The sequence below is a fragment of the Rhodococcus sp. KRD175 genome (assembly GCF_017168275.1).
Classification (GTDB): Bacteria; Actinomycetota; Actinomycetes; order Mycobacteriales; family Mycobacteriaceae; genus Rhodococcoides; species Rhodococcoides fascians.
The window spans coordinates 63,122-110,434 of record NZ_JABFAQ010000014.1; the positions used below are offsets into that span (position 1 = coordinate 63,122).

Below are 47,313 nucleotides of genomic sequence, written 5' to 3' on the forward strand. Positions count from 1 at the left end.
GATTCTGCTCACCCTCGCCGTGATCATCAAGTTCACCAGCAAGGGCTCGATTTTCTACAGGTCCGAGCGAATGGGTATGGACGGCAAGCCGTTCCAGATGATCAAGTTCCGCAGCATGGTGCAGGACGCAGACAAACGGGTGCAGGATCTCGCTGCACTCAACGAGGGTGCGGGAGTGCTGTTCAAGATGCGTGACGACCCCCGCGTCACATCCGTCGGCAAGGTGATGCGCAAATACAGCCTCGACGAGCTTCCGCAGTTCGTCAACGTCCTCACCCGCGAGATGAGTGTGGTGGGTCCGCGTCCGCCGCTGCGCAGAGAAGTCGAAACCTACGACGGCGAAGTGCGGCGACGATTGCTGGTGAAGCCGGGCATCACCGGCCTTTGGCAGGTGAGTGGCCGATCTGATCTGTCGTGGGAAGAGAGCGTGCGTCTGGATCTCTCGTACGTCGAGAACTGGTCCATGACAGGCGATTTGCTCATCATCGCGAAGACAGCGGTTGCGGTCGCCAAGAGTGAAGGCGCGTACTGAAGCCCGTTCGACGCCGATCCGCCCTGGTTGTTCTCCTATGCGTAACCGCCCGTTCAGAGCGGGCGCTCGAGTACCGCGGCGGCCCGAAGTGTGTTTAGTATTCGCAGGTGCGGGCGTGACCGGATCGGTGGCCCTCATGATCTCGAGACTGTGTCTCGACCGAACATCGCTCAGCAGCGCAATCGACGGGGAACGAGCAGAATGCGAATCACAGTCTTCGGTACCGGCTACCTCGGTGCCACGCACGCCGCCTGCATGGCCGAACTCGGCCACGAGGTACTGGGCGTCGACGTGGACCCGGCCAAGCTTGCGAAGCTCGAGGCCGGAGAGGTTCCGTTCTGGGAGCCCGGTCTCGAAGAGGTGCTGCAACGCAACATCGCAGCCGGACGCTTGCGCTTCACCGCGTCCTACCAGGAAGCCGCGGACTTCGCAGAGGTTCATTTTCTCGGAGTCGGCACTCCCCAAAAAAAGGGTGAGTTCGCGGCCGACATGAAGTTCGTCGACTCGGTTATCGAGACGCTCGCGCCGCTGCTCACCAAGCCGGCTGTGATCTTCGGTAAATCGACCGTTCCAGTGGGCACCGCCGAGCGGCTCGGCCGTATTGCTCGTGAACTGTCTCCAGCCGGCGATGGCGTCGAGGTTGCCTGGAACCCGGAGTTCCTGCGCGAGGGCTACGCCGTCAAAGACACCCTGCATCCCGACCGACTGGTTTTGGGTGTCGACCGTGAGCGGCCGGGCCGCGCTGAAGAGCTGGCCCGCGAGGTCTACGCCCAGCTGCTCGACGAGCAGATCCCGTTCTTGGTGACGGATCTGGCCACGGCCGAGCTGGTCAAAGCCTCGGCCAATGCGTTCCTGGCCACCAAGATTTCGTTCATCAACGCCATCGCAGAGGTGTGCGAGGCGGCCGGGGCCGACGTCACCGTCCTTGCCGACGCCATCGGACACGACGAGCGCATCGGTCGCAAGTTCCTGAACGCCGGCATCGGCTTCGGTGGTGGCTGTCTGCCCAAGGACATCCGGGCGTTCATGGCCAGGGCCGGCGAGCTCGGTGCCGATCAGGCGCTGACGTTCCTCCGCGAGGTCGACAACATCAACATGCGGCGACGCACCCGCATGGTCGAGTTGGCACGTGAGGCGTGCGGCTCGCTACTCGGTGCCCGGGTGGCTGTGCTCGGCGCGGCCTTCAAGCCCGACTCCGACGACGTTCGTGATTCACCGGCTCTGAACGTGGCAGGTCAGATCCAGCTCCAGGGTGCAACGGTCAACGTGTACGACCCGAAGGCGATGGAGAACTCCCGGGCGCTGTTCCCCACGCTGACCTACAACAACACCGCTCTGGAAGCCTGCGAGGGTGCCGACGTGGTGCTGGTGCTGACGGAGTGGAAAGAGTTCAAGGCTCTGGTGCCCAGCGACCTGGACGGCGTGGTGCGCAGCAAGAAGCTGATCGATGGCCGTAACTGCTTGGACCCGGAGCAGTGGCGGGCGGCGGGGTGGAATTACCGAGGCCTAGGGCGTCCGTGAGCACTGACAAACAAGTCAAGGGCACAATTCATTCGATGGAATGAATTGGTCGCTCCCTAATCGACGTGTATCTGTAATCTGAATTAACTGACACTTAATAAAAGTCGACTCGCCTGTTGTTGCACGCGTGAACAAGTGTCGAGGTTCGTTCTGTGGCGCAAGCTCGCCTATCGGAGGTTGGCCCCCACGATAAACAGCACGGAGCGCTGTGAATTATCACGAGATTGAGCAGATGAAGCTCGTGTGTAACGTTTTTGGACCTCGGGGCGGTAACTCCTAGGAAGCCCCTGTCGTCCGTTTCGCCTAGTCAGCGTAGGTGTGGTAAACCAAGCAGCAGCTGTTATTCATCTGTGATCTGCGCCGCTCCCGTGGTGCTTCGGATAGCAGCGTGGGAACATTCCAATTCGAGACCAGTCGCATTGCAGATTGGTTTCGATTTACAGACCAGCGACCACCATGGTGATCGCAGAAGCGCAGAAGGAGGGGAGCAGGTGGCATCTGTCGGGGCGGCACCACGCTCACTCTGGGGATCCTCGCGGTCCGGGGAGTTGAAAACTCGCAAGCTCACGTCCAGGCATGTGTGGCAACGCCAGTACATCGCCCGCCTTCGGGTAACGGACGTGCTCGCAGTGGTCTTGTCCGTTGCCCTCGCTCAGATCGTTCGCTTCGGAGGGGTCGAAACCACCGGACTGACCAACTCGGTGATCTACACAGGCGTGTCCGTCGCGGTGGCGAGCGTCTGGATCGCGTTTCTTGCCATCTTCCGAACCCGCTCGACGCGGGTCATCGGCAACGGTGCCGAGGAGTACCGCCGCATCGTCTCGGCCACATTCCGGCTCTTCGGTGTCATCGCCATCGTCTCACTGTTGTTTCGTATCGACTTTGCACGTCTGTATCTCGCCATCGCCCTGCCAGTCGGGTTGATGGCGTTGCTCGTCAGTCGCTGGCTGGGGCGTCAAGTAGTTACTCGACTCCGTACCGAGGACAAGTACAAGACATCGGTTCTGATCGTCGGAAGCCGCGCAGCCGCGGTGTCGATGGCAGAGTCCTTCGAGCGCTCACCATCCGCTGGCTATGCGGTGGTGGGTATGTGCATGCCAGGCTACGAGGCGCCGAGTGATGGAATCGTTCACGTCGAGGGTGCCGACATTCCGGTACTCGGTAGTGAGCGAGACGTCCTCTCTGCAATCGACGAGTGCGGTGCCGACACCGTCGCAGTCACCGCAACCGAACACCTAGGCCACAAGGGCATTCGCAAGATGATCTGGGACCTGGAGAAGAAGGACGTCGACCTTGTGGTTGCGCCTGGCGTCGTCGACGTGGCTGGCCCACGTTTGGTGATGCGGCCCGTCGCAGGATTCCCGTTGATCCACGTCGAGAAGCCCCAATACAACGGCGCGACGCGATTCAGCAAGGTCGCCTTCGATCTGACGTTTGCGGCGCTGGTTCTGGTGTTGATCTCGCCGGTGCTACTCGCAGTAGCGGTTGCTGTGAAGGTCACCAGTCGTGGACCGGTGTTCTACAAGTCGGAGCGGATGGGTATCGACGGCAAACCGTTCTCGATGATCAAATTCCGCAGCATGACCGTGGATGCGGACCAGCAGGTTGCGCACCTTCTCGACCGCAACGAGGGCGCAGGCGGGGTGCTGTTCAAGATGCGTGACGATCCGCGGGTAACACCAGTCGGCAAGATCTTGCGTCGCTTCAGCCTCGATGAGCTACCCCAATTCATCAACGTGCTCAGGCGCGAGATGAGCGTCGTTGGTCCGAGGCCGCCACTACGCCGCGAGGTGGAAACCTACAACGGTGACGTTCGTCGTCGCTTGCTGGTCAAGCCCGGCGTCACCGGTCTGTGGCAGGTCAGCGGAAGATCAGACCTGTCGTGGGAAGAGACTGTGCGCCTTGATCTTTCATACGTCGAGAATTGGTCGATGGTGGGCGACCTACTGATTATCGCAAAAACTATGAAAGCTGTGGCTGGTAGCGATGGGGCTTACTAGAGCTATGGCGCAATGCAACTGGACCGAATGCTGGGCTTGAGGGGAATGAATATATGAAGCGCGCGCTAATTACGGGTATCACTGGCCAAGACGGCTCCTACCTGGCGGAACTGTTGCTGAGCAAGGGATACGAGGTGCATGGCCTCATCCGACGGTCGTCCACCTTCAACACCTCGCGCATCGATCACCTGTACCAGGATCCACATGACAAGGACGCCAAGCTGTTCTTGCACTATGGCGACCTCAGTGACGGTGCCCGCCTGGTCACCTTGCTCACAGAAATCCAACCGGACGAGGTCTACAACCTCGGTGCACAGTCGCATGTTCGCGTCAGTTTCGATGAACCCGAGCACACCGGCAACACCACCGGCGTCGGCTCCATTCGCCTGCTCGAGGCTGTTCGCCTCGCTGGCTTGCAATGCCGGTTCTATCAGGCGTCGAGCTCCGAGATGTTCGGCGCAACTCCGCCCCCGCAGAACGAAGAAACTCCCTTCTACCCCCGCTCGCCGTACGGCGCAGCCAAGGTCTACGCCTACTGGGTCACCAAGAACTACCGTGAGGCGTATGGCATCTTCGCCGTAAACGGCATCCTGTTCAACCACGAATCTCCCCGTCGTGGCGAGACATTCGTGACCCGCAAGATCACCCGGGCAGTTGCCCGCATCAAAGCCGGCATCGAAGAGAACGTGTACATGGGCAATCTCGACGCTATCCGCGACTGGGGTTACGCGCCGGAGTACGTCGAGGGCATGTGGCGGATGCTGCAGGTCGATGAGCCGGACGACTTCGTGTTGGCTACCGGCGGCAACTTCTCGGTAAAAGACTTCCTCGTCGTCGCTTTCGAGCGAGCCGGCTTGGACTGGGAGAAGCACGTCAAATTCGACGAGCGCTATCTGCGTCCCACGGAGGTGGACGCTCTCATCGGTGACGCCAGCAAAGCCGAAGCAAAGCTCGGTTGGAAGGCAACTGTCCACACACCGGAACTCGCGAAGATTATGGTCGACGCGGATATCGCGGCGCTAGAGCACGAGGGCCGCCCGTGGATCGACCGCCCTGCATTGCCGGACTGGGCATGAGCGCCGCTGAGACGGGTGCGTCGAGGGCATCCGACTACACGCCTGGTCCGCTCGATCGTGATGCGTCGTTCTACGTTGCCGGCCACCGCGGGCTCGTGGGATCGGCGATCTGGCGTCAGCTCAAAGCCCGCGGCTTCACGAACCTGATCGGACGCACATCCTCCGAGTTGGATCTGAAAGACCGTGACGCAGTCTTCGAGTTCTTCAAGGAGACCAAGCCGAAGACAGTTGTGTTGGCGGCCGCCAAGGTAGGCGGAATTTTAGCTAACAGCACGTATCCGGTCGATTTCCTCTCGGACAATCTCCGTATCCAGGTAAACGTGCTGGACGCAGCCTTGGCGCAGAACGTCCAGCGTGTGTTGTTCCTCGGATCGTCGTGCATCTATCCGAAGTTGGCTCCGCAGCCGATCAAGGAGGAGTACCTCCTCACCGGTCATCTTGAGCCGACCAACGATGCCTATGCCATCGCGAAGATCGCCGGCATCCTGCAGATCCAATCGGTACGTAAGCAGTACGGTCTTCCGTGGATCTCGGCCATGCCGACCAACCTGTACGGCCCGGGTGACAACTTCTCCCCTGAGGGCTCGCACGTCCTGCCCGCGCTCATTCGCCGTTACGACGAGGCCCGCCGAGATGGTGTCGACACAGTGACCAACTGGGGTAGTGGCTCTCCTCGTCGCGAGTTCTTGCATGTCGACGATATGGCAGCTGCGTGCCTTCACTTGCTCGAGAACTTTGACGGCCCTGACCAGGTCAACGTCGGCACTGGTGAAGATGCCACGATCAAGGAAATTGCAGGTATCGTTGCGGCCGCCGTCGACTTCAAAGGTGAGACCGAGTGGGACACCTCAAAGCCGGACGGAACACCGCAGAAACTGCTGGACGTCAATAAGCTTCGCAACGCCGGATGGAAGCCGCAGATCGACCTGGCGGCAGGGATCGAGTCGACGGTCGAGTGGTACCGAAAGCACGTCGACTCGGTAAGGACTTGACACTAGTTGCTGCTGTCGCGGTACGAGGCTGCTTGCAACTAAGCTGAAACTTAGAAGAGTTTGGCAGGTGGCGCAGGCGTAGACGAAGTTGTGATGTTGTCAGGGTCTTTCGGTCGGAAGGCTAGCTGCGGTAGCTACTACATGAAGAAGAATGAAATGAACGTGCCTCGCCGAATCACACTGCTCGCAATAAACTACTTCCCAGAAAAGACAGGCATAGCGCCATACGTTACAAATCTGGCGGAGGAGCTCTCGGCCCGCGGGCACAAAGTTAGTGTAGTGACGGCAATGCCGCACTACCCTGAGTGGAAAATAGCGTCTGAGTACAGGAGTAAGTGCTTCTCGAGAGAGGTGCTAAATGGCGTCAAAATTACGAGGGTTCGGCCAATCTTAATTGGAAATAACGGTGCCAAATCGCGATTGATTCTTGAAATTGCTTTTGGCGCTTTTTCGTCTGCAGTTGGCTGGGGAAAGCCGGACATGGTTCTCGCGGTTTCACCCGCTCTGGTGTCGACTGGAATGGCACTCCTCAGATCGCGACTGTTTCTCCGCAGGCCGGTCACCGCTGTTTGGGTGCAGGATATCTACAGCCTTGGTGTTGAAGAGACAGGGCTCATGGGCACCAGAGCTACGAAGCTAGTCCGTAGACTTGAATCTGGAGTCATTGCGGGCGCTGACGCAACTGCCGTGATCCATGAACGATTTAAGAGCTACCTAGTAAAAAAGCTCGATATCGCAGGCGAGGGTATCAAAGTGCTACCAAATTGGTCACATGTGATGAGGGCCAAACAGTCGGACAGGGTGACCGTTAGAGAATCGATGGGTTGGCGGCCTGATGAGACCATTGTCGTGCACGCTGGAAACATGGGTGTAAAGCAAGGTTTGGACAATGTAATCGCTGCCGCGCGCATCGCAGAACGCGATGGCCTGAATGTACGATTTTGTCTAGTGGGCGACGGAAATCAGAAGGAACTCTTACTGGCCGATGCCAGAGGGATCACCACGGTTCAGTTCATCCGATCCCTTCCCGGCGACCAGTTCATGGAAGTGCTCGCTGCCGCGGACATACTTCTCGTTCACGAAAAGCCGGGCATTTCGGAGATGGCAGTTCCAAGCAAATTGACGACGTATTTCGCGACTGGGAAACCGATACTGTCGGTGAGCGATCCGGACAGTGTGACGACTTCGGTCGTACGAGAAGCCCGCGCGGGTGTGACTGTTGACGCTGGCAATCCGCATGTGCTTGTCAACGCGGTAATTAACCTAACGAACGACCCGGCACTTTGCGAGACGCTTGGACAGGCGGGTCTTAGACATACCGAGGCATGCCTTGGACAGTCAACGGCAATCGATGAATTTGAGCTATGGGTCGACCAATTAGTGAGACAGGGTCCTGAAAAAAGGCGGACTTCGCGCTCCTGGTTTAAGAAGACTAAGCAGTAACTCGATGAAAGGGTGAGATATGCGCAATCTTGCGAAATTTACCGGGTCGAACTACGACAAGGGACGCGGCGTTATCTGGCAAATTGCTTGGCTGTTTGTATCAGGAACCGTCTTCATGCGGTGGTGGTGTCCGAACTCGGCTCGTTCCGCAATTCTGCGTCTGTTTGGTGCACAAATCGGCGGTGGCGTCGTTATCAAGCCCCAGGTAAAGATCCACTGGCCGTGGAAGCTGGAAGTCGGTGACAACAGTTGGATTGGGGAGAAGGCGTGGATCCTAAACTTGGAATCAGTATCGATTGGGCACGACACATGCATATCGCAGGATGTACTGATATGCACCGGCAGTCACGATTATGAATCCGAAACATTCGAGTTCGACAACGCTCCGATCAAAATTGGTGACAGAACCTGGATTGCTGCTCGTTCGACTGTCTTAAGAGGTGTGACGATTGGCAACGATGCGCTAGTGGGATGCAATTCGCTGGTAACAAGGGACGTACCGAATTCTTATCGGGTCCGACCGCAACCCAGCATTCGGGAAAGTGTCATTACCGAATGAGAATTTTGCACATTGTCACGCTAATATCGCCCGGCGGTGAATACGGTGGGCCAGTGCGGGTTGCGCTCAACCAATCGGCGGAGCTAATACGACGAGGTCACACTGTTGACATCGCGGCGGGGACTCGTGGATACACAGAAACGCCCAAACATAAGGAAAATGTACCCCTGAAGCTTTTCCGGGTGCATTCCGTAATGCCGACCGCTGGGTTCGCAGCTTTAGCAGGTCCCGGGTTGTGGGCATGGGTCTTCTTGCACGCACAGAACTACGATGTGATTCACGTACACCTAGCTCGCGATCTGGTAGTGCTTCCGGCCGCGGCCCTTGCGTGTTTAAGGGGCGTCCCGGTGGTGGTTCAATCTCACGGGATGGTTACAAAGTCGGATAGAAGAACTGCCAAACCGCTTGACGCGCTCCTGACACGTAAGGTCCTGAACAAAGCATCAATGACTCTTTATCTCACAGAGACAGAGAGAGCGGACATTCGGAAAGTTGCTGGCGATGACGTTAAACAAACAAAATTGACAAATGGAATCCAAATAAGGCATGGACTTGATCGTCCGGAACGTGAACCGATAGATGTGCTCTTTCTGGGAAGGCTCCATGCGAGAAAGCGGCCGACTCAATTTGTAGATATGGCAATTGCTATCCTTGCCAATCATGGCAATGTGAGATTCTCTATCGTCGGGCCCGATGAAGGCGAGCTAAGTCAGATTCATAGAAGAATCGAATCGTCACAAATGGCAGCGCATATACAAATCGAGGGACCTATTGAGCCGGAAATGGTTTTACAGCGGATGTCAAAGAGCTCTATATACGTGTTGCCATCAGTCGACGAGCCGTACCCTATGTCAGTCATCGAAGCGCAATCCTTAGGAATACCGGCAGTAATTACCAAAAGTTGCGGTCTAGCTGAATTAGTGAGCAAGCATAACTCAGGAATTGTCACCGACGAGTCTGTAGAGGAGCTTATTACTGCTGTTAGGAGATTGATAGAAGACAAGGTGCTGAGGGCGTCAATGTCACGCAACGCCGTTGACATGATTTGTAAAGAGTTCGATATTGCCGCAGTGGTTAAGAGGCTAGAGTCAGTGTACAAGAATTGCTAGTCTTTATGTTTGATTCAGTTCTTTTCCGAGCTGCGATTTCGGTACTGCCAGACAAACATCGGTAGCACCTGAAGTAACGATAAACATACGATGCTGCCGGCAATTGGCCCGATCGCTCCGTAGTGGATGGAAAGCACGATCGCAAGCGGTATGTTCGCAATACAAGACAGCATGGCCGTATAGGCTTGAAATCTTATATCAGGCCCATCGTTCAATCTCATCATAGACGGTACAGCAGCTGAATTAACAAAAAGCAAAACGCTAAATGCGATCCATACAGACCACGGTACGTACTTGACGTCGCCGGTTATGAACCATCCGTAAACTGGACCAAGCGTTAAGACAATAAGGGCGGCGATCAAACCCAAAGCGGCAAACTTCTTGGTGTAAGAGATTAAAAGCTTTGAGTTGGATGGCTGGCGGGAAAATACTGGCCAAAGAGGGGTTGCGGCCGTGTTTATCAGGCTTAGCAGAGGACTGAAGGCTTGAGCGCCGACAGAATATGTGGCAAGCGAAGTTGCAGGCGCAAAGATGCCGAGGACTACTCGTGCGGAGTTGTACGAAATGGGTGAGGCAACAGAGATCGCTAGCATTGACGCGGATGTAGAGAAGATTGGATCTAACTTGTCTCTGACTTTCACACGGTATATCCCCGCAAGCGTGTGGCCTATAGGCAACTTCACCACTTGAAAGCCGGCCCTGAAAACGTATGTCTGTACCAGCAACGAAGACAACGGCCACGCCGCGTATAAAACACTTCCGTCAACATGCAAATTGGTGGCGCATGTCGTCATAAGGAAGACCAGGGGTGGCCCAAATACCGAACAGAGAACTGACCGATGAGTCTTACCCGCGCCGATTAAAAGACGATTTCCAATGGAAACTGGAACATTCATAAATATTAAGAGAATCGCGAGGGCGCCCATCGCAGCGGGTAGAATTTTACCATTGCTATGAAGGGCTACGCCCGTTAGACCAGACAGCGTAACGATTGCTACGCATAAAGTTCCGATTAGTGCCACCGCCAGTTGTGCTTTCAGAACTCTTTGCACCAGTATTCGCAACCCGGAACGTCCGGGCTCGTCAACTAAGCGAGCGACCCTATTCATAACGACTGCACCCAGGCCCAGGTCGGCGAAAGGTATCATTAGCTGCAGCGTTGCGAAGATCGATACAACGGCAAATGTGGCCGGACCATAATGCTGAAATATTAGGCGAGAAGAGATTGCGGTAAAGAACAGCGAGCTGAGCAGGACAAGCATCCTTGCCATTCCGGCACCGGCGACGCCGGTTGTCAGTTTTGCTCGTGCTTTCGACAATATCTCCCGGCTCGGTACGTCGTGTGTCGGATGACGTCTATGTCTCATTGTTTGATTTCGGTAAAAGTACTCGAACGTACGAGTAAACAAACCAGACGGGTGCCGCGTAGTTTGCACAAACTCGAGAGAAACGCCAATGGTCTCGCAGCGGAATGCCAAAAGGCGAGAGCGCAAAATCTATCCGCGCTCTAAGTGGGACGCTCCTGTCGAACATAGATCCCGTCGCTGGGTTCCGTGAGTCCTGGCCAATTGGCCGGCTTAACATTTGGACGTTGAATCCGGCTCGCCTTGCTAGTAGACCGTAGACCAGGTCTGCATATCCATGTCGATACTTTGGTGGAAACTCAATTTGTTGAAAAACAGGTCGAGGGATTGCGACAAAGTTGGCATTGAAGGTATCCACCGCGCGGCCAAGCAGGTCGGAACTTGCTAGTCTAAACGACAACGGATTCGACCGCGCCTGCAGTCGGCCACCGTAGGTGATTTCGCCTTCTGGCCCAACTACAGCCCCGACAAGAATCGTGCCAGAACCCGCGCACTCACTTATGCCTTGTACAAGTGTAGATATAGCATCTGAATTAAGCTTTACATCGTCATTGACCCACACGATTATATCTGGGCTTTCTCGCATCGCTCGACTGTGGGCGAGCCGCATGCCGCCTGCCCAGTATAGTTCTCCGTTTCCGGGGATGACAGTTGCGCCTGCTTGCCCTAAACGATGAGATGTGTCATCGGAAGAACCGTCGTCCACCGCAAATATCTTGATGCTTGTGGAATCGTCTTGTTGTTCAAGAAGCGACCGAGCTATGGCTTCAGACTGCGCGGCTCGGTTTCTGCAGGCCATTGCAATGGCGATCTTCATCACGTGGCTTCGTTTCGAACGGCACGTAACGGCACGCATGGATTGCCGGCGCAGATCGTCATTGGAGGTTGATCCTTGGTAACGACGGAGCCTGCTCCAATTATGGCACCCTTTCCGATTGTAACGCCCTTCAAAATAGTAGTGCGCGTGCCGATAAAGACGTCGTCCTCAATCAGAATAGGCCTCGAGTCCGCCGGCCTCACGGACCCGTACCGTCTCGCCGTTACCGGATCGATCTCGGTTGGGTGGTGGTCCGAGTCCGTGATCAAACAACCGGCCCCGATTAAGACGCGGTCGCCAATGGACACAGACATGCGCGCTGAGATTACGGTCGATGACACGCCAGTGTCTACTCCTATTGAAATGCGTGCGTTTTTCTCCAATGTGATAAGTGTTACGGGGTTCTCGCATGAGATGTCATTGGAGTTCCACTTCGAGTTAAGGACCACCCGGTCTCCGAGTTTGATCACCGACCCCTCGGATCGGTTCACCCTGGGTAGCCCATTGAACGATACCCGTCGTCCAAGTTCGAGCCCGTGACGGTTAATGAGAGCTGATTTAAGTCGGGTCTTGGCCAAATGTATTGCAGATCTCATATCTCATTTCCTCGCTCGCAGTTTTTGGATGGATGATACGTCATTCCGACCTAAACTTACGTTTCATTCGGCGTCGAGTATTCCGTGCGTGATGTCGTATCACTGCTGATAACGATGATGGTTCTAGTAAGAGTGTAAATGCAGCTGATCGGAGGCCTGACGCTGCTTGACAAGCTCGAAAGTGGCGCCATTTTGCTTGATCAGACACTGCCTGTGTCGACATTAGGTCAATATCAACCTTAAAAGCACGAGAGTAATAGGCACGAATCCTTTCGCTGTCTAGGACCGCAGCTTGAGAGCTGCGGGCTGACTTGCCGCCGTCCGCACGGTAGTTGCAGGTAGTGTCGGATACGGCGGCCACCTTTCCCAATGTAGAGACCCTAATAAGCAGTTCGAAGTCCTCCGCAAATTTTGTGCGGAGTCTATCCGGATCGATTCTGAGGGAGGCGCGGATCGCGTCGGTCCGCCAGACGGCTGCTGCTGGAGGCCAAGGGCTGTTCGGCTCTCCGAGTATTGTCTGCGTTGTCCAGGTTGATGGAATAGGGCGGGTGACTCGCTGAGTCATGCCCGACGGTCCCAGGATTGCGACTCGGCCTCCGACAGCAACGACGTCGGAATTCTTTCGAATAACGTCGATGGCTGCGATCATGCCGTCTGCAAGTCGGTCGTCGCTGTCCAAGAGAATGACGTATTGGGTATTCACTAAGCGAATACCGGCATATCGGGCGGCTGATGCGCCCGCGTTTGGTTGGTATTTAATTTCAGCCCCCATCTGATTTGCTACTTCAGATGTGTGATCAGTGCTGCCGTCGTCTACCACGATTATCCTACATCGTAGCCGATCGGATACGCTCCGGATAGAGTCGCTGAGAGTCTTCTCCGCATTGTAAGCCGGAATGACTACGGTCAAGTCGTCGAAGTTTCTCAAAAGTATTCCTTTGCCCCCGTTTGTTCAGCAGTCTTATGTGCGCGAGTAGTCGAATGTATGTCTTGGGCGGTTACGTGACGACAGACCCTCGGGTGTTTCTTTGCCGCCGTCGGCTGTTAATCGTGGATTTGTTTGGGGCTGGAATAGCAATATTGCCATTGGTATAAAGAACGCGTATGACATCACGTCCAACCCGCTATAAGTGCCGGGGTTTTGAAGCCAAGAGTTGAAAATTAGGCCTGTTATGAATAGAGCCGGGACAAAATCACTAGAAGTGCTTTCAATCGATCTCTTTGCGATCAGTGTGAGCAACAGAACGACGGCTAGAGTGGTTGCGATCCCGCCAGTTGTGACTGTATGGACATAAGCGTTGTGTCCAGAAAATGCCGTTTGGCCGAGTTCGTTTCGGAATCGGGCGATTAGCTGGTAGAACCGTGGACCGAGTCCGAACAGAGGGCTTTCATGAGCGCGCAGCAAACTTGCGTTCCAAATTCGACCTCTGAAGCTAAAGTCTGCGGCGTTATTAGAAAGTATCGGAGTCATTATCGTCATTGCTGTTCCGATTATGATCGGCAAGATTACCCACTTTTTTCGCCGCGTGCATGATATGAGTAACCAGATGAGCAATACTGCCCCGCCCGCGAAGATCGAGTTTCTATTACCCGACCAAACTAGCGCGACTGCTATCAGGGCCGTACCTACGACCTTCACCGGAAGTTGCTTTATGAGCGGTACGAATGGCAGCCCCAGTGATAGTGCTAATCCGAGAACATTCGGGTGCGAGTGGGGGCCCGCTAGTAGGGAGTCCCAGATGACTTTGCCGCCCTCAATTGGTGCAGGTGCGGTGCCGATTTCTTTATTTATCAGCCCGAGTGCAAGGCTGGCAATGGCCAAAAATACGGTCAGCCATCCAACCGTTGCCAGAACGGAGAGGCCGACTTGGGCTCGCCAAAGCGCGATTACAACCAGTGGGTAAACGAGCGAGTAGATACTGTACCCGCCTGCGTTTGTTATTGATGAGATAGAAAGGAGTATAAAAGGGAGTAGCAGAAGCATAATTGCGGGGTAGTGGAGGGTCGAGGGTCGACTCATCGTGTTGATTAGCAGGGCTACTGCGCACGCTGCCGTGAGTAGCAGAAACAGTTGTCCCATGACTTGGGCTGTTCCTGAAATGACCCGTACGTTTGTTGTCAGGACTTCTCCTCGACCTGATGAGACGATGTTCAGGTAATTTGGAACGACTCCGTACGCCCAAGCTGAGAATATCAGCAGTGATGCTAGCAGGTGATTCACGTGAATCGGTCGCTCCAGTAGCCGAGCCCTCCGGTCCGCGAGATAGCCCATACTCAGCAGGGCTACGAGGATGCTGATCATCACCCACAGGATTTTTTCCACGCCCCATTATGGCTGACTGGCGGTAGATGCGCAGACCATATTTCCGGTCTGGGTGTCCAATGGTGGTCTAGTTTTCGGCTGCTTGGCGGTCGTCACCTGGACCCCCACCGCAGATCTCCCGTCATGCTGAGTGTTACAGCCGCAGAGCTTGAGATGGTATGACTATCCGGCGTGAGGTCTGTTGTTCCTACGTACTGCCGGCTGGCGGTATGTGTACTTCGCAGGCTCTGTCTAGTAGTTCTAGTCCCACCAGCCTAGGGTGACGATGGGCACTGTTCGGCCATAGAGCGGAGTGTGTGTCCGTGGCCATGAAAAAGTACCCACTGGTGGCCAGGTCGAGGTCCCCACTGGTGGCCAACTGAAAGTCCCCACCCCGTGTTCGTCGTGTCGATCAGGAACTTCTGGCCCGAGCGGTGACGGTGAAGGTGCCAACCACACACCGCACCGCCCGGGGAGTTCCATTGAAGTCTGCGAAGGAACGCATGGACATCATTTCCGCTTACCGCGAAGTCGGGTCGTATCGAGGAGCCGCCGAACTCGTCGGCACCACCCACAAGACCGTCAAACGCACCATCGACAAATTCGAAGCCGACCAGGCCGGCACCACACCACCGCCGCGGGCCGAGCGTGAACGCAACTACGCCGCCGTCACCGACCTGGTAGCCGAACGGGTCGACAAATCTCAGGGCCGAATCTCCGCGAAACGAATCCTGCCGATCGCCCGCAAGGCCGGCTATGCAGGATCGGACCGCAACTTCCGCCGCCTGGTCGCCGAGGAGAAGAAACGGTGGCGCACCGACCGTCACCGCGGCCGACGGCCCGCGGTATGGGCACCGGGTGACTACCTGATCATCGACTGGGCCACTGTCGGCGGACTGCACCTGTTCTGCGCCGTCATGGCCTACTCGCGGTGGCGGTTTGCTGCATTCGCCACCGACGAGAAAGCAACCACCACAATGGCATTGATCGCCGAAGCGCTTGCCGCTGTCGGTGGTGTCCCGTGCAAGGTCCTCGCCGACCGCATGGCATGCCTCAAAGGCGGGGTCGTTGCGAACGTCGTCATTCCCACCCCGGACTACGTCCGGTTCGCTGCTCATTACGGGTTCGCACCGGACTTCTGCCACGCGAACGACCCACAATCGAAAGGCGTCGTGGAGAACCTCGTCGGATACGCCCAACGCGATCTCGCTGTCCCGTTGCTCACCGAAGCAGCCATCGCCGGCACCACCATCGATGTCCACGCGGCCAACGCCGCCGCCACGGTGTGGTGCACGGAAGTCAACGACAGGGTGCATTCGGAGATATGCGCGATCCCGAACGACAAACTCGACGAGGAGCGAGAGTTGTTGTCGCCGTTGCCATCACTGCGACTGGAGATCGGTCCACCGCCGGTGACCCGCAAAGTCGATCGCTTGTCCTGCGTGCGGTTCGCGTCCGCGCGCTACTCCGTGCCGGTCCGGTTGATCGGCGCGACGGTCACCCTCGTCCAGACCGAGGGACGGTTGGTGGTTGTCGAGCCGGCCACCGGTGAGGTCGTCGCCGAACACGACCTGGCCCAGCCGGGGACCGCGTCGGTCCTCGACGAGCATTACGGCGGTGCCCGCCCCGCACCCCATCGCGGTCCCAGGCCGAGAACCACTGTCGAGCAACAGTTCTGCGCACTCGGACCCGAAGCAGAAGCATTCCTCGTCGGTGCCGCCGCGATCGGCAACACCAGGCTCGGATCCGAGCTCGAGATACTGCTGGCACTCGGTGCGGCACATGGCACCGAACTGTTGGTGGCGGCGTTGACCCGGGCGGTGGCGTTCCGTCGATTCCGGGCCGCGGACGTCCGATCGATTCTCGCTGCCGGTGCCGGAGCGCCGCAGCCCAGGCCGGCCGGAGACGCGTTGATTCTGGACCTGCCGACCGCACCGACACGCTCCCTCGATGCCTACGCCATCCGGACCCCTGCCGCCGATACGCAGGTGCCGTCATGACCGACACCACCACTGCACACTCTCCGAAGACTGCTGCACCCCAGCATGTTCCCGAGCTCGCTGCTGATCTCGACGCTGGACTGCGGCGCCTGAAACTGGCTGCGATCCGCCGGACCGCACCGGAGGTGTTGATCACTGCGAAGACGCAACGCTGGACCCCGGAAGAAGTGCTGCGGACGCTCATCGAGTCCGAACTCGCCGCACGTGATGCCTCCAACATCGTCAACCGGCTCAAAGCGGCCGCGTTCCCGGTGACGAAAACGTTGGAGTCCTTCGACGTCGCAGCGTCGTCGATCCAGCCGAAGGTGTTCGACTACCTGTCCAGCCTGGAATGGGTTCGGGCACAGTCGAATTTGGCGATGATCGGACCTGCCGGGACAGGCAAGTCGCATACCTTGATCGGACTCGGTGTCGCCGCCGTGCACGCTGGACACAAGGTCCGCTACTTCACCGCCGCCGATCTCGTCGAAACCCTGTATCGCGGATTGGCAGACAATACCGTCGGCAAGATCATCGAATCACTGCTGCGGGTCGATCTGATCATCATCGACGAAATGGGCTTCGCCCCGCTCGACGACACCGGCACCCAGTTGCTGTTCCGTCTCGTCGCCGGAGCCTACGAACGCCGCTCGTTGGCGATCGGATCGCACTGGCCGTTCGAGCAATGGGGCCGGTTCCTGCCCGAACACACCACCGCCGCCTCGATCCTCGACCGACTGCTCCACCACGCCACCATCTTCGTCACCGACGGCGAGTCCTACCGCATGAAAGACGCACAACACCGAAAGGACCGCCCCTGAAAAACCGGAAACATCAACACGGGGTGGGGACCTTCACCTGGCCACCAGCGGGGACTTCAACTTGGCCATTGACACTGCGGTTTGTTCCAGCGTGCCGGGGTTCCTCGAAGGTGAAGGACGTCCGCTCTAGCTGTTCGCGCAGTAGCACCGTGGTTCACGGGGCCTGGCGTCATCGCTCTGACGGTTGCGGAGGCGGCCGCCGCGGCGATGGCAGATCTAGAGGCTTCAGGGAGCAGTAAGGTGCGGCTCGCCAGGGTCCGGGCTGCCTCGCAGCTCGAACGAGAGGTCGCGAGCACTCCAGTGTCGAGAATCACCCTGACTTGGGCCGGGTTCGCGAAGCTCTTTATGGTTCCTGCTCTAGCTGGTCGAACGCTACCGGCACTCCTGGCCCGTTCGTGAATTTTGAAATCGAAATTGGGGACACGGATTGTCGTGACACGTCACAACAGGGAATTCGCCGAGTAGGTCTCGTGAATCAAGCGAATGAGTGACTGGCTCCAGGGGCGATACTGATCCGGTGCACGGCGATCGAATACTTATGTAACGATTGAGCCACACAGTAGCCCGTTGCGGGGTTGTACGAACGGACGAGGAGCTCGAAGCATGGAGATACAGGATTATCTGAAAATCCTGAAGGCGAGATGGATCATCATCGCCGTAACCGTGGTCGTAGCGATCCTTGGTGCCCTGGGTGCGTCCCTGCTGACAACGCCGCTGTACGAGTCGAGCGCCAGGATGTTCGTCTCTACCTCTGGTGGCGCGACGGTGAGTGAGACCTACCAGGGCAACCTGACCTCGCAGCAACTCGTGGCGTCGTATTCGGAGTTGGCGACCAGCGACGCGTTGGCGGCCCGGGTCCTCAACGTACTTCCGCTCGGGGGTATGAGCGCGGCCCAGCTGGCCTCGAAGGTGAAGGCGTCGTCGACTCCCGACACTGTTCTGTTCAATCTGACGGTCACCGATCCATCGCCTGAACGGGCTCGCGATATCGCCAATGCGATGGCGACCGAGCTGACCGAGCAAGTCCGAGAACTGGAGACGCCCGCCAATGGCGGTGACCCCGCAGCTGGCGTCAAGACGTTCCAACAGGCTGAGGCGTCGTCAACGCCTGTCAGCCCTAAGACCAAGCGCAATCTCGCCCTGGGTGCGGCCGTCGGCCTTCTGCTCGGAATTGCTCTCGCGGTCCTGCGCGACCGCCTCGACAACACGATCAAGGGTCGTCGCGAGATCGAAGCGATCTCCGGCAAGGCGCTCGTCGGCACAATTCCGTTCGACAAAGAGCGTAAAGCGCACCCGGCCGTCGACTTCCAAGATCTCACCCAGTCGGCCAGTGCCGAGGCGTTCCGTGAGCTTCGCACCAACTTGCAGTTCCTCGAGGTCGACCATCCACCACGAGTCATCGTCGTCACCAGTGCGATTCCCAGTGAAGGCAAGACGACCACCGCGGTGAATCTCGCCGTGGCCCTGGCCGAAGCAGGCCACCACGTGGCTCTCGTGGAAGGCGATCTGCGTCGGCCGCGCGTCTCGAAGTACATGGGTCTCATCGGCTCGGTCGGAATGAGCACCGTTCTCGCCGGCCAAGCAACGGTAGAAGAGGTGCTGCAGCCCACCAAGTACGAGGGTCTGCAGGCCATGGCCTCGGGCCCCATCCCGCCGAACCCGTCCGAGCTGTTGGGCTCGGAAGCCTCGCGTGCTCTGTTGGTCGAACTGCGTTCGAGGTTCGACTACGTGATCGTCGACGGTGCCCCGTTGCTGCCCGTCACCGACTCGGCTGTCCTCACCACCCATGCGGATGGTGCTCTGCTCGTCACCCGCTACGGACACACGAAGTCCAACGAACTCGCGCGAGCGATCGGCAATCTCGAAACCATCGGTGCCCGTGTCCTCGGCGTGGTGCTGGCGTTGACCCCGTCGAAGAAGGGGGACATGTACAGCTACTCGTACAACTACACCGCCGATACCAACCTGCCTCGTCAGGTTGTGCCCCCGGTGCCCGCACCGGCACCGCAAGGCCCGGTCGAGCCATCTGGCCCGGTCGCTGCACCCACGCCGCCGCAGGCTGCATCGACATCCACCGGCTCGGCGCAGCCTGCGCCTTCGGCACCGACCGAAACTGCACGCTCGGCCGTCAGCGCGGCTCCATACGGACGAGCGCGGCGTCCCGAAGTACACACCGACCCGCCTAGAAACGGTACGGACAACCCCCGCTTCCGTAAATAGTCGGTTCCGTCGACAGAACTAGCGCGGCCGAGATTACTCACAGCCACAACCCGAAATGCCCCGCCACAATTGCTGTGGCGGGGCATTTCGACTGTTGGAGGCTAGACGCGACCCTCGAATTCCGCGACCACGAACAGCACGGTCAGTGCAAGCGTCAGGACTATCAACGCGATCCAAACAAATGGATGCGCCTTTTCTGGTGGCCTGACCCGGTCCCTACGTCGTTTTCCGAACACGGAACGAACTGTAAGTCAGCCGAAGAACAACCGCAGCCCCGTCGCGCCTAGTGTGACGAAGACGCGCGGGGCTGGGGTTATCGGGCTGTCAGCGCTGGGCTGTCAACGCTGGGGAGTCAACATTGCGGGACGTCGATGCTGACCGTCGGCTGATCGACCAAAGGTTGCACGGGCACCGTGGCCTCACCCGGAGCCGAGGGCTCCTCGAGTTCCCAGGTAACCGTCTGCGACTTTCCGGGCGGAATGGTCAGATACGCGGCCTGCACAGGACGACCCAATTCGGTTCCGGCCTGGATGGAGAATCCGGAAACGCCGTTCACCTTCATGGACGTGATTTTCGCGCCCTGAGTGCCGTACAGATAGACGATCGACTCGTTGGTGCCGTACGGGACGTTGGGCTGGAATGTGCTCGCCACGTACGACGTCAGGCCGTTCGGATCGACGTTGTTGGTCAGCGTTGCCGTCACCGTCGACTTACGCGTCCCGGCGGTGCAGGATTCGGCCGAATATTTGATATCGCGCGCCAGGTAGTAATCGAGCTTGTTGCCACCGGCATTGTTGACCACCACATTGGCGTAGGGAGCCGGGCTGTCCGGCAACACGTGACCCACCTTGGTGCCGGCCAGAATTGCCTCCTCGGCCGGATCTGCGCTCCACACCGAAATGCGGCCCTCGCTGCCGGCGCGGCCCACCGCGTCGAGCAAAGATCTGGTGGGGGCAGCGCCCGTGGTCATCTTCTGTACCACTGCAGACGCGATCTGCTGTAGATACGCCTTGCGTGCCAACTGGTCGTCGCCGAACCTCGAATAGGCTGTGCTGAGGGTGATTTCGACGACGTTGTCTGCGGTTATCTGCTCGCCGTCGGCCAGTGTGACCGGCCCGGTGGCTCCGAGGATGTAGCTCAACGCAATCGGGTCGGTAGCGATGGCACCGTTGAGCACCTCACCGGTCTGCTCGGTCCACATGGACGACCAGATCTGGCCGGCATACGGAAAGTGTGGGCTCGCATTCGAGTTACGGAAGTCGGTCGTGGTGTTACGCGGTGCCCACAGTGCGTTGTACTCGGGGCCCAGGTCGATGGGCTGCTTCGCGAATTCGAGTTCGTTGTTGGCACCGAGAGTGTCGACACGGGCGGTGCCGTTCTCGGCGCGAATGATGCCGTAGCCACCGAGCAGACCGCCGGTACCGCGGGCCTCCGCATTGGTCTGGAACGCGAGAAAGTAACTGCGCGGACCGTTGTCGCCGAGCATCGACGGCAACAGCCGGCTGGCGATCCGGGTGTTGGTGAGCAGGCCTGCGAGGTCGTGTGTTTGATCGATCAACGAGGTACGTGCATCGCTGACGACGCCGAGGAATGCGGGCTCGTCCACCTGCTGGGCTCGGAGGCTCAAATCCTCGGCTGCGGCAGCGGTCTGCTCCAGCACAGGTTGTGCGTCCCGCAAAGCGGCGGTATCGACCTTGCCGCCACCTTCGACGAGGCTGCTCGGGTTCAGGCTTTCGCCCGCCGTTGATGCGGGGGTGAGGACGTCCACGGCCAAACCGTGCACCACATCGGTGATCTGAGCTACCGATTTCAGCGGACTACCAAGGTAAGGAACGGCTTTCGCTATCGAAAACGGGATGGACGTCGTTGCCGACACTGCGTCGTCTGCCGATTCCGAGGCCCGAGCGGCCGCGGCCTCGGCACCGGCCGCATCACCGTCGAGCAGAGCGTCTTTCGCCTGCGTGGCGGAGTCGCGCGTCGCGTTCAGGCTGGACTGAGCGGTGTAGGCCTCGTACCCCAGCCACACCAGAAACGCGACCAGTACGACCAGCAGCACCCCCACCGTGAGGAGAATCGGCCGCTTCTTGCCGGATCGAGAACCACGAACTTCGGTGGAACTGGTCGCCATTGTCGGTGGCCTCTCGGTCATAGGAAGTCGGTCGAGTGCATAGCCTAAAGGGGAGCGGCGGTTCCGGCGTACCTGTCGTCCGATCCGGGTAGAGCATTCACAATGGGTCGACTAGGTTTGTCACGGGCGATGTAGATCGACGTTGCTGGGCGGCACGTCAGCCGAAAATTCACGCCGTCGGAGCATATGCGTTGAGGAGGTCATCGAGTGTCGCCAGAGGTTGGTGAGCTGTTCGAGGATGGCCGCTTCCCTTTGTCCGCTGCGCAGATGAATATCTACCTCGCCCAGCAGCTGGCGCCGGACGTACCGTTCACCATCGCCCAGTACGTCGAAATTCGTGGCGATATCGACCCGGCCGTACTGATCCGAGCCACGGACATCGCGTGCAGGCAACTCGAATCGCCCGCAGTGCGGATCGGGCTGCACGACGGGCATCCGTACCAGTGGCGAGACCTCCGGGTGCCGTACGCGATGATCTATCGCGATTTCCGAGACCAGGAGAATCCCGTCGAGGATGCTCAGCGCTACATGGACGAGCAGTACCGTCGCCCCGTCGATCTGGTTCGCGATCAGTTGATCGCCTCCGAGATCATTCAGGTGAACGATGGGCACTACTACTGGTACAGCCGCGCCCACCACATCGTCATGGACGGACTCGGCGCGATCTCCGTCCAGGAACGCACCGCGGCGGTGTACACCGCGTTGACCAACGGTGCCGAGTTACCCAAGACGCGCGCCATCGGCGTCCGTGAGATCTACGACTACGAGGCCGCGTACCCCAACTCCTCTCGCTACGACACCGACCGCCAGTACTGGCTCGGACGACTCGACGGCCACCTCGACGCACCCCGGCTGGCCGGCAACACGTACACGCGCGCGGCACCGAGCGGCGTGACGGTGAGTGTGGGTGCCGTGTTGGACGCAGACCTCACCGAAGCCGTGGCGGCCGTGGCACATCGGTACAACAGCTCCGACGTTCCCGTCGTGCTCGCCACGTTCGCGCTGTATCTCGCGCGCATGACCGACACCGAAGACGTGATGCTCAGCCTGCCGGTATCGGGGCGAGCCACCACCAAACTGCGGGAATCCTCCGGCATGATGTCCAACGTGGTGCCCCTGCGCATCGGCGTCGAAGAGGGCGTGACCGTCGAAGAACTTCTCCGACGCATTCAGGTGGAACTCACCGGCGCGCTGCGCCATCAGCGTTTCCGCGTCGAGGACATGCAGCGCGAGACCGGCGACGGAACCGGCAGCGCCGCGGCCGGACGCGGGGTGTTCGGACCCACGGTCAACATCATGATGTACAACAGCACCATTCGGCTCGGCGACGTCATCGGCGAATACCGGGTGCTCTCCAGCGGACCCATCGACGACATGATGGTCAACGTCTACCCCGGAGTTGCCGGCACCAGCACCCGCGTCGACTTCCTCGGCAACCCGGCTCTCTACTCCACCGACGAACTCGCAGCCCATCACCGCCGGTTCCTGGCTCTGCTGCGTGCGGTGGTCAATGCCCCTGAGGGCCTTGCCGTATCGGAACTGGATGTGCTCGACGCCGCGGACGAATCCGCGTTCCTGACAGCGCGTCCAGCGGACACGGTGTCGCCTAGGCCGTTGCCGGCGCTGCTGCGACGCGGGACGGTGGTGCGTGCCGCGGGTGTCGATCAGTCCAGTGAGGACTTCACCAGGGTCGCAGAACACATTGCTGCGCAACTGATCTCGCTGGGCGCAGGCGTCGAGAAGCGCATCGCCGTGGCGATGGAACGCTCCTACGAATCTCTGCTCGCCTCGTGGTCGGTCTCCACTGCCGGAGCCTCGTTCGTTCCGCTCGACCCCACCGAGCCCACCGAGCGGCTGGCGACTGTGCTGACCGGCGGAGGCATCGAATTCGGTATCACCACCAAGGATGTGCTGGAACAACTTCCGAACACCATCGAGTGGTTCGACATCGAGGATCTGCTCGACGCGAACGAGCGTGACCTCGCGCCGCCGGCGCTGCACGTCGACAACGAGGCCTACGTCATCCACACGTCGGGATCGACCGGAAAACCCAAGGCCGTCAGCGTCACTCATCGCGGTCTGGCGGCACTGGCCGACAACGTCGTCGACCGGTATGCCGTCACCGCCGACTCACGAGTGCTGCACCTGGCCTCGCCCGTGTTCGACGCCTCCATCCAGGAAGTTCTCGCTGCATTCGCGGCGGGTGCCACCCTGGTGATCGCCCCGGCCGATGTCTACGCCGGGCCTGCCCTGGCCGCGTTCCTGGCCAGCGAGAAGATCACGCACCTGATCACCTCTCCGACGGTGCTGGCGACCCTCGATCCGGAGGATCTGCACTCCATCGAAGTCTTCGACGTCGGCGGCGAAGAGTGCCCACCCGCATTGCGGGACCGGTTCGCCACTCCCGAACGAACGATGCTCGACGCCTACGGCCCCACCGAGACCACGGTATTGGCGACGCTGTCTGCCCCGATGGTCGTCGGTGAGCGCGTCACCATCGGTGCGCCCCTACCGGGTGTTCGTGCGCTGGTACTGGATTCGCACCTGCGGCCCACGCCCCACGGCGGCGTCGGCGAGCTGTATCTCGGGGGCGACGGACTCGCCCGGGGATACGACGGCCAATTCGGTTCGACGGCGGCGCGGTTCGTTGCCGACCCGGGCGTGGCGGGAGCGCGGCTGTATCGCACGGGCGACATCGTCCGGTGGTCGTTCGACGGGTCCTCGCTCGAATACCTGGGTCGCTCCGACCACCAGATCCAACTGCACGGGCGTCGACTCGAACTCGGCGAGATCGAAGCCGCAGCAAACTCATTCGCTGGAGTGACCGCGGCCGTGGCCGTCGTCCGCGACGACCGGCTGGCCCTGTACGTCACCGGTACCTCCGACGGGCTCGACGGTCACCTGCCGAACCGGTTGCCGGCGTGGATGATTCCCCGCCATATCGTGGTTCTGGATGCACTGCCGATGACGGCAGGCGGCAAGGTCGACCGCCGTGCGCTACCGGCCCCCACCGCGTCGACGGACACCGAGTACGTGCCGCCGCAGACCGAGACCGAACGCGCTGTCGCCGCAGCGTTCGCCGACGTCCTCGGCGTCGAGGAGGTGGGGCGCGAGCACTCCTTCTTCGAGCTCGGCGGTGATTCGCTCAGCGCCACCCGAGTTCTCGCTCGCCTCGGCTCGGGAGTCTCGCTCACCGCGTTGTTCGCCGATCCCACCGTCCGCGCCGTCGCGGCCGCCATCGATTCCTCGGCCGAGCGTGAAGTGTCGGTCGACTTGCTCGATACCGTTCTGCCTGAGCATGTCCCGCTGTCGTATGCGCAGCAGCGGCTATGGTTTCTCAACCAGTTCGACCCCACATCGCCCGCCTACAACATGCCCGTCGCCATCCGGGTCGCAGCGGGTAGCGATGCGTCACTGGTTCTGACGGCACTGCGTGACGTTGCCGAACGACACGAAGCGTTGCGCACCTACTACCCGGACGACGGCGACGGTCCGCGGCAGGTGGTGCGGCCCACCGACACCGTCCTGGTCGACGTACCGGCGCGCACTGTGCCTGAGCATCACCTCGACGACGCCGTCGCGGTTATTGCCGGGCAGGGATTCGACGTCGCGGCCGGCGTCCCCATCCGGGCAGCGCTGCTGAGCGTGGAGGAGTCCGGCGACACGGTGGTCGTTGTGGCAGTGCACCACATCTCGATGGACGGATGGTCTCTCGACCCACTCGTGCGCGACTTCGCGTTCGCCCACGCATCACGCACGGCCGGTCATGCACCGACGTGGCCACGCCTACGCGCGCAGTACGGCCAGTACTCGGTGTGGAACCGGGCGACGGTGGATGCGGTTGCCGGCGAGCAACTCTCGTTCTGGACCTCGGTGCTGGGGGAGCGCGACACCGCGTTGGCGGAATTGCCGTCCGACTTCCCCCGGCCCGCCGTGCAGTCGATGACCACCGACGCGGTTCCGTTCGAGATCGGACCGGACCTGCATGCGGGCATCCGTGAGCTGGCGCGGTCGAACAACGCCACCACATTCATGGTGGTCCACGCCGCGGTGGCCGCGGCCCTGAGTCGATTCGGCACATCGAACCGCGTGGTGGTCGGATCGCCGACGGCCGGGCGAGGCCACGAAGCCCTCGACGAGATGGTCGGAATGTTCGTCGGAACCCTCCCTCTCGCAGTCACAGTGGACCCGGCCGGTAGTTTCGCCGACCTGTTGGGTGCCGTCCGTTCCGCCGACCTCCACGCCTTCTCTCACTCGGACGTGCCGTTCGAGCGCATCGTCGACGCCGTGACCACCGATCGATCGCTGGACCGGCACCCGCTGTTCCAGGTGATGCTGGCATTCGACAACGCACCGCACCGATCGGTCGACGACCTGCCGTTCTCGGTGCTGGAGATCCCCACTCGCACCTCCGAGTTCGACCTCAATCTGGTGCTGGAGGAATCGTCCGCCGGACATGCCGACTCTGCCGGTCTCGTCGGACAGATCGAATATGCGCTGGACCTGTATCAGCGGGCGACCGTCGAACAGTTAGCGTCGGCGGTGACGGCACTCCTGCATGCGGCGGTGTCGGACTCCGCATTCGTCGTCGGCAACCTTGCTCTCGCCGATGCGCCGACACTGCCGGTCGAATCCGACACCGGCACGCTTATCGACGTGTTGGTCGGTGGCACAGCAGATTCGGTGGCGATCGACGGTCCGGAATCGCTGACGTACTCCGAACTCGATCGCCGATCCAACCGGATCGCACGCCTGTTGATCGCACACGGCGTGGGACCGGAGACCCTCGTCGCGTTGTCGCTCGAGCGCTCGGCCGAGTACATCGTGGCGCTGTGGTCCGTGGTGAAGGCCGGTGGAGCATTCGTACCGGTGGATCCCCGCTACCCGGCGGCTCGCCGGGAACAGATGCTGGGGCCCATCGAGATCGGCTTCGGCGGAACGGAACCGGGAGTGCGGTGGGTCGAGGAGAGCCACGCGCAGACGTTCAGCGACGCGCCACTGACCGACGACGACCGCCTGGCCACGCTCGAACCCGCGCACCCGGCGTACGTGATCCATACGTCGGGTTCCACCGGCACACCCAAGCCCGTCGTCGTGACGCACCAGGGTGTGTATTCGCTCGCGCAGCAGGTGGTGTCGCGCTATGGAGTCGAAGCGACGTCCAGGGTGCTGCACGGATACTCGGTGAACTTCGATGCCGCCGTGCTCGAGCTCGTGCTCGCGTTCGGGGCCGGAGCGACCATGGTGATCGCGCCACATGGCCTCCTCGGCGGTGAGGAGATGGCCGGGTTCCTCGCCGAGCAGCGAGTGACCCACTACCTGTCCACGCCCGCGGTACTCGCGACGGTGCCGACGGTGGCCGGTGTCGAGACCGTCGCCGTCGGCGGAGATGTGCTGGGTGCCGGGGTCGTCGACGAGTGGTCGCTCGGACGCTCGATGCTCAACGCTTACGGACCCAGCGAAGCCACAGTGGTCGCCACCCTGGCCGAATCACTGCGTGCCGGAGAACCCGTCACGATCGGCCGACCGTTGGACCACGTCGGAGCCCTTGTGCTCGACGACCGGTTGCAGCCGGTGCCGCTCGGTGGCGTAGGAGAGCTGTATCTGGCGGGGTCCGGTGTGGCTCGCGGCTACCGAGCCGATCCGGCGTCGACTGCCGCGCGCTTCGTCGCAACCGCCGGCGGTACCCGGATGTACCGGACCGGAGATCTCGTCCGACGTGAGCTCTCGGGACTGCTCGACTACCGCGGTCGACGCGACGACCAGGTGCAGATCAACGGTGTGCGCATCGAACTGGGAGACATCGAGAGCGCACTGACGGCACACCCCGACGTCAGTGCCGCAACAGCACTGATGGTCGACAACAGAATTCACGCCTGGGTGGTGGGAACCAGCGAGTTCGACGCGGGCCAGTGGCTCCTGGACCGGCTGCCGTTGTCGATGCAGCCGGCCGTCATCACGTCGATCGATCGTATTCCGTTGACCGGCAACGGAAAGGTGGACAAGGCGGCCTTGCTTCCGGCGGTACCGACGGACTCCGAGTCCGGGGCCGGACGTACGTTGACGCAGGACGTCATTCTCGGAATCTTCGCCGACACGTTGGGGATCGACGTACCGGCCGTCGACAACAATTTCTTCGTCCTCGGGGGCGATTCCCTCGCGGCCACCCGCGTCGCCACCCGCATCAGTGCGGTTCTCGGCGTCCGGGTTCCGGTGCGGACGGTATTCGAGGCCCCCACCGCGGCGCAGCTCGCGTCGGCGATCGAGTTGCTGTCCGACAACTACACCGCGCTCCCTTCATTGGTGCACCGCGCGGATGCACGCTCCTACTCCGGCCTCGCACCGGCCGAGCGACGCATCTGGCTGCAGAATCGATACGACCCGACATCGGCGGCATACAACATCGCCTTCGAGGTGACGCTTCCGGAAGGCCTCGACCTCGACGTGCTGCGCGCGGCGATTACCGATGTGCTGGAACGGCATACGCCGCTCCGCACGGTGTATCCGTCGACGGGCGACGGCCCTGTGACGGTGGTCCTCGATCCGCAGATCGTGCTCTCGACACTGGACGACGCCCATGCGGGTATCGGCGGGGTGGCGCAGCAGGGCTTCGACCTGACCGTCGAGGCACCGCTGCGACTGATGCTCGCGGAACGTCGCGGCGAGCGCGTGCTGACCGTCGTCGCCCACCACATCGCTGTCGACGGCCTGTCGCTACGCCCACTGAGCCGCGACATCGAGACCGCTCTGCTGGCTCGAACGGCAGGAGCTGCACCGCAGTTCACTCCGCTCGTTGTCGACTATCCGGACTACCGGGTGTGGCAGCGCGATGTTCTGGACGCGGTGGCCTCCGATCAACTCGACTTCTGGTGTCGCACGCTGGCCGGCCTGCCGGAATTCCTCGACCTGCCTACTGGCACTCCTGATGCCGAGCAGGAGGCGTCCGGAGTCCAGTTTGCCGTCGACGCAGACACTCTCGCGAGGCTGCGGTCGCTCGCGCATCGCCTGGGCGCGACGATCTTCGTCGTCGTGCACGCAGCGCTGGCCGCCGTACTCGCCGAGGCCAGCGGAACGCGGGACATCGCCATCGGAACCCCCGTATCGGGCCGAGCGGACCCGGCGCTCGACCACCTCGTCGGTATGTTCGTGGGTACCGTCGTCCTGCGGACCGACGTGGATCCGGCGACGACGTTCGAGGACTTCGTGACCGAGGTCCGCAACCGCGACCTCGATGCCTTCGCGAACTCGGACGTACCGTTCGAGTGGGTGGTGGACGCAGTGCAACCCACCCGCGCCGTCGACACGCACCCGCTGTTCCAGGTGCTCCTCGCGTTCGGTGACGTCAGCACGCCCACAATCGAATTGGGTCAGAGCGCCGTCAGTCCGCGTCGGGTGGACATCACGGCGACGCAATTCGATCTTGAGTTCGTCGTCGAAGAATCCGATACCGGGCTGCTGGGCACTCTCGCGTACTCCGCCGAGCGGTTCTCTCGGGCGGTCGTCACCGGACTCGCGGAACGTCTGACGACTGTGTTGCACACGGTCGCCGCGGCACCGGACCTTCGGCTCGGCAGCGCAGAATTCGGCCAGGGCGGATCGGCTGTCGTGTCCCGCCGAGACGGTACGGCCGATCAGTCCACACTGGCGCAAGCATTCATGCGGGCGGCGAGTAGCTGGCCCGACAACATCGCGGTGATCGACGATGCACGATCAGTGACCTACCACGAGCTGGACAGGCAATCGAATGCATTGGCCGACAACCTCGTCCGGGCCGGCGTCGAGCCGGGTTCTCTGGTGGCGATCGCCCTGCCGCGTTCCGTCGAGTACCTCACCGCGATCTGGGCCGTGGCCAAGACCGGTGCGGGCTTCCTGCCGATCGACCCGTCACAGCCCGCCGCGCGAGTACGGGAGATCCTCGATCGCGCTGCCCCCGTCACGGGAATCACGTCCGTGGACTTCCACTCGGCCGGAAACGACTGGCTGACGGCTGATGGTGACGAGCTCGACCACTTCCAGTTACGCGAAGCACCCGTCGACAGCACGGCGTACGTCGTCTACACCTCGGGGTCGACCGGGGCACCCAAGGGCGTACGAGTCACGCACCGCGGCATCGCGAATCTCGTTCAAAGCCAACGAGACCTGTTCGACGTCGAGCCGACCTCACGAGTGCTGCAGTTCGCGTCACCGAGTTTCGACGCGTCGATCTTCGAGACACTGATGGCCGTCGGTGCCGGTGCGAGCGTGGTGATCGTGACACCCGAGGTGCACGGAGGGCGGGAACTCGAAGCGCTCATCGAGCGGCACCAGGTGACCCACGCCTGCCTCACCCCGACCGTGCTGCAGGTGACCGACTCCGCGGCCCTGCCCTCTCTCCGGGTGGTCGTCATGGCCGGCGAGGCCGCCAATTCTGCACTGCTGCAGCGATGGTCGCAGGATCGCTCGGTGTTCAACGCGTACGGGCCCACCGAGGGAACCGTCATGAGCACCTGCACCACGCATCAGCGGGACTGGGCATCGGCTGCGGTGACCATCGGCGTACCGACCCTCGAATTCGACACGGTGGTTCTCGATGCCCGACTGCGACCGGTGGGCACCGACGTCGTGGGGGAGCTGTACCTGGGCGGGGCTGGCCTGGCCGACGGGTACGTGGGCGACGCTGCGTTGACGTCGAGCAGCTTCGTCGCCAATCCCTTCGGTGACGGCAGGCTCTATCGCACCGGCGATCTGGTGCGGTGGGTGGCGCGCGAGACGGGACGCGAACTCGAATATCTGGGTCGAGTGGATTCGCAGGTGAAGATCCGTGGCCATCGCGTCGAACTCGCCGAGGTCGAGGCGGCACTGCTGCGTCACCCCACCGTGCGCCAGGCCAGCGTGATCGGGCATGCGAACTCCTTGGCTGCCTATGTAGTGGGTGCGGTCGAACCGCGAGAGACTCGCGACTTTCTGGCGAGAACAGTGCCCGCGTACATGGTGCCCAGCACCGTGACCGTCGTGGACGCGTTGCCGATGACGTTGTCGGGCAAGGTCGATACGAGCAGGCTGCCCGAGCCCACCGTGATGTCGACCGAACGACGCGCGCCGGTCTCGCCCACCGAAGTACTCGTGCACACCGTGTTCTCAGACGTGCTGCATATCGCCGCCGACGACATCGGTATCGACGACAATTTCTTCGATCTTGGCGGGCACTCCCTCTCGGCGGTGCAGGTGATGGACGCCCTCGGCGACAAACTGAGCCGTCGCATCCCGATCAGTGCATTGCTCGAGCATCCGACGATCACGGCATTGGCCGCGCGCCTCGACATGGACGACGGGGATGCCGAATCGAGTGGCGCGTTCGATGTGCTGCTGCCGCTGCGGACCGACGGCGTGGGCGCACCCCTGTTCTGCGTGCACCCGGCCATCGGAATCGCGTGGAGCTACCTGTCGTTGCTGGGGGAGACGGACCGCCCGGTGTACGGCCTGCAGGATCCGGGTATCTCGAACCGTGACGCTGCGCCGTCGTCGATCGAGGAGTTCGCTTTCGCGTACGTGCGGATGATTCGAGATGTGCAGCCGCACGGGCCTTACCACCTGCTGGGGTGGTCGCTCGGCGGTGTGATCGCCCACGCGGCGGCCGTGCAGTTGCAGTCGGAAGGCGAGGACGTCGCGTTGCTGGCGCTCGTCGATGCGCAACTCGCAGCCCCCGACGACGCCGAGGAATTCGGCATCGACGATCTCGCTCGTCAGCTCGGGGTCGAGGCGACGTCCTTCGAGGACATCGTGACCGAATTGCGGAGTACGCGAACCGAACTGACATTCCTCACCGAGGACGATTTACGTGCCATGTATAGACCGGTCGTCTCCGCTGCCAGCTGGGTCGCGTCGTACCGGCCGGCGGTGTACGCGGGCGATGTCCACTACTTCGCCGCCCGCGGCTCGGACGGCGCGAAGCACTGGACGGCTCTGGTCGACGGCCGGATCTCGGTGACAGAGGTCGATGTGGAACACGAAGACATGCTGGGCGTGCAGGGTGCCCGTGCACTAGGCCGAGTGATCGGCGCCGATGCTGTGGGGAAGGGTGTGGCGTGATGAACCAACAACTGGAGCCGTTCGTCGATGATGTGCGGGCGCATTACGACCTGTCGGACGATTTCTTCGCGCTGTTCCTCGATCCGAGCATGACGTACAGCTGCGCCTATTTCGAGCGCGACGACATGACGTTGGAGGAAGCGCAGACGGCCAAGATCGACCTGGCGCTGGGCAAGCTCGATCTGAAGCCGGGCATGACACTGCTCGATATCGGTTGCGGCTGGGGAGCTCTCGTGAAACGGGCGGTGGAGAAGTACGACGTCAATGTCATCGGTTTGACGTTGAGTCGAAACCAGTACGACCGTGGCCGCGCGCTCGTCGCCGACCTCCCGACCGAACGCAACGTCGACATCCGGTTGCAGGGTTGGGAGGAATTCGACGAGCCCGTCGACCGGATCGTCAGCATCGGCGCGTTCGAGCACTTCCGACGTCAGCGGTATTCGGCGTTCTTCGCCAAGTGCCGTTCGGTGTTGCAGCCCGGTGGCCGAATGCTGTTGCACACCATCGTCATCACGCCTCCCGACCCGGCCTCCGGGGGTGGACTCACGCGCGAGGATGCGCACTTCTCCCGCTTCATCCTGCGCGACATCTTTCCCGGTGGGCAGTTGACGTTGGTCAAGGTGGTGAAGGCGAAAGCGGCCGAGGCGGGATTCGAGTTGCTCCGCGAGCATGCACTGGGACCGCACTATGCACGGACACTCGACACGTGGGCCGAGAAGCTGATCGCATCCAAGGACGAGGCCATCGCACTGTCGTCGGAAGCGACCTACGACAAATACGTGCAATACCTCACCGGGTCGTCGGAGCGATTCAAGAACTCGCGCATCAACGTTGTGCAGTTCACCCTCGAAGCCGGGGACGCGCCTACGGAGTGATGGTGCGACCAGCCCTTGACTGGGGAGGTCAACTAGGTACTCTGGCTAACGATAGTGGCCATGTTCGTAAAATGCAGGGCAGCGGTTGGGCCGGGGTGGAGACATGAAGAGCATCCGGACTCCGTGGGGTGTGACCCTGCCGTCAGTGGTCTATGCGGCAGTAGTGTCGCTGGCCATCACCCTTGGATCCGCGTTGACGATGGCACGACTCGACTTGCCCTGGTGGGTATGGGTTGTCGAGTTCTTGCTTTTGCTCGCGGTCACGTTTTCGATCACCGAAAGCAACTCCACCCCAGCAGGCGACGGGGTTTTCACCGTGACCAACGCGCGAACACTTGCTCTGTCCGGCGGTGGCCTGGTGCTGTTCGTCGTCTTGGTCGTAATCGTTCTTGTCTTCTGGTCCGAGTGAGACTGCTTCCGATGTAGGAGGAATCCGTGCACACAGTGTTCTGGGCACCACGTTTTGCGGTTGTGTACTTTTTTGCGGCTCTGGCGGCGGTGGTCCTGTTCAACGCCATCGGCGCGAACATGGCAATAGTGGCACCGCTGATTCTGGCCCTGATCGGGATGGGAGTTGCTGTCCTGATTCGAAGTCGCACGGTTCGCTCGTGACGCGTTCCTGAAGTCGGTGCGGAGTGACTCCGCTCGACTACGCGGCGTCTTTCTCAGGTGGTGGTTCGTGTGCCGATCTGATCGTGGACTCGGTTGCCGACTCTTCGACGTCGGCTCGACGGATGCCACGACCGATCCACACGGCAACGAGCGCGCCGATCAGCAACCACACGGCGACGATGCCGACAATCCACCACACAAGTCGCATTCGTAGCCGGGCGCTGGTTGGATGGGCGTGAAACGCGACAATTGTCGCTCGCCCCGAACCGACGTTCATCGACGAGGAATGCCCACCATGAAGACTGCTCGATTCGGTGTTGTCAGTGGACTGTTCACCGCCTTGGTTCTCGCGTTCACCGCGACGTCCGCTGGCACCGCAACCGCGGCGCCACTTCCGGTCGTCGGCCCCGGTAGTGGGTTCGTCACCACCGGAGGCCTCGACGATCTCACCGTCTGTTCCATCGCGGCCGTCGGCTACGACGACGCGGGCCGACTCGTCGCCCTCACCGCCGGCCACTGCATCCTTCGGTCGGGACTCCCCGTCACGCTCGTCGGATCGCCCGCGGCCCCGGTCGGCACTACCGCCGTCGGACATTGGGGGCCGGATTACGGCGTCATCGTTCTCGACCCCAGCAAGGTGACACCCGTCAACAGTCTGGGCGGAGTCACCGTCACCGACATCGGTATCGCATCGGTGGGGCAGCCCGTCTGCAAGACAGGGCTCGGCAGCGGAATGACCTGCGGCAGCATCATCGACGCCCGCGGCAGCGACCTGATGTCCGACGCCCTCACGGTCTGGTCCGACTCCGGTGGCCCACTGGTCGTCGGCACCACCCTCGTCGGCATCACGAGCCATGCTTCCGGGGTGCCGCTGCTCAGTCCCACCGCTTACGCGTCGGCAGCGGAATCCGTTCGGCTGCTGAATCAATCGGGAGCGCCGGGAGCCGGCTTCCGTCCAGTGTGAGCCGGGGTGGCCGGCCGATCGCTGCGCGTAACAGAGCGGAGTGAACTACCGTCCGATAGGTGGACTTGGGAAAAACCGGATTCGGAGATCGAATCAACAGGCTGTTGACGCACCATGCCGACAAGGCCGGCGAGTCCCTCAACACCTACGCACGTCGGGCAATCATCACTCGGCTCGTCACCGAACTCGAACGAGAGTCCTCACCGGAAGTGGCCGCCGTGCTCGCGGACGCCCGTAGTTTCGAATACGAGAACATCGAGTTGTCCGATCCCGAATCGACGTCACTTCCGCAGACGTACCTGCAGATCGGTGACGTCGACCGTCTCGCCGCCGTACGAGCTACGGGCATGATCGGCAGTTCTCGTGACGAGCAGTTCGACAAACTGGCCCGGATGACATTGCGAGCCATGGGAGCGCAGGGTGCGTCGATCTCGTTCGTCGACGATCACACTCAATTCATCAAAGCCAGCGTCGGAACATCGGGAACGGCAGCGCAGCCACAGACCGTAGCGGTGGAACGGTCGGCGTGCCGTGTCGTGGTGGAAACCGGCGAAACGCTGGTGGCACAGGACATTCGAGAGCACGCGCTACTGAGGGATCACGCGACTGCGGATCTGATCGCCTATATGGCAGCGCCGATCAAGTCCGACGCGGGTTTCACCGTCGGAATGCTGGATGTGTGGGACTACCGACCACGTAAATGGACGTCGGGCCATGTCAAACCCTCGAAGACATCGCCTGGCTCATTCAACAGCGAATTCGTTGACAGCAGCGCTGTTTCGACAGTGACGATGCTTGCGTTGCCCGCCGGAAGAACGCGAAGGGTGATATGCCTTCGGTGTACGAAATGTCGCCTGCCGAACGGTGTCACCGCTCTGAGGACATGAAACTTGGAAGAACCGGATATCGAGTCGAACTCGCGCGGATCGACGATCACGATATCGACACCGCAGTCAGTGAAAGCCCGCTTCGGCAGGAACGTATCGGATCGAGTTCGGAGCAACTCTGTTCGTGCGATCCTCACCGTTCTTCTCGACGTGCTCGCCGCCGCCATCGGCGTAGCCGAAGGTGTCCAGTGGAGCTCCGGCAGCGTCGTTGCGTTGGGTTGGTATCCATGGTTGTTCGTGCCCACGGTCATTGTGCTGCTCGCGTCGAGAAAGCTCTACCGACGTGGGCTTCGACGAAACTTCATCGATGAAATCGGCCCGGTTCAATCCGCCGTCGCTTTCGCGACCCTGATCACGCTCGCCCTGATCCTGGCCATCGAGACTCCCTATCGCCCAGGCGCGGTCATGGTTCGTGTGTGGCTGTGCGCAGCTGTTGCGCTCACGATCGCCTGCCTGGTCCGGGCGTGGGGGCAGCGCTGGCTTCGCGCGAAACACCATGCGAGTGCACCGACTGTCATCGTCGGTAGTGGTCCCGTCACCGAGCAACTGGCGCGCAGAATGAAGGAGTCCTCCGAATACGGGATGGATCTCGTCGGGACAGTGGACTCCTCACCCAACGTCGACCCCTGTGTGCAACAGGAGCTTTCGTATCTCGGACCGCTCACCGACCTGACTCGGATACTCCGAGTACATCGGGTGGAAGAGATGGTGATCGCGTTCGCATCGGCTCCGCACGAACAAATAGTCGAGGCAATCCGTGCAGCACAACATGCCGGGGCGCGCGTCTGGCTGGTACCTCGCATGTTCGACACCGTCGGAATGCACGCGCGCATAGAGCACCTCGGCGGGCTGCCCCTGATGGTGCTGCGGCACGTCGACCCGAGAGGGTGGCAGTTCGTCCTCAAGGGCGCGCTGGACCGCGTCACTGCGGGACTGGCTCTGCTGCTGCTGTCGCCGGTGTTCCTTCTGCTCACCGTGCTGGTGCGGGCAAGTTCCCCTGGGCCCATCTTCTTCGCGCAGGAACGAATCGGCCGAGACGGAGTCCCGTTCGACTGCTTGAAGTTCCGATCCATGCGCCCACCACGTGACTCCGATGCAGACTTCGTTCGTACCGAGGGAGCGGCACCCGGGGGTGTGGAAGGCGTGGATCGACGCACCAGGATCGGCAAGATCATGCGGCAGACCTCGCTCGACGAGCTGCCGCAGTTCATCAATGTGCTTCGCGGCGACATGAGCCTGGTCGGCCCCCGTCCCGAGCGGCCGGAATACGTCGACCTGTTCGCAGCGCAGATCAGACGCTACGGAGAGCGACATCGCGTCAAAGCAGGTCTCACCGGATGGGCTCAGGTGAACGGACTACGCGGTCAGACCCCCATCGCGGATCGTGCGGAATGGGACAACTACTACATCGAGAACTGGTCCCTCTGGCTCGATATCAAGATCGTGTTTCTGACGTGCATCGCTGTGCTGAAGAGGTCGGAAGACTGGCCGACGCGTCCGTCATCGACCTTCCGCCGCGCGTACGCGTGCGGCCTCGCGGACCGCGCCGACATTCGCCTTCCCTTGCCGCGATCCGGCGAGCTTGGCGGCGATGTGATCGCGTACCGACACCGGCTCGTAGGCCAGGCCGGAATCCGCGTCCAGGTGCGAGGGCAAGGTGGAGATCACCGCGTCGACATTGCCGTCGTGGAAGAACGCTGCCGACCGCCGACGCACGATGGTGCCGTCGACGACGGGTGGCTTGACGCGATGCAGGGTGGACAGCCACCGGTCGTTGGTCAATCGCGCAGTGAGGTCTCCCAGGTTCACCAACAGAGCGCCGTCGCGAGGAGTGACGTCGTGCCACACGCGGTCGGTACCCAGCACCTGAAGACCGGCCACCTGGTCGGCCCACAACACCGTCACGATCCCGAAATCGGTGTGCTCGCCCATCCCGGTGAGGTCACCGTCGAGGGTGACCATGCCCTCGGGCAGGGCGTAGTTGTTCATCCGCAGCACGTCGATCGAGTGGTCGGTGAGCGTGTCGAAGAAGTCGACCGGTAGCTCGAGTGCCGCAGCGAAGATTCCGGTGAGAGTGCGGGCGACCCGAGACGCCTCGGCGAAATACGTGTCGACATCACGGCGAAAGTGAGGCAGCTCGTCGGGCCACACGTTGATCCCGTAATCCGACTCGTCCAGATCGAGGGAGTCGAAGGACCGCGCTTCGACCCCCACATTGAACGCCTCGAAGAAGTCGTTCATTCGCGACGCGGACTCGACTCCCACACTGAGGCTCAATGATTCACTCTTGGGCGGGCTGTATCCGCGATTCGCGTCGGGTATCCGGTACTCGTTCTTGGTCGCAAGCGGCAAAGCGAAGAACGAGTCGATGGATCGCGCCAGACCGTCGAGCACATTGTCTCCGATGCCGTGCCCGACGATCTGCATGAATCCGGAACGGGTGCAGGCATCGTCGATCTCGGCCACCACACGAGCTCGGGCCCCCGCATCGGCCGTACTGCCCGAGACGAAGGGGCCGATGTCTATCGTGGGGATCTCGAACTCGTCTGCACGGTGATCGGACATCGGCGTTCACACTCCTGTAGTCTTGGCTGCTGAGCCGACAATTTACCGCCTCAGCACGCATTCTCGCGCGTCGATGCCTCGGCAGCGATCCGGCGTGGATCGTTCTCGGGCAGTGACTCGATGAGCACGCGACGCGGATGCGACGACGGTCCCGTGATCAGATACTTCTGACCGGGCCGCACTCGGGCGGCCTCTGCGACCATATCCGGATCGGTCGGCAGCGCCGTATCGTTCTCTCGCAGAGCGTCGTTCTCGCGCAGTGCGTCGGCGACGATGCGGCGTGGGTCGTACTGCCTGAGGTCCAACGACTCCCACTCGCTGCGGCGCAGCGGGACGCCCATCTCGGCCTCCGCTGTGCTGCGGGTGCTGTCGACGAAGTGCCGTAGCGTGCGCACCGCCCGTCCGAGTCGGTGGGCGTAGCCGGGCAGTCGTTGCGGGCCGAGGACGAACCCCGCAATGATCGCGACGAGGAACAACTTCTCGAATGTCAGGCCGAACATGATGAATTCTCCTGTGCAGTAGCACGTCTGGACGATCGTCTGTCGTGTATCTCGGTGATCGCGAGAGCCGCGCCGAACAGGGTGACCATCGGCAGCGCGACGAGGAACATGGACAGCACGTCTGCCGCGGGGGTGACCAGAGCGCTGAACAGGGCGATCGCCACCACGCTGACACGCCAACTGCTGCGTAGCCTGTGCGCGGAGACGATGCCGAGGCAGTTCAGCATCACCAACACTGCCGGCAGGACGAAGGCGATACCGGTTGCCAACACGATCTTCATGACGAAATCCACGTAGTACGACGCGTTGAGGATGGTGCTGTCCTCGTCGGAGGAGAAGCCCGCGAGCACGCTCACCATACGAGGAAAGATGGTGAACCCGAACGCGCAGCCGGCGACGAACAGTGGGGTAGCAGCCGCGGAGAAACCGAGAACGTACTTCTTCTCGCGACGGGTCAATCCTGGAGTGAGATAAGCGAAGATCTCCCGCAACCACACCGGACTCGACACGATGACGCCGGTGAACAGTGCGATCCGCAGCTGGAGATCGAATGCGCCCGTGACGGTCTCGAAGTTGAGGCTGGCCTGGCGGGACAGCGCCAGTTCCTCGACGGGGCCGCGGAGGATGTCGAGAATCCGATCGGAGGTCGCGAAGCCGATCACGACGCCGACGAGCAGCGACACCGCCGCACGGATCGCACGGCGACGTGCCTCGCGCATGTGCCCGGCAAGGGGCATCGCACCCCGCACGGCGGTGGCTGCGGTCATGAGGCGTGTCGGTACGGAACCGGGACCGAGACGTCGTCGGGCGTCGCCGATGTCTTCGTTTTGTCCTCACGCACTTCGTCTTTGAGGATGCGCATCGACTGACCGACACCCTTGGCGAGCGAGGGGAGTTTGGTCGAACCGAACACGAGCAGAACGATGGCGAGAACGACGAGGGCGTGCCATCCAGTGAGGTTGTGCAACATGATGTTTCCTTCGGTGGGTTAAGTCGGGGAGGGTCAGTTGGTGGGAGCAGGTCCGCCGGCCGGGGGTGTGCCGCCCATCGGCGGCTGTCCGCCGCCGCCGCCCGCGCCGCCGCCGGAAGGCGCTGCGCTCATGGCGGGTTCGGTGGTGGTGTCGATCGCGACTGCCAGCGAGCCGACGTAGCCGCTCGTGGGGTCGCCGGTGAAGGTGCCCATCTCCAGGTCGTAGCCGTCGCCGAATACGTTGTCGTTGTCGAGACTGCCGAGCTGGGCCAGGTTGCTCGCGGAGCCCGGATAGGTGTCGAGTTGGTAGATGTCGTTCAGGATCTCTTGAGGGAAGGCGACCTGCGACGTGGCAATTGCGTTCTCGGCGTTGGTTGCCGACGCTGCGTCGGGGTAGACCTCGAAGTGCATGTGCGTCCAGCGGCCGGAGTAGCAGCCGGGCACGATGGTGTCGAAGGTGGCGCTCCCGCTGGCATCGGCCGTCTGCACACCGCGTAGGTACGTCTCGTCCTCGGCACCCTCGGAGTACATCGAGTACTTGCCGTTCGCGTCGCACTGCCACAGGTACACCGCTGCCCCCTCGAAGGGGCGGTTGTCGTTCGCCATGTCGGTGAGGGTGAACGTGAACGACAGTGGCACACCGCTGACCGTGGTGCCACCGTCGAGGCTCGACGTCACGTCGCGGCGAACGATTCCCGATTCTTCGAGAACGTTGACGCCGTTGGTGCCGTCGGCGGGATAGGGGCCGTTGGTCTCCTGCGGTATCTCACTCGTGGCCGAGGCGGTGGTCGCCGTCGTGGATGCAGCTGTGGTGGTGGTACTTCCGGTGTTCGAGGTGCTCGAGCACGCCGCGAGCGCGAGTGCTCCGGCACCGGCACCGACGATGCTGAGAACGCGGCGGCGGGTCAGAAGGGTGGTGATGTCGAAGGCGGCACCCTGATCGACCACCTCCTCGTCGGGACGGTCGAGCAGTCGACCTTCGTACGCGGGTCCGTCGGGGGTGTTCGTGGGTTCGGGAATGCGAGGCATCGCGCTCTGTCTCCTTCGATGTGGCACTGGATGTTTCGGTAGTGCCAATACTCTGCGGAGATCCGGGGAGAACCCTGGGCTCCGGCTGGGAGGTTCCTGGGAGCCCGATTCGCGGTTCAGGCAAGCTAAGGCTAACCTCTAGTCACTACCCCGACATACAGGACTTTTCATGACTCATCGTGTACTGACCAGCATCGCTGCCGCGGTGCTCACCTCGCTCGCCCTGGTGAGCTGCAGCTCGTCCGATGCAGACGACGCCCCCGCCGCCGCGTCGTCCACCGACTCGTTTCCGCTGACCGTGCAGCACATGTACGGCGAGACCACCCTCGACGCCGTGCCCGAGCGGATTGCCACGTGGGGCTTCGGCACCACCGACGCTGTGCTCGCGTTGGGCGTGGTGCCGGTGGCCATGCCGTCGGCCGAATACGGCGGCGGCGACGACCTGATCTATCCGTGGATCTCCGACGCCATCGACGCCAGCGGTGGGCCCGCTCCGACGTTGCTGGACAACGTGACCGACGCATTGACGGTCGAGAAGGTGCTCGCCGCCGACCCCGACGTTCTGCTCGCCCCGCATTCGGGTCTGACCCAGGCCGAGTACGACGCGGTGACCGACGCCGGAATTCCCGTCATCGCCCCGCCGGAAGAACTGTGGTCGACGCCGTGGCGCGACGTCATCACCACCACGGGCGACGTGCTGGGCGTGCCGGATCGGGCTCGTGACCTCGTGGCCGATCTGGACAAGCAGGTCACCGACGCAGGCTCGCAACACCCCGAGTTCGACGGCCGCACAATCGCTTACGTGTCCGAGGCCGCAGATGTCTACTACCTGCTACTGCCGTCCGACCCGCGAGTGGAGCTGCTCGAGAATCTTGGCTTCACCTCGGACCCGTCGGTGACGGCCCTGGCGAGCGGCGACTCGACGTTCTCGACCACCGTCTCGGCGGAGAACATCTCGAAAATCGACGCCGACGTGGTGTTCACTCAGGTCGACACCGACGCTGCACTGGCCGAATTCACGGGATCACCGGTGACGCGGCAGATCCCGGCCGTCGCCGGGGGAGCCGTGGCAGGATTCGTCGGCCAGGAAGCCGGTGCCGCAGTAGGCCCGACGGCACTGTCGATTCCGTACTTCCTGCCCACCCTCGTCGACGGACTCGCTCGGGCTACCGAGGTAGCCGGGAACTGACCCGAACTACCACGTCGCGCAACGTTTTCGAGTGTTCGCCATGTGCGCCGACCGTCCGGGAACGCTCGGTTGCGGTGTCGATGCGCCACGCGGTGGCGTCGAACAGGGCGGTGATGTCTTTCGCGGTGACGGTCGCCTCGTCCGGTGGCTCGTCGTGCCCGTCGTGCGAATGATGGTGTGCCCCATCGTGTAGATGCCCGACGATGAGCAGGGTGCCGCCCGGTGCCACCCACTGCGCGATGCGTCGATAGAACTCCAACTGCGGAGTCGACGGATGCGCGTAGTGGGTGACCACCAGATCCCAACGCTCGGCCGGGCTCCACGACGTCAGGTCTGCCTCGACCCACTCGACGTGCACCGCTGCGGCGTCGGCTTGACGGGCGGCTGCCGTCAACGCGGCACCGGAGATGTCGGCACCGGTCACCTGCCACCCCTGTGCGGCGAGCCAGATTGCCTCCGCTCCCGCGCCGCACCCCGCGTCCAGGGCGGTGCCGGGCGTCAATTCGGCGGTCTCGGCCTCCAAGTAGGGATTGGCCATGGCCGCGTGGGCAGTCCGGTCGTCCCAGTGCTTCTCCCAGTAGTCCTTATCGAATGCGTGCGTCACGGCAGAGTCCTCTCACACTTCATCGGTTGTCGGGAGCCTGGCAGAACTACGGATGATCGGCAAGTGCTCTTGCCGAATCAGCAAAGACGCGGGGCTTACGGGTAACGCCCACAGACGCCTGATCCGAGCTCAGGTAGACGATCATGTTGCCGACTTCCTCGGGCTCGATCAGTCTGCCTATCAACGAGTTCGGGCGATGGTTCTTCATGAACGTCGCCTGAGCCTCGTCCCACGGGAGGTCGTCGCCGACGAGCTCGGCCACGAAATCCTCCACCCCGCCGGTATGGGTGGGGCCGACGATGACGGAGTTGACCGTAACTCCGGTCCCGGCAGCAGCTTTGGCGAATCCGCGACTCACGGCCAGCAACGCGGTCTTGGTCATGCCGTAGTGGATCATCTCCTCGGGAATGACCACGGCGGAGTCGCTACAGATGTTCTGCACTCGGCCCCAACCGAATTCCATCATCCCGGGCAGGTAGGTGCGGATCAGGCGGACGGCCGAGAGCACGTTGACCTCGAAGTAGCGACGCCATTCGTCGTCGTCGATCTCGAGGGCGGGCTTGGATCCGAAGATGCCGAGGTTGTTGACGAGGATGTCGACCGCGGGGACGCGCGCGGTGAGTAGCTCGACGCCCTCGGCGGTGGCGAGGTCGGCGGCGACGCCGATGACACGCGCGCCCGGAACGGTGTCGAGTATCTGCTGCTCGGCTGTGTCCACGGTGGCCTGCGAGCGCCCGTTGATCACCACCCGGGCACCCGACTGAGCAAGCGCCGTAGCGATCGCCAAGCCGATTCCCTGCGTGGAGCCGGACACCAGGGCAGTACGTCCGTCGAGATCTATGTGCATGGATCCTCCTCGTCGTGTTCGTTGTGAGCCTACGCCGTTATAGCGCGTATGCAACTAATTTGGGATTAGCACTCTCGGGCGTCGGGTGCCAAAATGGAGAGGCATACTTTCGTGCACCAAACCCCAGCTCAGCGAGCCTGAGGAAGGAGAGAACAGTGACAGTGACATCCCCCGATTTCGACGCTCACGACACGGATGACGTGCCGCCGCGGTGGTGGAATCGACATATTCGCACCCGAACGCAGGTGACCGAGATCGCCGTGATGTTCGGCGCTCTGTCGATCGTGTCGTTCTGGGCCGCCGGCCTCGGTATCGCAGCCGGTCTGATCGCCATCGTGTCTGCGCTGTGGGCGGATCGAAGCCCGGATCTCTCCGGGCCGCGCGCCGAACGCAGCGATACCGCGCTCGCCATCGGCACCGGAGCGGTCGGCGTTCTCATCGGTCTCGGCTTCCTGTTGATGGTGCTGCCGCACTGGTGAGGTAAGGGTTCGTGGCGAGAGCCGGTCGACGACGCGTCGGCCGGCTTTCGTCGTCTTCGGCAACATTTCGGTAAGTATCTGCGACGGTCCGTTGCACTAACGGGATTTATATGTGACGCTCTGTAGCGTAAAGATTGTTCGGGACGCAGGCGGAAGGACCACCATGACTGCAGTCGACGACGCACGAACGCACTACCGAGACACCTTGCACTCCTTGTCGACGGCATCGGTGCATCAGCACTTCGACGCCTTCCTCGACATCCCCTGGGACGAGCCCGAATACGCGATCGTTCCCAACGATCCCCGGTGGGTACTCCCGGACGAGGATCCTCTCGGTCACACCGATTGGTACAAGTCGCTTCCCCTGGATCGGCAGATCCACATCGGCATGTATCGCCAGGCCAGCATGGTCAAGGTGGGCCTGCAGTTCGAGCAGATCCTCATCAGCGGCCTCATGCAGTACGCCCTGACGCTGCCCAACGACTCACCGGAATTCCGGTACTCGACGCACGAGGCCACCGAAGAGTGCCACCACACGCAGATGTTCCAGGAGCTGGTGAACCGCATCGGCATCGACGTGCCGGGTGGACCCGGATGGTTCCGCAAGATCGTGCCGATGCTCACGGTGTTCGCCAGCCGCTCGGCACCGTTCGGATTCTTCGTCGGCGTCCTCGCGGGCGAAGAGCCGATCGACCACATGCAGAAGGGCGTTCTGCGCGGAGGCTCAGTCGGCCACCCGTTGGTCCAGCGCGTCATGCAGATCCACATCGCCGAGGAAGCCCGCCACATCGGCTTCGCGCATCAGTACCTGCGGTACAAGGCTCCTCGTCTCGGTCCCTTCGAGAAGGCGTCGATCTCGATTCTCACGCCCGTCATCATGCGGTTGCTGTGCGACGTCATCATGAAGCCGAGCAAGCAGATGCGACGCGAACTCGACATCCCCGACGAGGTAGTGGACGCCGTGTGGTGGAACAGTGAATCGTCACGAAAGGCATTGCGCGACACCTTCGGTGACGTACGGATGCTCGCCGGTGAACTGGGACTGATGAACCGCGTCTCCAAGCGCGTGTGGCGCGCCCTCGGAATCGACGGACGACCGTCGCGTTACCGCAGTGAGCCCTCGTTCGGCTGAGCTGTCTGTGGGCCGGTGACAGATTCGAGAGGGACTTGGGGTATCGCGATTCCGCGTGATGCCCCAAGTCCTTTGACCTGCAGCCAGATGGTGTCGGCCAGGAACGTTGCGAAATGATCCAGGCCGGTGCGTGATTCGGTTTGCGCGCTCCAGCTGCGGACCGCGCCCATGCATCCGGAGACCAGGCCCGCGACCCACGGGCGCACCAGCGACCAATCCTCCGGCGACAGATCCGCATTCACCAACGCGAGGAACGCCGCGACGCTGACCTCCAGCTGCTCGGCGAGCAGGGCATTGGTCTCCTCGAGCGGACTGGGCGACTCGGCACTGACATCCTGCTCGACGAAACGCGTCCACGCCGGATGCTCGGCGACCCAGCGGACGTAGGTACTCACGACACGATGCACCACATCGCGTGGAGTGCCGGTCAATGCGAACGAGGCGACCAGCGCAGCGCTCAGCTGCTTACAGATGGCACGCTGAATCGCGGTGTCGAGATCGGTGCGATCGTTGAAATACCGGTAGAGGCCGGTGCGATGAACGCCCGCCTCGGCCGAGATCTGTGCAGTGGTCAGACGCTCCCCGGGAGCGATGTCACGGGCCAGTACCGTCATCGCGGCCTCGATGATGTGGCGTCGACGATCGGTGTTGTGCTGTTCCCACCGCCGCTTGCGGCCATCGGCCTTCGGGCGTGCGCCACCGTCACTCATGCTGCATGGTCTCATGTTCCACGGGCTGCTGTGGGCGCGTTGGGGTTCGGAGGTCACTCGTGCGGGGGTTCACCGGTCACCTTGTGGTCGGCAAAATTGAGGCCCTCACGCACCAGCCGAGCGAGGTGCCCGTCGGCGAGGTTGTAGATGACGTTTCGCCCGTCGCGGCGAGTCTCGACCAGACCGGTGAACCGGAGCTTCGCCAAATGTTGGCTGACGGCAGTGCGGGACGTGCCGGTGGCCGCGGTGAGCTCGCTGACGTCGGCGGGGCCGCGATCGAGTAGCCAGAGTATGTGCAGCCGAGTGGGATCGGACAGCATCCGGAACGTGTCGGTTGCCGTCGCCAGTCGCGCGGAGTCGGGTTGTGCCTCGTGATGGAGACTGATGCGCTGTTCCTTCTTCGGTGGCATCGAGGTGTCTCCTTTGCGGACGGCGTCTCCTCATGCGGAGGCGGCGACCGGGATTCGGGAGCGACTCCACAGGCGTGCTGCGGACAGTGCCGCAAGTGTAGCCAAGGCCGTGAGCACCGTCGCCGCGGCGAGCAGTCCTAATTGCGCACCGACCCAACCGGCCAACGGATACGTGAGCAGAAACGCCGCATGGGACAGGGAGAACTGAGCGGCGAAGATCGAGGTTCGGCTGTGTTCGTCCGACTCTCGGCGTAAGATCCTCGCCGACGGCGTGTTGATCAGCGAGGTGCCGATACCCAGGATCGACCACGTGATCGCCAGAGCGGTCCACGCGGTCGGCCCGCCGCCGAGGGTGGCGACGAGTGCTGCAGCTGCAGTGCCGACGACAGCGACGGCGGCACCGGCGAGCATGACGCGATGGTCGGAGATCCGCTCGAGGGCTCTCGGAACAAGCAGCGCCGCCGCCATCGACCCCGCACCGAAACAGCCGAGGGCGACAGCCAATTGGGTGCTCGAACCGCCGAACAGATCACGAACGTAGACAACGGTATTGACGAGGACGAGAGCCGTGGCTGCGGCGACCACGATGTTCAATGCCAGCAGACCCTGGAGTTCCCGCTGCCGGACGAAGGTCGCTATGCCGTCGAGTGGTTTCTTGTGTTGTGGTGCAACGTATCTGGGAAGGGCTGTGCCGACCACCACCGCTGCGGAGACGACGAACCCCACCGCCGTCCCGACGAACAGGGTGTGGAAGGTGACGACCGTCAGCAGTGCGGCGGCGATCAGCGGGCTCACCAGGGACTCGAGGTCGTAGGCCAGGCGGGAGAGCGTGAGCGCGCGGGTGTACTGCCGTGCGTCCGGCACGACGGACGGGATCACGGCCTGAAAGGTGGGTGTGAACGTGGCCGACGCCGCCTGCAGCACGAATATCAGGACGTAGACCTGCCACACCTGATCGACGAAGGGGAGCGCCAGCGCGGTGAGCGCTCGGACGACGTCCGCGGTCACGAGGACGGTCTTGCGCGGCAGTGTGCTGGTCAGTGACGAAACGACCGGTGCCACAACCACATACGAGATCATCTTGATCGCCAATGCGGTACCGAGGACGGCTCCGGCGGCGCTTCCGGCGATGTCGTAGGCCAGGAGCCCGAGCGCCACCGTCAGCAACCCGGTGCCCACGAGCGCGACCACCTGTGCGGTGAACAGGCGTCGGAAAGTGTGATTGTGCCGAAGCATGCGTTCACTGTACATATGAGTGCGCACTTGCGCACTCATATGTTTTATTCAAGATGCGCAGACGAACGCCACGCGATGGGGCTATTTTCGGTAGCGTCGTGTTATCGGCTCAATGAATATCCAGGGGTGGTCAATGGCCGATCCACGCACGTATCCAGTGGGGCACCTGGCGCGCGCCATCGACCAGCTGCCGTCGATGATCGGATACTGGGACAGCTCGGAGCGCAACGTCTTCGCCAACAAGGTCTATGCCGACTACTTCGGCATCGAGCCGGCGCGCCTGGTCGGTATGCACATCAGCGAGCTCCTCGGTGAGGGGCTGTACGAACTGAACAGGCCCTACATTTCCGGAGCTCTCGCCGGCGAGCAACAACAGTTCGACCGCACACTCATCGACGTCAACGGCGTCGTACGCGTCACCCAGGCCACCTACGTTTCCGACTTCGTCGACGGCGTCGTCGTCGGGTTCACGGAAATGGTCGTCGACGTCAGCGCCCGAGCCGAAGCCGAACGTGAACGCGACCGCGCCGTGCGCCTCTTCCAGATCGCGATGGAGTACGCACCAATTGGCAAAGCGCTACTGACAACCGACGGCCGCTGGCTGCAAGTGAACAAAGCGCTGTGCGATCTCCTCGGATACACCTCGGAAGAACTGCTGCAGAAAACTTTTCGAGACCTCACGCATCCCGACGACATCGCGATGGCAGACCACCACCTTGCCGGTTTGGCCGACGGGACGCTCACCAGCGTGGCATCGGAGAAGAGATACATCCGCAA

General features: G+C 61.7%; 36 protein-coding genes and 2 pseudogenes (1 of these 38 running past the window's edge). 22 read left to right on the forward strand and 16 right to left on the reverse strand.

What is annotated here, in order from left to right:
- The 8 genes from J1M81_RS20075 to J1M81_RS20110 all read left to right on the forward strand — a co-directional run.
- On the forward strand, positions 1-532 hold the 3' end of the coding sequence (locus J1M81_RS20075; protein ID WP_308051293.1) for a sugar transferase. It extends 935 nt beyond the left edge of the window; 532 of the gene's 1,467 nt are visible here — the last part of the coding sequence; its start codon lies beyond the left edge, outside the window; it ends in the stop codon at positions 530-532.
- A gap of 201 nt (positions 533-733) precedes the next feature.
- Positions 734-2,053: a UDP-glucose/GDP-mannose dehydrogenase family protein gene (locus J1M81_RS20080; RefSeq protein ID WP_206498685.1), complete on the forward strand. Its 1,320-nt coding sequence runs from the start codon at positions 734-736 to the stop codon at positions 2,051-2,053.
- Between the two features lie 491 nt (positions 2,054-2,544).
- Complete coding sequence (locus J1M81_RS20085) at positions 2,545-4,053, forward strand: sugar transferase (protein ID WP_206498686.1); 1,509 nt, start codon at positions 2,545-2,547, stop codon at positions 4,051-4,053.
- Between the two features lie 53 nt (positions 4,054-4,106).
- A complete protein-coding gene (gene gmd, locus J1M81_RS20090) occupies positions 4,107-5,129 on the forward strand; it encodes a GDP-mannose 4,6-dehydratase (RefSeq protein ID WP_032392192.1) in 1,023 nt (340 codons plus the stop codon).
- Complete coding sequence (locus tag J1M81_RS20095) at positions 5,126-6,121, forward strand: GDP-L-fucose synthase (RefSeq protein ID WP_206498687.1); 996 nt, start codon at positions 5,126-5,128, stop codon at positions 6,119-6,121. Before gmd ends, J1M81_RS20095 begins: the two co-directional genes overlap by 4 nt.
- 141 nt (positions 6,122-6,262) lie before the next feature.
- On the forward strand, positions 6,263-7,564 hold the full coding sequence (locus tag J1M81_RS20100) for a glycosyltransferase family 4 protein (RefSeq protein ID WP_206498688.1): 1,302 nt from the start codon (positions 6,263-6,265) through the stop codon (positions 7,562-7,564).
- A 19-nt stretch (positions 7,565-7,583) separates the two neighbouring features.
- The gene (locus J1M81_RS20105) at positions 7,584-8,123 is read left to right on the forward strand and encodes a WcaF family extracellular polysaccharide biosynthesis acetyltransferase (protein WP_206498689.1); all 540 of its coding nucleotides are present in this window, start codon (positions 7,584-7,586) and stop codon (positions 8,121-8,123) included.
- Positions 8,120-9,232 carry a glycosyltransferase gene (locus J1M81_RS20110; RefSeq protein ID WP_206498690.1) on the forward strand — a complete coding sequence of 371 codons (1,113 nt, stop codon included), beginning with the start codon at positions 8,120-8,122 and terminating at the stop codon, positions 9,230-9,232. The genes J1M81_RS20105 and J1M81_RS20110 overlap by 4 nt, the downstream gene beginning before the upstream one ends.
- 14 nt (positions 9,233-9,246) lie before the next feature.
- Here the strand turns inward: J1M81_RS20110 and J1M81_RS20115 are convergent, their stop codons facing one another.
- The 5 genes and pseudogenes from J1M81_RS20115 to J1M81_RS27050 all read right to left on the reverse strand — a co-directional run bounded on the left by J1M81_RS20115 (position 9,247) and on the right by J1M81_RS27050 (position 14,311).
- The gene (locus J1M81_RS20115; RefSeq protein WP_206498691.1) at positions 9,247-10,503 is read right to left on the reverse strand and encodes a lipopolysaccharide biosynthesis protein; all 1,257 of its coding nucleotides are present in this window, start codon (positions 10,501-10,503) and stop codon (positions 9,247-9,249) included.
- Positions 10,504-10,588: 85 nt separating this feature from the next.
- The gene (locus J1M81_RS27040; protein ID WP_374223903.1) at positions 10,589-11,452 is read right to left on the reverse strand and encodes a glycosyltransferase family 2 protein; all 864 of its coding nucleotides are present in this window, start codon (positions 11,450-11,452) and stop codon (positions 10,589-10,591) included.
- A pseudogene (locus tag J1M81_RS26900) lies at positions 11,452-12,009 on the reverse strand (DapH/DapD/GlmU-related protein); the annotation flags it as partial. The pseudogene J1M81_RS26900 and the gene J1M81_RS27040, both read right to left, overlap by 1 nt.
- Positions 12,010-12,049: 40 nt before the next feature.
- Positions 12,050-12,937, reverse strand: coding sequence for a glycosyltransferase family 2 protein (locus J1M81_RS27045; protein ID WP_206498693.1), 888 nt, complete (start codon positions 12,935-12,937; stop codon positions 12,050-12,052).
- A gap of 33 nt (positions 12,938-12,970) precedes the next feature.
- Entirely contained in the window at positions 12,971-14,311 is a 1,341-nt protein-coding gene (locus J1M81_RS27050; RefSeq protein ID WP_374223905.1) for an O-antigen ligase family protein, read from the reverse strand.
- A gap of 482 nt (positions 14,312-14,793) precedes the next feature.
- On the opposite strand from J1M81_RS27050, the gene istA reads away from it, so the two are divergent.
- From istA to J1M81_RS20150, 3 genes are all read left to right on the forward strand, one after another.
- A complete protein-coding gene (gene istA, locus J1M81_RS20140; RefSeq protein WP_206498695.1) occupies positions 14,794-16,311 on the forward strand; it encodes an IS21 family transposase in 1,518 nt (505 codons plus the stop codon).
- The gene (istB, locus tag J1M81_RS20145) at positions 16,308-17,111 is read left to right on the forward strand and encodes an IS21-like element helper ATPase IstB (protein WP_206498696.1); all 804 of its coding nucleotides are present in this window, start codon (positions 16,308-16,310) and stop codon (positions 17,109-17,111) included. Before istA ends, istB begins: the two co-directional genes overlap by 4 nt.
- 603 nt (positions 17,112-17,714) lie before the next feature.
- A complete protein-coding gene (locus J1M81_RS20150) occupies positions 17,715-19,331 on the forward strand; it encodes a polysaccharide biosynthesis tyrosine autokinase (RefSeq protein WP_206498697.1) in 1,617 nt (538 codons plus the stop codon).
- 352 nt (positions 19,332-19,683) lie between these two features.
- Here J1M81_RS20150 and J1M81_RS20155 read toward each other — a convergent pair whose 3' ends face one another.
- Positions 19,684-21,459, reverse strand: coding sequence for a DUF4012 domain-containing protein (locus J1M81_RS20155; RefSeq protein ID WP_206498698.1), 1,776 nt, complete (start codon positions 21,457-21,459; stop codon positions 19,684-19,686).
- 207 nt (positions 21,460-21,666) lie between these two features.
- Between J1M81_RS20155 and J1M81_RS20160 the strand changes: the two genes are divergently transcribed.
- The 7 genes and pseudogenes from J1M81_RS20160 to J1M81_RS20190 form a co-directional block, all read left to right on the forward strand.
- Entirely contained in the window at positions 21,667-31,527 is a 9,861-nt protein-coding gene (locus tag J1M81_RS20160) for a non-ribosomal peptide synthetase (RefSeq protein WP_206498699.1), read from the forward strand.
- Entirely contained in the window at positions 31,527-32,402 is an 876-nt protein-coding gene (locus J1M81_RS20165; RefSeq protein WP_094651020.1) for a cyclopropane mycolic acid synthase family methyltransferase, read from the forward strand. The genes J1M81_RS20160 and J1M81_RS20165 overlap by 1 nt, the downstream gene beginning before the upstream one ends.
- 103 nt (positions 32,403-32,505) lie before the next feature.
- Entirely contained in the window at positions 32,506-32,811 is a 306-nt protein-coding gene (locus J1M81_RS20170) for a hypothetical protein (RefSeq protein WP_206498700.1), read from the forward strand.
- A gap of 26 nt (positions 32,812-32,837) precedes the next feature.
- Positions 32,838-33,014, forward strand: a complete 177-nt coding sequence (locus tag J1M81_RS20175; protein ID WP_206498701.1) for a hypothetical protein — start codon at positions 32,838-32,840, stop codon at positions 33,012-33,014.
- Positions 33,015-33,309: 295 nt separating this feature from the next.
- On the forward strand, positions 33,310-33,978 hold the full coding sequence (locus J1M81_RS20180; protein WP_206498702.1) for a hypothetical protein: 669 nt from the start codon (positions 33,310-33,312) through the stop codon (positions 33,976-33,978).
- A 59-nt stretch (positions 33,979-34,037) separates the two neighbouring features.
- The gene (locus J1M81_RS20185; RefSeq protein WP_206498703.1) at positions 34,038-34,865 is read left to right on the forward strand and encodes a GAF domain-containing protein; all 828 of its coding nucleotides are present in this window, start codon (positions 34,038-34,040) and stop codon (positions 34,863-34,865) included.
- Between the two features lie 150 nt (positions 34,866-35,015).
- A pseudogene (locus J1M81_RS20190) lies at positions 35,016-36,332 on the forward strand (exopolysaccharide biosynthesis polyprenyl glycosylphosphotransferase); the annotation flags it as partial.
- A 33-nt stretch (positions 36,333-36,365) separates the two neighbouring features.
- Here the strand turns inward: J1M81_RS20190 and J1M81_RS20195 are convergent.
- Genes J1M81_RS20195 through J1M81_RS20215 form a run of 5 tightly spaced genes read right to left on the reverse strand, consistent with a single transcriptional unit; the run spans position 36,366 to position 39,929 of the window.
- Positions 36,366-37,430: an isopenicillin N synthase family oxygenase gene (locus tag J1M81_RS20195; RefSeq protein WP_206498704.1), complete on the reverse strand. Its 1,065-nt coding sequence runs from the start codon at positions 37,428-37,430 to the stop codon at positions 36,366-36,368.
- Between the two features lie 50 nt (positions 37,431-37,480).
- The gene (locus tag J1M81_RS20200) at positions 37,481-37,930 is read right to left on the reverse strand and encodes a preprotein translocase (RefSeq protein ID WP_206498705.1); all 450 of its coding nucleotides are present in this window, start codon (positions 37,928-37,930) and stop codon (positions 37,481-37,483) included.
- On the reverse strand, positions 37,918-38,697 hold the full coding sequence (gene tatC, locus J1M81_RS20205; protein WP_201009988.1) for a twin-arginine translocase subunit TatC: 780 nt from the start codon (positions 38,695-38,697) through the stop codon (positions 37,918-37,920). Before tatC ends, J1M81_RS20200 begins: the two co-directional genes overlap by 13 nt.
- Positions 38,694-38,900 (reverse strand): twin-arginine translocase TatA/TatE family subunit, encoded by a 207-nt coding sequence (tatA, locus tag J1M81_RS20210; RefSeq protein WP_206498706.1) that lies wholly within the window; start codon positions 38,898-38,900, stop codon positions 38,694-38,696. Before tatA ends, tatC begins: the two co-directional genes overlap by 4 nt.
- Positions 38,901-38,933: 33 nt before the next feature.
- Positions 38,934-39,929 carry a 3,4-dioxygenase subunit beta gene (locus tag J1M81_RS20215; RefSeq protein WP_206498707.1) on the reverse strand — a complete coding sequence of 332 codons (996 nt, stop codon included), beginning with the start codon at positions 39,927-39,929 and terminating at the stop codon, positions 38,934-38,936.
- 169 nt (positions 39,930-40,098) lie between these two features.
- On the opposite strand from J1M81_RS20215, the gene J1M81_RS20220 reads away from it, so the two are divergent.
- Positions 40,099-41,118: an ABC transporter substrate-binding protein gene (locus tag J1M81_RS20220; protein WP_206498708.1), complete on the forward strand. Its 1,020-nt coding sequence runs from the start codon at positions 40,099-40,101 to the stop codon at positions 41,116-41,118.
- Here J1M81_RS20220 and J1M81_RS20225 read toward each other — a convergent pair.
- On the reverse strand, positions 41,096-41,722 hold the full coding sequence (locus J1M81_RS20225; protein ID WP_206498709.1) for a bifunctional 2-polyprenyl-6-hydroxyphenol methylase/3-demethylubiquinol 3-O-methyltransferase UbiG: 627 nt from the start codon (positions 41,720-41,722) through the stop codon (positions 41,096-41,098). The two genes, J1M81_RS20220 and J1M81_RS20225, sit on opposite strands and share 23 nt — an antisense overlap.
- A gap of 46 nt (positions 41,723-41,768) precedes the next feature.
- Positions 41,769-42,569 (reverse strand): SDR family NAD(P)-dependent oxidoreductase, encoded by an 801-nt coding sequence (locus J1M81_RS20230; protein ID WP_206498710.1) that lies wholly within the window; start codon positions 42,567-42,569, stop codon positions 41,769-41,771.
- A gap of 155 nt (positions 42,570-42,724) precedes the next feature.
- On the opposite strand from J1M81_RS20230, the gene J1M81_RS20235 reads away from it, so the two are divergent.
- Together J1M81_RS20235 and J1M81_RS20240 are read left to right on the forward strand one after the other, a co-directional pair.
- Positions 42,725-43,048 carry a hypothetical protein gene (locus J1M81_RS20235; RefSeq protein ID WP_155288685.1) on the forward strand — a complete coding sequence of 108 codons (324 nt, stop codon included), beginning with the start codon at positions 42,725-42,727 and terminating at the stop codon, positions 43,046-43,048.
- Positions 43,049-43,211: 163 nt separating this feature from the next.
- Positions 43,212-44,180: a diiron oxygenase gene (locus tag J1M81_RS20240; RefSeq protein ID WP_032366953.1), complete on the forward strand. Its 969-nt coding sequence runs from the start codon at positions 43,212-43,214 to the stop codon at positions 44,178-44,180.
- On the opposite strand, the gene J1M81_RS20245 is transcribed toward J1M81_RS20240, so the two are convergent.
- Genes J1M81_RS20245 through J1M81_RS20255 form a run of 3 tightly spaced genes read right to left on the reverse strand, consistent with a single transcriptional unit; the run spans position 44,153 to position 46,536 of the window.
- Positions 44,153-44,890, reverse strand: a complete 738-nt coding sequence (locus J1M81_RS20245) for a TetR/AcrR family transcriptional regulator (protein ID WP_052057102.1) — start codon at positions 44,888-44,890, stop codon at positions 44,153-44,155. The two genes, J1M81_RS20240 and J1M81_RS20245, sit on opposite strands and share 28 nt — an antisense overlap.
- 53 nt (positions 44,891-44,943) lie before the next feature.
- The gene (locus J1M81_RS20250) at positions 44,944-45,300 is read right to left on the reverse strand and encodes a metalloregulator ArsR/SmtB family transcription factor (protein ID WP_032366952.1); all 357 of its coding nucleotides are present in this window, start codon (positions 45,298-45,300) and stop codon (positions 44,944-44,946) included.
- 30 nt (positions 45,301-45,330) lie between these two features.
- Entirely contained in the window at positions 45,331-46,536 is a 1,206-nt protein-coding gene (locus J1M81_RS20255; protein WP_206498711.1) for an MFS transporter, read from the reverse strand.
- A gap of 133 nt (positions 46,537-46,669) precedes the next feature.
- On the opposite strand from J1M81_RS20255, the gene J1M81_RS20260 reads away from it, so the two are divergent.
- Positions 46,670-47,313: PAS domain S-box protein (locus J1M81_RS20260; protein WP_206498712.1), on the forward strand; the 644-nt coding region annotated here is incomplete at its 3' end.

Bases quoted from the DNA above. Each gene is read 5' to 3' on its own strand.
- J1M81_RS20230 (WP_206498710.1), bottom strand. From the start codon at position 42,569: ATGCACATAGATCTCGACGGACGTACTGCCCTGGTGTCCGGCTCCACG.
- J1M81_RS27040 (WP_374223903.1), bottom strand. From the start codon at position 11,452: ATGCGTGCCGTTACGTGCCGTTCGAAACGAAGCCACGTGATGAAGATC.
- J1M81_RS20100 (WP_206498688.1), top strand. From the start codon at position 6,263: ATGAAGAAGAATGAAATGAACGTGCCTCGCCGAATCACACTGCTCGCA.
- J1M81_RS20180 (WP_206498702.1), top strand. From the start codon at position 33,310: ATGAAGACTGCTCGATTCGGTGTTGTCAGTGGACTGTTCACCGCCTTG.
- J1M81_RS20165 (WP_094651020.1), top strand. From the start codon at position 31,527: ATGAACCAACAACTGGAGCCGTTCGTCGATGATGTGCGGGCGCATTAC.
- tatC (WP_201009988.1), bottom strand. From the start codon at position 38,697: ATGACCGCAGCCACCGCCGTGCGGGGTGCGATGCCCCTTGCCGGGCAC.
- J1M81_RS20105 (WP_206498689.1), top strand. From the start codon at position 7,584: ATGCGCAATCTTGCGAAATTTACCGGGTCGAACTACGACAAGGGACGC.
- J1M81_RS20215 (WP_206498707.1), bottom strand. From the start codon at position 39,929: ATGCCTCGCATTCCCGAACCCACGAACACCCCCGACGGACCCGCGTAC.
- J1M81_RS20200 (WP_206498705.1), bottom strand. From the start codon at position 37,930: ATGTTCGGCCTGACATTCGAGAAGTTGTTCCTCGTCGCGATCATTGCG.
- J1M81_RS20110 (WP_206498690.1), top strand. From the start codon at position 8,120: ATGAGAATTTTGCACATTGTCACGCTAATATCGCCCGGCGGTGAATAC.
- J1M81_RS20245 (WP_052057102.1), bottom strand. From the start codon at position 44,890: ATGAGTGACGGTGGCGCACGCCCGAAGGCCGATGGCCGCAAGCGGCGG.
- J1M81_RS20220 (WP_206498708.1), top strand. From the start codon at position 40,099: ATGACTCATCGTGTACTGACCAGCATCGCTGCCGCGGTGCTCACCTCG.
- J1M81_RS20155 (WP_206498698.1), bottom strand. From the start codon at position 21,459: ATGGCGACCAGTTCCACCGAAGTTCGTGGTTCTCGATCCGGCAAGAAG.
- J1M81_RS20250 (WP_032366952.1), bottom strand. From the start codon at position 45,300: ATGCCACCGAAGAAGGAACAGCGCATCAGTCTCCATCACGAGGCACAA.
- J1M81_RS20150 (WP_206498697.1), top strand. From the start codon at position 17,715: ATGGAGATACAGGATTATCTGAAAATCCTGAAGGCGAGATGGATCATC.
- J1M81_RS27050 (WP_374223905.1), bottom strand. From the start codon at position 14,311: ATGATCAGCATCCTCGTAGCCCTGCTGAGTATGGGCTATCTCGCGGAC.
- istB (WP_206498696.1), top strand. From the start codon at position 16,308: ATGACCGACACCACCACTGCACACTCTCCGAAGACTGCTGCACCCCAG.
- J1M81_RS20095 (WP_206498687.1), top strand. From the start codon at position 5,126: ATGAGCGCCGCTGAGACGGGTGCGTCGAGGGCATCCGACTACACGCCT.
- tatA (WP_206498706.1), bottom strand. From the start codon at position 38,900: ATGTTGCACAACCTCACTGGATGGCACGCCCTCGTCGTTCTCGCCATC.
- J1M81_RS20255 (WP_206498711.1), bottom strand. From the start codon at position 46,536: ATGCTTCGGCACAATCACACTTTCCGACGCCTGTTCACCGCACAGGTG.
- J1M81_RS20195 (WP_206498704.1), bottom strand. From the start codon at position 37,430: ATGTCCGATCACCGTGCAGACGAGTTCGAGATCCCCACGATAGACATC.
- J1M81_RS20240 (WP_032366953.1), top strand. From the start codon at position 43,212: ATGACTGCAGTCGACGACGCACGAACGCACTACCGAGACACCTTGCAC.
- gmd (WP_032392192.1), top strand. From the start codon at position 4,107: ATGAAGCGCGCGCTAATTACGGGTATCACTGGCCAAGACGGCTCCTAC.
- J1M81_RS20080 (WP_206498685.1), top strand. From the start codon at position 734: ATGCGAATCACAGTCTTCGGTACCGGCTACCTCGGTGCCACGCACGCC.
- J1M81_RS20115 (WP_206498691.1), bottom strand. From the start codon at position 10,503: ATGGCAAGGATGCTTGTCCTGCTCAGCTCGCTGTTCTTTACCGCAATC.
- J1M81_RS20170 (WP_206498700.1), top strand. From the start codon at position 32,506: ATGAAGAGCATCCGGACTCCGTGGGGTGTGACCCTGCCGTCAGTGGTC.